General features: G+C 71.5%; 51 protein-coding genes and 3 pseudogenes (1 of these 54 running past the window's edge). 39 read left to right on the top strand and 15 right to left on the bottom strand.

Going from position 1 to position 57,671, the window contains the following annotated elements; genetic code table 11:
• A protein-coding gene (locus ACWPOB_RS19025; RefSeq protein ID WP_455401815.1) for a multidrug effflux MFS transporter crosses the window boundary here: on the bottom strand, positions 1–820 show its 5' portion. The gene continues 341 nt to the left of window position 1, outside the view; 820 of the gene's 1,161 nt are visible here — the first part of the coding sequence; its start codon is at positions 818–820; its stop codon lies off the left edge, out of view.
• 97 nt (positions 821–917) lie between these two features.
• Here ACWPOB_RS19025 and ACWPOB_RS19020 point away from each other — a divergent pair, with 97 nt between their 5' ends.
• Together ACWPOB_RS19020 and ACWPOB_RS19015 are read left to right on the top strand one after the other, a co-directional pair.
• Positions 918–1,844, top strand: coding sequence for a tyrosine recombinase XerC (locus ACWPOB_RS19020; protein WP_455401778.1), 927 nt, complete (start codon positions 918–920; stop codon positions 1,842–1,844).
• A 243-nt stretch (positions 1,845–2,087) separates the two neighbouring features.
• The gene (locus ACWPOB_RS19015; protein WP_455401814.1) at positions 2,088–3,491 is read left to right on the top strand and encodes a nucleotide-binding protein; all 1,404 of its coding nucleotides are present in this window, start codon (positions 2,088–2,090) and stop codon (positions 3,489–3,491) included.
• A 63-nt stretch (positions 3,492–3,554) separates the two neighbouring features.
• On the opposite strand, the pseudogene ACWPOB_RS19010 reads toward ACWPOB_RS19015, so the two are convergent.
• Positions 3,555–4,034, bottom strand: a pseudogene (locus tag ACWPOB_RS19010) (M23 family metallopeptidase); the annotation flags it as partial.
• Positions 4,035–4,355: 321 nt separating this feature from the next.
• Here ACWPOB_RS19010 and rpsB point away from each other — a divergent pair.
• The 6 genes from rpsB (at position 4,356) to ACWPOB_RS18980 (ending at position 9,393) form a co-directional block, all read left to right on the top strand.
• On the top strand, positions 4,356–5,210 hold the full coding sequence (gene rpsB, locus ACWPOB_RS19005) for a 30S ribosomal protein S2 (protein WP_100056792.1): 855 nt from the start codon (positions 4,356–4,358) through the stop codon (positions 5,208–5,210).
• A gap of 159 nt (positions 5,211–5,369) precedes the next feature.
• Positions 5,370–6,194, top strand: coding sequence for a translation elongation factor Ts (tsf, locus tag ACWPOB_RS19000; RefSeq protein ID WP_006937446.1), 825 nt, complete (start codon positions 5,370–5,372; stop codon positions 6,192–6,194).
• Positions 6,195–6,356: 162 nt separating this feature from the next.
• The gene (gene pyrH / locus ACWPOB_RS18995; protein ID WP_006937445.1) at positions 6,357–7,085 is read left to right on the top strand and encodes a UMP kinase; all 729 of its coding nucleotides are present in this window, start codon (positions 6,357–6,359) and stop codon (positions 7,083–7,085) included.
• A 28-nt stretch (positions 7,086–7,113) separates the two neighbouring features.
• Complete coding sequence (frr, locus tag ACWPOB_RS18990; protein ID WP_100056791.1) at positions 7,114–7,671, top strand: ribosome recycling factor; 558 nt, start codon at positions 7,114–7,116, stop codon at positions 7,669–7,671.
• Positions 7,672–7,673: 2 nt separating this feature from the next.
• Positions 7,674–8,657, top strand: coding sequence for a phosphatidate cytidylyltransferase (locus tag ACWPOB_RS18985; RefSeq protein WP_455401777.1), 984 nt, complete (start codon positions 7,674–7,676; stop codon positions 8,655–8,657).
• Between the two features lie 37 nt (positions 8,658–8,694).
• Positions 8,695–9,393 (top strand): class I SAM-dependent methyltransferase, encoded by a 699-nt coding sequence (locus ACWPOB_RS18980; protein WP_100056790.1) that lies wholly within the window; start codon positions 8,695–8,697, stop codon positions 9,391–9,393.
• A 22-nt stretch (positions 9,394–9,415) separates the two neighbouring features.
• Here ACWPOB_RS18980 and ACWPOB_RS18975 read toward each other — a convergent pair whose 3' ends face one another.
• Together ACWPOB_RS18975 and ACWPOB_RS18970 are read right to left on the bottom strand one after the other, a co-directional pair.
• Positions 9,416–10,279 (bottom strand): HpcH/HpaI aldolase/citrate lyase family protein, encoded by an 864-nt coding sequence (locus tag ACWPOB_RS18975; protein ID WP_100056789.1) that lies wholly within the window; start codon positions 10,277–10,279, stop codon positions 9,416–9,418.
• 106 nt (positions 10,280–10,385) lie between these two features.
• On the bottom strand, positions 10,386–10,754 hold the full coding sequence (locus tag ACWPOB_RS18970; RefSeq protein WP_100056788.1) for a LapA family protein: 369 nt from the start codon (positions 10,752–10,754) through the stop codon (positions 10,386–10,388).
• An 87-nt stretch (positions 10,755–10,841) separates the two neighbouring features.
• Between ACWPOB_RS18970 and rlmN the strand changes: the two genes are divergently transcribed.
• Positions 10,842–11,951 carry a 23S rRNA (adenine(2503)-C(2))-methyltransferase RlmN gene (gene rlmN / locus ACWPOB_RS18965; protein WP_065922642.1) on the top strand — a complete coding sequence of 370 codons (1,110 nt, stop codon included), beginning with the start codon at positions 10,842–10,844 and terminating at the stop codon, positions 11,949–11,951.
• Positions 11,952–12,027: 76 nt separating this feature from the next.
• On the opposite strand, the gene ACWPOB_RS18960 is transcribed toward rlmN, so the two are convergent.
• Positions 12,028–12,273: a DUF2631 domain-containing protein gene (locus ACWPOB_RS18960; protein WP_006937434.1), complete on the bottom strand. Its 246-nt coding sequence runs from the start codon at positions 12,271–12,273 to the stop codon at positions 12,028–12,030.
• A 142-nt stretch (positions 12,274–12,415) separates the two neighbouring features.
• Here ACWPOB_RS18960 and dxr point away from each other — a divergent pair, with 142 nt between their 5' ends.
• From dxr to ACWPOB_RS18935, 5 genes are all read left to right on the top strand, one after another.
• Positions 12,416–13,579, top strand: a complete 1,164-nt coding sequence (dxr, locus tag ACWPOB_RS18955; protein ID WP_065923488.1) for a 1-deoxy-D-xylulose-5-phosphate reductoisomerase — start codon at positions 12,416–12,418, stop codon at positions 13,577–13,579.
• Between the two features lie 15 nt (positions 13,580–13,594).
• The gene (locus ACWPOB_RS18950) at positions 13,595–14,812 is read left to right on the top strand and encodes a M50 family metallopeptidase (protein WP_100056786.1); all 1,218 of its coding nucleotides are present in this window, start codon (positions 13,595–13,597) and stop codon (positions 14,810–14,812) included.
• Positions 14,813–14,857: 45 nt separating this feature from the next.
• On the top strand, positions 14,858–16,012 hold the full coding sequence (ispG, locus tag ACWPOB_RS18945; RefSeq protein WP_455401776.1) for a flavodoxin-dependent (E)-4-hydroxy-3-methylbut-2-enyl-diphosphate synthase: 1,155 nt from the start codon (positions 14,858–14,860) through the stop codon (positions 16,010–16,012).
• A gap of 84 nt (positions 16,013–16,096) precedes the next feature.
• The gene (locus ACWPOB_RS18940) at positions 16,097–16,933 is read left to right on the top strand and encodes a GNAT family N-acetyltransferase (protein ID WP_455401775.1); all 837 of its coding nucleotides are present in this window, start codon (positions 16,097–16,099) and stop codon (positions 16,931–16,933) included.
• A gap of 67 nt (positions 16,934–17,000) precedes the next feature.
• The gene (locus ACWPOB_RS18935) at positions 17,001–18,842 is read left to right on the top strand and encodes a penicillin-binding transpeptidase domain-containing protein (RefSeq protein ID WP_100056795.1); all 1,842 of its coding nucleotides are present in this window, start codon (positions 17,001–17,003) and stop codon (positions 18,840–18,842) included.
• Positions 18,843–18,864: 22 nt separating this feature from the next.
• Here the strand turns inward: ACWPOB_RS18935 and ACWPOB_RS18930 are convergent, their stop codons facing one another.
• Positions 18,865–19,725, bottom strand: coding sequence for a LuxR C-terminal-related transcriptional regulator (locus ACWPOB_RS18930; RefSeq protein WP_455401774.1), 861 nt, complete (start codon positions 19,723–19,725; stop codon positions 18,865–18,867).
• A gap of 106 nt (positions 19,726–19,831) precedes the next feature.
• Between ACWPOB_RS18930 and ACWPOB_RS18925 the strand changes: the two genes are divergently transcribed.
• The 3 genes from ACWPOB_RS18925 to ACWPOB_RS18915 all read left to right on the top strand — a co-directional run bounded on the left by ACWPOB_RS18925 (position 19,832) and on the right by ACWPOB_RS18915 (position 23,034).
• Positions 19,832–21,490 (top strand): AMP-binding protein, encoded by a 1,659-nt coding sequence (locus ACWPOB_RS18925; RefSeq protein ID WP_455401773.1) that lies wholly within the window; start codon positions 19,832–19,834, stop codon positions 21,488–21,490.
• A 71-nt stretch (positions 21,491–21,561) separates the two neighbouring features.
• Complete coding sequence (map, locus tag ACWPOB_RS18920; RefSeq protein ID WP_455401772.1) at positions 21,562–22,419, top strand: type I methionyl aminopeptidase; 858 nt, start codon at positions 21,562–21,564, stop codon at positions 22,417–22,419.
• A gap of 48 nt (positions 22,420–22,467) precedes the next feature.
• Positions 22,468–23,034 carry an alpha/beta fold hydrolase gene (locus tag ACWPOB_RS18915; protein WP_455401771.1) on the top strand — a complete coding sequence of 189 codons (567 nt, stop codon included), beginning with the start codon at positions 22,468–22,470 and terminating at the stop codon, positions 23,032–23,034.
• A gap of 67 nt (positions 23,035–23,101) precedes the next feature.
• Here the strand turns inward: ACWPOB_RS18915 and mtr are convergent, their stop codons facing one another.
• Both mtr and ACWPOB_RS18905 read right to left on the bottom strand, forming a co-directional pair.
• Entirely contained in the window at positions 23,102–24,475 is a 1,374-nt protein-coding gene (mtr, locus tag ACWPOB_RS18910; RefSeq protein WP_455401770.1) for a mycothione reductase, read from the bottom strand.
• A 32-nt stretch (positions 24,476–24,507) separates the two neighbouring features.
• On the bottom strand, positions 24,508–25,515 hold the full coding sequence (locus ACWPOB_RS18905; protein ID WP_455401769.1) for an alpha/beta hydrolase: 1,008 nt from the start codon (positions 25,513–25,515) through the stop codon (positions 24,508–24,510).
• 234 nt (positions 25,516–25,749) lie between these two features.
• Between ACWPOB_RS18905 and mqo the strand changes: the two genes are divergently transcribed.
• From mqo to ACWPOB_RS18880, 5 genes and pseudogenes are all read left to right on the top strand, one after another.
• The gene (gene mqo, locus ACWPOB_RS18900; protein ID WP_100056801.1) at positions 25,750–27,279 is read left to right on the top strand and encodes a malate dehydrogenase (quinone); all 1,530 of its coding nucleotides are present in this window, start codon (positions 25,750–25,752) and stop codon (positions 27,277–27,279) included.
• A 135-nt stretch (positions 27,280–27,414) separates the two neighbouring features.
• Positions 27,415–29,097, top strand: a complete 1,683-nt coding sequence (locus ACWPOB_RS18895; protein WP_455401768.1) for a long-chain-fatty-acid--CoA ligase — start codon at positions 27,415–27,417, stop codon at positions 29,095–29,097.
• A gap of 111 nt (positions 29,098–29,208) precedes the next feature.
• Positions 29,209–30,498 (top strand): uroporphyrinogen-III C-methyltransferase, encoded by a 1,290-nt coding sequence (cobA, locus tag ACWPOB_RS18890; protein WP_455401767.1) that lies wholly within the window; start codon positions 29,209–29,211, stop codon positions 30,496–30,498.
• A gap of 11 nt (positions 30,499–30,509) precedes the next feature.
• Positions 30,510–31,991 (top strand): MFS transporter, encoded by a 1,482-nt coding sequence (locus ACWPOB_RS18885; protein WP_100058632.1) that lies wholly within the window; start codon positions 30,510–30,512, stop codon positions 31,989–31,991.
• A 66-nt stretch (positions 31,992–32,057) separates the two neighbouring features.
• A pseudogene (locus ACWPOB_RS18880) lies at positions 32,058–32,495 on the top strand (aromatic acid exporter family protein); the annotation flags it as partial.
• Positions 32,496–33,192: 697 nt separating this feature from the next.
• On the opposite strand, the gene yaaA reads toward ACWPOB_RS18880, so the two are convergent.
• A complete protein-coding gene (gene yaaA, locus ACWPOB_RS18875; protein ID WP_455401766.1) occupies positions 33,193–33,936 on the bottom strand; it encodes a peroxide stress protein YaaA in 744 nt (247 codons plus the stop codon).
• Between the two features lie 53 nt (positions 33,937–33,989).
• Here yaaA and ACWPOB_RS18870 point away from each other — a divergent pair, with 53 nt between their 5' ends.
• Together ACWPOB_RS18870 and ACWPOB_RS18865 are read left to right on the top strand one after the other, a co-directional pair.
• Positions 33,990–35,723: a proline--tRNA ligase gene (locus tag ACWPOB_RS18870; protein WP_455401765.1), complete on the top strand. Its 1,734-nt coding sequence runs from the start codon at positions 33,990–33,992 to the stop codon at positions 35,721–35,723.
• 58 nt (positions 35,724–35,781) lie between these two features.
• Positions 35,782–36,438, top strand: a complete 657-nt coding sequence (locus ACWPOB_RS18865) for an O-methyltransferase (protein ID WP_455401764.1) — start codon at positions 35,782–35,784, stop codon at positions 36,436–36,438.
• A gap of 90 nt (positions 36,439–36,528) precedes the next feature.
• On the opposite strand, the gene ACWPOB_RS18860 is transcribed toward ACWPOB_RS18865, so the two are convergent.
• Together ACWPOB_RS18860 and ACWPOB_RS18855 are read right to left on the bottom strand one after the other, a co-directional pair.
• Positions 36,529–36,975 (bottom strand): ferritin-like domain-containing protein, encoded by a 447-nt coding sequence (locus ACWPOB_RS18860; RefSeq protein WP_455401763.1) that lies wholly within the window; start codon positions 36,973–36,975, stop codon positions 36,529–36,531.
• The gene (locus ACWPOB_RS18855) at positions 36,972–37,484 is read right to left on the bottom strand and encodes a hypothetical protein (RefSeq protein WP_455401762.1); all 513 of its coding nucleotides are present in this window, start codon (positions 37,482–37,484) and stop codon (positions 36,972–36,974) included. Before ACWPOB_RS18855 ends, ACWPOB_RS18860 begins: the two co-directional genes overlap by 4 nt.
• Positions 37,485–37,648: 164 nt before the next feature.
• Here ACWPOB_RS18855 and rimP point away from each other — a divergent pair, with 164 nt between their 5' ends.
• The 11 genes and pseudogenes from rimP to truB all read left to right on the top strand — a co-directional run.
• A complete protein-coding gene (rimP, locus tag ACWPOB_RS18850; RefSeq protein ID WP_100058842.1) occupies positions 37,649–38,257 on the top strand; it encodes a ribosome maturation factor RimP in 609 nt (202 codons plus the stop codon).
• On the top strand, positions 38,254–39,282 hold the full coding sequence (gene nusA / locus ACWPOB_RS18845; protein ID WP_006937408.1) for a transcription termination factor NusA: 1,029 nt from the start codon (positions 38,254–38,256) through the stop codon (positions 39,280–39,282). The genes rimP and nusA overlap by 4 nt, the downstream gene beginning before the upstream one ends.
• A gap of 44 nt (positions 39,283–39,326) precedes the next feature.
• Positions 39,327–39,647 (top strand): YlxR family protein, encoded by a 321-nt coding sequence (locus tag ACWPOB_RS18840; protein WP_165042424.1) that lies wholly within the window; start codon positions 39,327–39,329, stop codon positions 39,645–39,647.
• 150 nt (positions 39,648–39,797) lie between these two features.
• Complete coding sequence (gene infB, locus ACWPOB_RS18835; protein WP_455401761.1) at positions 39,798–42,737, top strand: translation initiation factor IF-2; 2,940 nt, start codon at positions 39,798–39,800, stop codon at positions 42,735–42,737.
• A gap of 105 nt (positions 42,738–42,842) precedes the next feature.
• Positions 42,843–43,133 carry a DUF503 domain-containing protein gene (locus ACWPOB_RS18830; RefSeq protein ID WP_029543284.1) on the top strand — a complete coding sequence of 97 codons (291 nt, stop codon included), beginning with the start codon at positions 42,843–42,845 and terminating at the stop codon, positions 43,131–43,133.
• A gap of 60 nt (positions 43,134–43,193) precedes the next feature.
• Complete coding sequence (rbfA, locus tag ACWPOB_RS18825; protein ID WP_100058511.1) at positions 43,194–43,652, top strand: 30S ribosome-binding factor RbfA; 459 nt, start codon at positions 43,194–43,196, stop codon at positions 43,650–43,652.
• A 7-nt stretch (positions 43,653–43,659) separates the two neighbouring features.
• Positions 43,660–44,643 (top strand): DHH family phosphoesterase, encoded by a 984-nt coding sequence (locus ACWPOB_RS18820; RefSeq protein WP_455401760.1) that lies wholly within the window; start codon positions 43,660–43,662, stop codon positions 44,641–44,643.
• Between the two features lie 86 nt (positions 44,644–44,729).
• Positions 44,730–46,064: an MATE family efflux transporter gene (locus tag ACWPOB_RS18815; protein WP_455401813.1), complete on the top strand. Its 1,335-nt coding sequence runs from the start codon at positions 44,730–44,732 to the stop codon at positions 46,062–46,064.
• Positions 46,061–47,053: a metallophosphoesterase family protein gene (locus ACWPOB_RS18810; RefSeq protein WP_455401759.1), complete on the top strand. Its 993-nt coding sequence runs from the start codon at positions 46,061–46,063 to the stop codon at positions 47,051–47,053. The genes ACWPOB_RS18815 and ACWPOB_RS18810 overlap by 4 nt, the downstream gene beginning before the upstream one ends.
• On the top strand, positions 47,050–47,757 hold the full coding sequence (gene npt / locus ACWPOB_RS18805; protein WP_100057428.1) for a 4'-phosphopantetheinyl transferase Npt: 708 nt from the start codon (positions 47,050–47,052) through the stop codon (positions 47,755–47,757). The genes ACWPOB_RS18810 and npt overlap by 4 nt, the downstream gene beginning before the upstream one ends.
• Before the next feature lie 38 nt (positions 47,758–47,795).
• A pseudogene (gene truB / locus ACWPOB_RS18800) lies at positions 47,796–48,701 on the top strand (tRNA pseudouridine(55) synthase TruB); the annotation flags it as partial.
• Between the two features lie 60 nt (positions 48,702–48,761).
• Here the strand turns inward: truB and ACWPOB_RS18795 are convergent.
• From ACWPOB_RS18795 to ACWPOB_RS18780, 4 genes are read right to left on the bottom strand one after another with little or no spacing between them, the layout of a single operon-like run.
• On the bottom strand, positions 48,762–49,436 hold the full coding sequence (locus ACWPOB_RS18795; protein WP_100057426.1) for a metal-dependent transcriptional regulator: 675 nt from the start codon (positions 49,434–49,436) through the stop codon (positions 48,762–48,764).
• 36 nt (positions 49,437–49,472) lie between these two features.
• Positions 49,473–50,360 carry a metal ABC transporter permease gene (locus ACWPOB_RS18790; RefSeq protein WP_100057425.1) on the bottom strand — a complete coding sequence of 296 codons (888 nt, stop codon included), beginning with the start codon at positions 50,358–50,360 and terminating at the stop codon, positions 49,473–49,475.
• Complete coding sequence (locus ACWPOB_RS18785) at positions 50,357–51,124, bottom strand: metal ABC transporter ATP-binding protein (protein WP_100057424.1); 768 nt, start codon at positions 51,122–51,124, stop codon at positions 50,357–50,359. The genes ACWPOB_RS18790 and ACWPOB_RS18785 overlap by 4 nt, the downstream gene beginning before the upstream one ends.
• Entirely contained in the window at positions 51,121–52,032 is a 912-nt protein-coding gene (locus tag ACWPOB_RS18780) for a metal ABC transporter substrate-binding protein (protein WP_455401758.1), read from the bottom strand. The genes ACWPOB_RS18785 and ACWPOB_RS18780 overlap by 4 nt, the downstream gene beginning before the upstream one ends.
• Before the next feature lie 95 nt (positions 52,033–52,127).
• Here ACWPOB_RS18780 and ACWPOB_RS18775 point away from each other — a divergent pair, with 95 nt between their 5' ends.
• From ACWPOB_RS18775 to ACWPOB_RS18760, 4 genes are all read left to right on the top strand, one after another.
• Positions 52,128–53,099: a bifunctional riboflavin kinase/FAD synthetase gene (locus ACWPOB_RS18775; protein WP_100057422.1), complete on the top strand. Its 972-nt coding sequence runs from the start codon at positions 52,128–52,130 to the stop codon at positions 53,097–53,099.
• Between the two features lie 46 nt (positions 53,100–53,145).
• Positions 53,146–54,552 carry a WS/DGAT domain-containing protein gene (locus ACWPOB_RS18770; RefSeq protein ID WP_455401757.1) on the top strand — a complete coding sequence of 469 codons (1,407 nt, stop codon included), beginning with the start codon at positions 53,146–53,148 and terminating at the stop codon, positions 54,550–54,552.
• A gap of 133 nt (positions 54,553–54,685) precedes the next feature.
• Complete coding sequence (rpsO, locus tag ACWPOB_RS18765) at positions 54,686–54,955, top strand: 30S ribosomal protein S15 (RefSeq protein WP_003935677.1); 270 nt, start codon at positions 54,686–54,688, stop codon at positions 54,953–54,955.
• Positions 54,956–55,324: 369 nt separating this feature from the next.
• Positions 55,325–57,616, top strand: coding sequence for a polyribonucleotide nucleotidyltransferase (locus tag ACWPOB_RS18760; protein ID WP_455401756.1), 2,292 nt, complete (start codon positions 55,325–55,327; stop codon positions 57,614–57,616).
• The last annotated feature ends 55 nt before the right edge of the window (positions 57,617–57,671 follow it).

The following is a 57,671-nucleotide window of genomic DNA, read 5'->3' as shown; positions in this document are numbered from 1 at the left end:
AGCGCAACAGGTTCCGCACCTCGAAGCGGCCGATGAGCCGGGTGTTGACGATGTTGCCTGCGACGAGGCCCACCGAGTTGACGGCGAAGATCAGGGAGAACTGTCCCGGTGTCATGCCCAGGACCTCCTGGACCACGAACGGTGACGCGGAGATGTACGAGAACATGGCGCCGAAGCCGAGCGCGAACGTCGCGGCGTAGCCCACGAACCGCCGGTTTCCGATCACCGTGCCGAAGTTGCGGGCGAGCGTCTCCAGGCCCCCGCTGTGGCGTCGCTCGGGCGGCAGGGTCTCCGGGACGACCGTGAGCACGGCGACGATCATCAGCACGGCCAGGCCCGTCAGGACCCAGAATATGCCACGCCAGCCGATGGGCCCCAAGAGGACGCCGCCCAGCAGGGGCGCGACGATCGGTGCCACACCGCCGATGATCATCATGATGCTGAACAGGCGGGCGGCCTCGTTGCCGCGGGCGCGGTCCGCGATCACCGCGCGCGCCAACACGATTCCCGTGCCGCCGCTGAAGCCCTGGATCAATCGTGCCGCGATGAGCACCTCCACCGTCGGTGCCGTCGCGCACAGGGCGCTGCTCAGGGCCAGGACGACGGTGCCCGCCAGCAGCAGGCGGCGCCGGCCCCACCCGTCGGAGAGCGGGCCCACGATCAGCTGCCCGACACCCAGGCCGGCCATGAACGTGGTGAGAGTGAGCTGGATACCGACCGTGCTGGTGCCGAGGCTCTCCGACATGACCGGCAGTCCGGGCAGATACATGTCGGTGGCCAGAGGCGCGGTGGCGGAGAGCAATGCCAGTCCGAACAGCATCGGCAACGGAATCGTTTTACTCACGAACTAACCTTAGTGTGCCCTCGGTCGGCGTGTTCGGTTGCGTGGGCGGTGCCCACGGCGCACGGTGACGGCCATGGACACCGCGCTGCCGCCGCCCCTCGCCGTGCACCTCGAGGAGTTCGTCGAGCACCTCGACCTGCAGGGCGGCCGGTCGGCCCACACGATCCGCGCATACACCACCGACATCCGCACCCTCCTCGCCCACCTCGAGGCCGGCCACCCGGATGCGCGGATCGCCGACCTCACCCTCGAGGTGCTCCGCTCCTGGCTCGCCGGCCAGGTGGCGAGTGGCGCCGCCCGTACGACCCTGGCGCGGCGCACCTCCTCCGCCCGCACCTTCTGCGCGTGGCTCGCTCGCACGGGCCGGCTCGACCACGATCCCGCGGCGCGGCTGGCATCGGCCCGCACCCATCGCAATCTCCCGCCGGTACTGCGTGCCGACCAGGCATGTGAGGTGATGACCGCCGCGGAAGCCGGTGCGCGCGAGATGGAGCCGGTGGCGCTGCGGGATCGGCTCGTGCTGGAACTGCTGTATGCGACGGGTATCCGGGTCGGTGAGCTGTGCGGGCTCGACGTCGACGACGTCGACACCGAGCGCAGGGCGCTGCGCGTGCTCGGCAAGGGCAACAGGGAACGGACCGCGCCGTACGGGGCGCCCGCGGCCGCCGCGCTCGACGCGTGGCTACGCACCGGGCGGCCCGCCCTCGCGCGCCCGGATGCGGGGCCCGCCCTGCTGCTCGGCAAACGCGGCGGCCGGCTGGGCCCGCGCCAGGTCCGTACCGTGGTCCACGAGACCGTGGCCGCCGTCCCCGGCGCCCCGGATCTTGCGCCGCACGGGCTGCGGCACAGCGCCGCAACACACCTGCTCGAGGGGGGCGCCGACCTGCGGGTGGTGCAGGAGCTGCTGGGGCACTCGAGCCTGGCGACGACCCAGCTCTACACCCATGTCTCGGTAGCACGGCTGCGTGCGGCGCACGAACAGGCGCATCCGCGGGCGTGACCTGCACGCGGCGACGGCCGCGCCGTGACCTGCGCGCGGCGACGGCCGCGACGCGGTTTGGTACGGTCGCCGCCGCATCTGCTGTGCAATCCGGGGGGATCAGTGGCATACGACGAGTCGACGCACGCTCTGCCTGCCTGGCTTCGGGACGAGCCGACGCCCGACCCGGCGCCGACCGGTCGCCGGGGCAGGCGACGGGGGAGCGACCGGACGGTCGGGGCGCCCGTCGAGGCCGAGCCGCCCGTGCAGCCGCCGGCGGCGGCCGAGCCGGTTCGCCTCCCGGCCCCGGTGCCGTCGGTTCCGTTCGGCATGCCACCACGACGCCGTCCCGACTCCGTGCCCGAACCGCCGGTCGCCGAGGCGGCGGTTCCTGAATCGACGGTCGCCGAACCCGCGATCCCCGAACCGGCGGCCACCGAGCCGGCGGCGACCGAGCCGGCGGTCGCCGAATCACCGGTAGCCGAAGCCGCGGCCACCGGGCCGGCAACCGTCGACGGTCCGGAAGAGGCCGTGCCGCCGAGTGATCCGGCGGAGCGTCGCCCCGCCGAGCCCGTGCCGGCTTCGCCGGAGTCCGGCTCGGAACCCGAAGAGGTACCCCCGCAGATGTCGGAAGATAATGCGGCGCAGCCTTGTTCGATCACATCCGCGTCGTCGTCCCGAGAGTTCTCGTCGGAGCCCGACGCGCCGGAGCCTCGGCCGTCGAACCTGGACCTGACCTCCGGTGCGCTCGTCCGGCGGTCCCGTCGCACCCCGGTGACCGGCTGGCGGCGCAGCGTGCACCGGCTCACCGGAGGAATCCTCGCGCCCGGCGAATCGGCCGACGAGGCACACAGGCGTGAGCTCGTCGACCGGGTCCGGCAGCCGATCAGCGGCGACTACCGGATCGCCGTGCTCTCCCTCAAGGGCGGTGTCGGGAAGACGACGACCACCGTCGGGCTCGGCGCCACGTTCGCCTCGTTGCGGGGAGACTGTGTGATCGCGGTCGACGCGAATCCCGACTTCGGCACGCTCGCACAGCGGGTGCCTCAGCAGACCGAGTCCACGGTGCGTGACCTGCTCGCCGCGGCCCCGCGGATCTCCCGCTACTCCGACGTCCGCGCGCACACTTCCCAGGCACCGAGCCGCCTCGAGGTACTTGCGAGTGAACGCGACCCGGCCGTGTCGGAGGCGTTCAGCGAGGACGACTACCGTCGGGTCGTCGAGATCCTGCGGGTGTACTACAACGTCGTCCTCACCGACTGCGGAACGGGCATCATGCATTCGGCCATGCGTGGTGTGCTCGCCCTCGCCCACGCCCTCGTGCTGGTTGCGTCCCCGGCGATCGACGGGGCCCGGAGCGCCGCGGCGACCCTCGACTGGCTGCAGCACCACGGGTTCGGGGCGCTCGTCGAACGCACCGTCGTGGTGATCAGCGCTGCCCGGCCCGGGGCCACCAACATCGACATGGAGGCTGTGACGGGACACTTCCTCGCGCGGTGCCGGGCCGTGCAGGTGGTGCCGTTCGACGAGCACCTCGCCGAGGGGGCCGAGATCGACCTCGGCCTGCTCCGCCCGGCCACCCGCCGGGCCTTCCTCGAGCTCGCCGCCATGGTCGCCGACGACTTCGCGACGGTATCGGGGCGGCACGCCGCCGACCGTCGCGCGTAGCGGTGCGGAGCCGCGACCTGGCCGACCGTCGCGCGTAGCGGTGCGGAGCCGTGGCCTACGGGAAACCGGCTCGAGACGGATCACCGACCGCACGAGCGGCACGGGGTCGAGGTAGTCGTCGCGGTCCCGGCGCAGTCCCCAGTGCAGGCATGCCGCGGCGGCGCAGCCCTCGTGGCCCGGCTCGAGGGTGCCGAGCGGATCACCCCGTTCCACGCGCCGGCCGGCCGTCACCGTCGCGGTCACCGGCTCGTAGGTGGTGCGCAGCCCGCCGGCGTGCTCCACCGAGACGACGGGTTTGCCGGCGACGGTCCCGGCGAACACCACCACCCCGGCGCCGGCGGCGAGCACCGGCTGACCGGGCCGGCCGGTGAGGTCGGCGCCGCGGTGTCCGGGAAGCCAGTCGTGCTCGGGACCGTCGAAGGGGCGGGCCACGGTCGGCCGTGGATGCAGCGGCCAACCGAACTCGCGGGCGGCGGCCGCGGCGGGAACCGAACCCGCGAGCGCGGTGAGCGCGGTCAGGATGGCGATCCCGGCGATCTTCATCCGCCCAGCGTGCCGGGCGGCGCCGGCGTGCGACAGGGCCTCGTCGACATTGTGGACAACCACCCGATCCATCCACAGATCGGCCGAACCGGCCTGCTGATCAGGCAGTTGTGGTTCCCGCGGTGCAAGGCCGTACACTGTTCGAGCGGTCTGTGTTCGCAGATCGACTTCGCGCGTCCGCGCGCTGATCGCCGCCCGGTGTTCCGGGCGCCATCGGAAAATGGCCGTCGGCCGGTCCCGCAAGGGTCCGACGGGCATGCGGACGCCAGGGCGGGGATCACCCGATCTCCCGCGGCAACCGAACCGAAAGAGAGAACAGCCATGGCTGTCGTAACAATGAAGCAGCTGCTCGACAGCGGCGCCCACTTCGGCCACCAGACCCGTCGCTGGAACCCGAAGATGAAGCGGTTCATCTTCACCGACCGCAACGGCATCTACATCATCGACCTGCAGCAGACCCTGACGTACATCGACAAGGCGTACGAGTTCATCAAGGAGACGGTCGCCCACGGTGGCACCGTGCTGTTCGTCGGCACCAAGAAGCAGGCGCAGGAGTCCATCGCGGAAGAGGCCACCCGGGTCGGGATGCCCTACGTGAACCAGCGCTGGCTCGGCGGCATGCTCACCAACTTCTCCACCGTCCACAAGCGCCTGCAGCGCCTGAAGGAGCTGGAGTCGATGGAGCAGACCGGTGGCTTCGAGGGTCGCACCAAGAAGGAAATTCTCATGCTCACGCGTGAGAAGACCAAGCTCGAGCGCACCCTCGGCGGCATCCGCGACATGGCCAAGGTGCCGTCGGCGATCTGGGTCGTCGACACCAACAAGGAGCACATCGCCGTCGGCGAGGCCCGCAAGCTGAACATCCCGGTCGTCGCGATCCTCGACACCAACTGCGATCCCGACGTCGTCGACTACCCGATCCCGGGCAACGACGACGCGATCCGTTCGGCCGCGCTGCTGACCAAGGTCGTCGCCTCCGCCGTCGCCGAGGGCGTGCAGGCCCGCGCCGGCCAGAGCGCCGACAAGGACGCCAAGCCGGAGTCCGGCGCCGGCGAGCCGCTCGCCGAGTGGGAGCAGGAGCTGCTCGCGCAGGCCACCCCCGCCGCCGAGGCCGAGGCTCCGGCCGCCGAGGCCGAGGTTCCCGCCGCCGACGCGGCGCCCTCCGCCGAAGCCTGATCCGATGCGCGGCCCCGACCGGTAGATCCTGAGATCATGGTCGGGGCCGTCGCACGCGACCGCGCCGCATCAGTGCACACGCACGCGACCGAGCCGCATCAGAGGAAACTCCCGCGCGAGCACCCATCGCGCACAACAGACACAGGAGGCTCGCTTCCCATGGCGAACTACACCGCCGCCGACGTCAAGCGTCTGCGTGAGCTCACCGGCTCCGGAATGCTGGCGTGCAAGAACGCGCTCGCCGACAACGACGGCGACTTCGACAAGGCCGTCGAGCAGCTGCGCATCAAGGGCGCCAAGGACGTGGGCAAGCGCGCCGAGCGCTCCACCGCCGAGGGCCTGGTCGCCGCGAAGAACGGCGTGCTCATCGAGCTCAACTCCGAGACCGACTTCGTCGCCAAGAACGACGAGTTCCAGGCTCTCGCCGAGAAGATCGTCACCGCTGCGGCCGAGGCCAAGCCCGCCGACCTCGAGGCCCTCAAGGCCGTCGAGGTGGACGGCAAGACCGTCGACACCCTGGTGCAGGAGCTCTCCGCCAAGATCGGCGAGAAGCTCGAACTGCGCCGCCTCGCCGTCTTCGACGGCCCCGTCGCGGTGTACCTGCACAAGCGGGCGTCCGACCTGCCGCCGGCCGTCGGCGTGCTCGTCGAGTACTCCGGTGAGGGCGACGCCGCCGCCGAGGCCGCCCGCGCCGCCGCGATGCAGGTCGCCGCGCTGAAGGCGAAGTACCTCACCCGCGACGAGGTCCCGGCCGACACGGTCGAGAACGAGCGCCGCATCGCGGAGGAGACCGCCAAGAACGAGGGCAAGCCGGAGGCCGCTCTGCCGAAGATCGTCGAGGGTCGTCTCAACGGCTTCTTCAAGGACGTCGTGCTGCTCGAGCAGGCCTCGGTGACGGACTCGAAGAAGACCGTCAAGGCGCTGCTCGACGAGGCCGGTGCCACCGTCTCGCGCTTCGTGCGTTTCGAGGTCGGCGCCAGCTAGATCTCTCGTTTCCTCGACCCCGTCGGCGCTCGCCGGCGGGGTCGAGGCGCGTCGGCGGCTCGATATCCGGGCCGATCGGACACTCGCGCCCCCGTCTCGGTTCCACGGGGTCGGATGAGGCAGGATGAAAGGGCCGATCCACCGCTCGACCCGAGGAGAACCATGTCCGAACACGCCCAGGAACGTCCCGGTTTCCGTCGGGTGCTGCTCAAGCTCGGTGGGGAGATGTTCGGCGGCGGCAAGGTCGGTCTCGACCCGGACGTGGTGACGACCGTGGCCGAGGAGATCGCCGAGGTCGTCCGCTCCGGGGTGGAGGTGGCGGTGGTCATCGGCGGCGGCAACTTCTTCCGCGGCGCGGAACTGCAGCAGCGCGGCCTCGACCGCGCCCGCTCCGACTACATGGGCATGCTCGGCACGGTGATGAACTCTCTTGCGCTGCAGGACTTCCTGGAGAAGCAGGGCGTGGACACCCGGGTCCAGACCGCCATCACGATGGGGCAGGTCGCCGAGCCGTACCTGCCGCTGCGGGCCCGCCGGCACCTCGAGAAGGGCCGCGTGGTGATCTTCGGCGCCGGCATGGGCATGCCCTACTTCTCCACCGACACCACCGCCGCGCAGCGCGCCCTCGAGATCGGCGCCGAGGTGGTCCTGATGGCCAAGGCCGTCGACGGTGTCTACTCGGCCGATCCGCGGATCGACCCCGACGCGACCCTGTTCACCGAGATCACCCACCGCGAGGTCATCGAGAAGGGGCTCAAGGTGGCGGACGCGACCGCCTTCAGCCTCTGCATGGACAACGACATGCCGATCATGGTCTTCAACCTGCTCACCGAGGGGAATATCGCTCGGGCCGTCGCCGGTGAGAAGATCGGAACACTCGTACGGTCATGAACGGACAACGGAACATGGAGGAACTGCCGTGATCGATGAAGCTCTCTTCGAGGCCGAGGAGAAGATGGAGAAGGCCGTCACGGTGGCCAAGGACGATCTCGGATCCATCCGCACCGGCCGCGCGAACCCCGGCATGTTCTCCAGGATCGTCGTCGACTACTACGGCGCGCCCACCCCGGTCACGCAGATGGCCAGCATCAACGTCGCCGAGGCGCGCATGGTGGTCGTCAAGCCGTACGAGGCATCGCAGCTCGGTCCGATCGAGACGGCGATCCGCAACTCCGACCTGGGCGTCAATCCGACCAACGACGGGTCCCTGATCCGTATCTCCATCCCGCAGCTCACCGAGGAACGCCGCCGCGAGCTGGTCAAGCAGGCCAAGGCCAAGGGCGAGGACGCCAAGGTGTCCGTGCGCAACGTGCGACGCAAGGCGATGGAGGAGCTGCACCGCATCCAGAAGGACGGCGAGGCCGGCGAGGACGACGTCACCCGCGCGGAGAAGGAGCTCGACAAGACCACGGCGAAGTACGTGGCACAGATCGACGAGCTGGTCAAGCACAAGGAAGCCGAGCTGCTGGAGGTTTAACCGTGGGTACAGCCGCCGGGTCGTCCGACCCGCAGCTCCCCTTGGGCGTCACCGACGCCGACTCGGCGGCCGAGGCCGCGAAGGCGGACACCGAGGCCGCGAAAGCGGACACCGAGGTCCCGCCGGTGCGGCCCGATCCCACCCCCACCGGGGAGCCGGCGAAGAAGTCCTCACGGGCGGGCCGGAACCTGCCCGCGGCCGTGGGCGTAGGCGCCGGTCTCGGCGCCCTCGTCATCGTGGTGCTCGCGTTCGCCCCCAAGGCGTGGCTCCTCGTCGTCGCGGTGGCCATCGCGATCGCCACGTGGGAGGTCACCAAGCGCCTGCGTGAAGCGGACGTCCTGGTTCCCCGGATCCCGCTCCTGGTCGGGGGGCAGGCGATGATCTGGCTCGGCTGGCCCTACGGCACCACCGGTGTGCTCGGCGCCTTCGCCGGCACCACGGTCGTGTCGATGCTGTGGCGGTTGTTCGACCGTGGACTGCGCGGCCGGCCCCGCAACTATCTGCGCGACACCGCGGTCACCGTCTTCACCGCGGCGTGGGTGCCGTTCCTCGCGTCGTTCGCGACGCTGATGGTCCTCGACGACAACGGCGCCGCACGCGTGTTCTGCCTGATGATCGTGTGCGTCGCGTCCGACATCGGCGGGTACGCGGCGGGGGTGCTGTTCGGCAAGCACCCGATGGCGCCCGCGATCAGCCCGAAGAAGTCGTGGGAGGGTTTCGGTGGCTCGGTCCTCGCCTGCACCGTCGCCGGAATCCTCACGGTGACCCTGCTGCTCGACGCCGCCTGGTGGATCGGTGCGCTCCTCGGCGTCGTGCTCGCCGCCACGGCCACGGCGAGCGACCTGATCGAGTCGCAGGTCAAGCGGGACCTCGGCATCAAGGACATGGGCACCCTGCTGCCCGGCCACGGCGGCATCATGGACCGGCTGGACTCCATCCTGCCGTCCGCGTTCGTCACCTGGCTCGTCCTCGGCGCCTTCGTCTAGGCCGGTGGCGAGGAGACAGCGGTCCGACGCGCACGGGGTGGTCCCCAGCCCCAACATCTGGCACTGGCCGGAGGTCTACGAGGAAGAGAACCGCGCTCAGGACGTCCACGGCGTCGTGTACGCGGCGCTGCGCGAGGCGTGCGACTGGGCCGGTCGCGACGTCCTCGACGTGGGCTGCGGCACCGGCTTCCACCTGCCGATGTTCGCCGCCACCGCGCGCACCGTGACCGGCATCGAACCGCACCCGCCGCTGGTGGAGCTGGCCCGCCGACGTGTGCGGGACCAGCCGGGCGTCCGGGTGGAGGCCGGTTCGGCCGAGCAGTTGCCGCTTCCGGACGGAACCGTCGACGTCGTGCACGCGCGCACCGCCTACTTCTTCGGGCCCGGGTGCGGGGCGGGCATCGCCGAGGCCATGCGGGTGCTGCGGCCCGGCGGTGCGCTCGCGATCGTCGACCTCGACGCGACCGCCCATCCGTACGGCGAATGGATGCGGGCGGACCTGCCGCACTATGACCCGGCGGCGGTGGAGGCGTTCTTCGCCGCCCAGGGCTTCGACCTGCGCCGGATCGACACCGAATGGCGTTTCCCGGACCGTGTCACCCTCGAGCGCGTACTCGGCATCGAGTTCGGCCCGCGCGTCGCCGAGCGAGCGGTGCTCGGCACACCGGGCACCACCCTCACGGTGCGCTACCGGCTGCACGTGCGCCGCAAGCCCCGGGGCCTGGAGATTCCCTGAGCGTGCGGCGCGTGCCGCGGACCTAGCGGTGGTGGTGGGTGCCGCGGATGCGGAACACCCGCGCAAGTTCGCTGATCCTCTTCGCCTTGGCCAGGCGGGGCAGGTCGCTGCCGTCGCGCACCCCGCGGCCGTCCTCGCCGAGCGTGTCGATCACCTCGCGTGCCCAGCCGACCTCGTCGGAGCTGGGGCTGAGGGCGGCGTTGACGAACGGCGCCCGGCCCGGAGTCATGCACAGCTTCCCGGTCATTCCCATCGAGGCGGTCAGCTTCGCCTCCCGCTCGAGAACCTCGGGGTCGTCGGTCAGCGACGGACCGTCGACGGGACCGGGCAGGCGAGCCGCCCGGCTCGACACCACCAGGCGGGAACGCGGGTAGGCCATGGCGAGGGGGGAGTCGTCCATCCCGGTGTCGCGGCGGAAGTCGCCGCTGCCGAACGCCAGCCGGAACGTACCGTCGGCACGGGCGATCTCGGGTGTGGCCTCGAGGCCCACCGCCGATTCGATGAGCACGAGGATGCGGGTGCCGGCCGGCAGCTGAGCGGCCGTGGCGTCGACCTGCTGGCCGCTCTCGGCCTTGGCGAGCATCACGCCCTGCAGGCCGGGCACCCCGGCGAGCGCGGAGAGATCGTCGGACCAGTGCACAGTGGTGGCGTCGTTGATCCGCACCCAGGCACGGCCACCACCGCGCAGCCACTCGACGACGTCATCGCGTGCGGCGGCCTTCCCGGCCGCCGGTACGGCGTCCTCGAGGTCGAGGATCACGGCGTCGGCCGGGGATGCGGCGGCCGCGGCGAACCGCTCCGGGGCGTTGCCCGGAACGAGCAGCCAGGATCGGGCGAGCTCGGGTGCGACGGTGGCGGAGGCGGGGGCATCCAGGTGGGCGGTCACGTCAGGCTCCTCGGGTAAAGGTCTTGTCTCCAGGGTGCCCTGTTGTTGCCGCCTTGGGGAAATTGGGTGCGTTGTGTTCGTCACCCCGCCGCTGGGCGGGGCGGTGTTACCGCCGCTTCGCCGCGCGTTTGATCTGCAGGATCCGCACGCCGCCCGCCAGTGCCATGACGAGGGCCCCGGCGATGGCCGACAGGAGCAGGCTCACCCCGAGCGGCAGGGTGAACTCCCACGCGAACATTTCCATGGTGACCGGGTCGAGGTTCTGCAGGATGAACACGAGCAACAGGATCAGCACCAGGACACCGATGACCAGGCCGGTCCACGTGGAGGCCGCCCGGCTGCGGTCGAGGGGAATCTCCGGTGCCGGGCGGACGTTGGACTCGGGCGTGGCCTTCGTCGCCCCCTGAGGCTCGAGCTGACCCCGGACTGGAAGGGCCGGTGGCGGTTCGGGGAGATCCGCAGGGCGTTCGGTCATGGCTCGATCATCTCGCTCCGGCCGCCGGTGCACACCGCATTCGGCGAGGAAAACCGGCGTTGCCGCCCTGATGGATAATGGTTCATTATGCCCTCCTCTCTTCCCCTGGTTTTCGACGCGCCCAAACGCGGCATGCCGCCGCGCCACCTCGCCGATCTCGATGCCGAGCAGCGCCGCGAGGCCGTGCGCGAACTCGGCCTGCCGGCCTTCCGCGCCGATCAGTTGGCCCGGCACTACTACGGGCGCCTCGAAGCCGATCCGGAGAAGATGACGGATCTGCCGGCGAAGGTGCGCGAGCAGGTCGGAGCCGCGTTCTTTCCCGCGTTGCTGACCCCGGTCAAGCACGTGGCCTGCGACGGCGGCGAGACCCGCAAGACGCTGTGGCGCGCCGGGGACGGCACCCTCCTCGAGAGCGTGCTCATGCGCTACCCCGACCGTGCCACGCTGTGCATCTCGAGCCAGGCCGGCTGCGGTATGGCCTGCCCGTTCTGCGCGACGGGCCAGGGCGGCCTGAACCGGAACCTGTCGACCGCCGAGATCGTCGATCAGGTGCGCGCCGCGGCCGCGGCCCTGCGCGACGGTGACGTCGCCGGGGGACCGGGCCGGCTGTCCAACGTGGTGTTCATGGGCATGGGGGAGCCGCTGGCGAACTACAAGCGTGTGGTGGCCGCCGTGCGGCGCATCACCGCGCCGCCCCCGGAGGGACTGGGCCTGTCGCAGCGGTCGGTCACCGTCTCCACCGTCGGCCTCGCTCCGGCCATCCGCCGGCTGGCCGACGAGGATCTGAGCGTGACCCTCGCCGTGTCGCTGCACACCCCGGACGACGAACTGCGCGACACGCTGGTGCCGGTCAACAACCGCTGGCCCGTCGCCGAGGTGCTCGACGCCGCGCGCTACTACGCCGACCGGACCGGTCGCCGCGTCTCCGTCGAGTACGCCCTGATCCGCGACGTCAACGACCAGCCGTGGCGGGCGGACATGCTGGGCAAGAAGCTGCACAAGGCGCTCGGCCCGCTGGTGCACGTGAACCTGATCCCGCTCAATCCGACGCCGGGCAGCGAATGGGACGCCAGCCCGAAGCCGGTCGAGCGCGAATTCGTCCGTCGCGTCCAGGCGCAGGGGGTCTCATGCACCGTGCGGGACACCCGGGGGCAGGAGATCGCGGCCGCGTGCGGTCAGCTCGCCGCCGAGAACTGAGCGCCACCCCGCGGGACGCGAAGGGCCCGACCGGTTCGTCCGGACGGGCCCTTCGACGCTGCTGCAGGTGGTGCGGCTACCGCCGGCGCCGGCGCTGGACGATGTCGCGCACCAGGATGGCGACGAGCGCCGCGGCGAAGCCGATCAGGAACCAGTTCTCGACGTTGCCGTTGTGGTTGCCGATGATCATCGCCAGCAGGAACAGTGCGACGAGCCAGCCCATGACGCGGAACAGGCGGGGGGCTTCGCCACTCCAACCCCACTCCGCCGACGGCACCTCGGCCGTGTCGACGCCAGTGGTCTTCAACTCGGTACCGGCCACCGCTTGTCCTCCTGCTCGCAAAGATCTTCGCTGTTGGGCCAATCGTGACATACGACCGTCCGTCGTACGAAGTGGGGGCGCTCTCGCGCGCGCCGGACGGGTGATTCAGCATCCCCTCAGGACGGTCGGGGACAATGTCGGCGTGGTCGACTCGCAACCCAGCTCCCGCACCCGTGTCCTGCTGCTCGGCAGCACCGGCTCCATCGGCACCCAGGCCCTCGAGGTGATCGCCGCCAACCCCGACCGGTTCGAGGTGGTCGGTCTCGCCGCCGGGGGCGGCAACATCGATCTGCTCGCCGAGCAGATCCGCGTCACCGGTGTCGCCGAGGTGGCCGTCGCGAACGCGCAGGCCGCCGCGCGGCTCGACGTCCCGGGTCTGCAGGTGCGCAGCGGGCCCGACGCGGTCACGCGGCTGGTGCGCGACGTCGAGGCCGACGTAGTGCTCAACGCCCTCGTCGGGTCCCTCGGCCTGGAGCCGACGCTGGCCGCACTGGCGACGGGCGCGCGCCTGGCGCTGGCCAACAAGGAGTCGCTCGTCGCCGGCGGCGCGCTGGTCACCGCGGCCGCGGCCCCGGGCCAGATCGTGCCCGTCGACTCGGAGCACTCGGCGCTGGCCCAGTGCCTGCGCGGCGGCAGCCCCGACGAGGTGGCCCGGCTCGTGCTCACCGCCTCGGGTGGTCCGTTCCGCGGTTGGCCGGCCGAGCGGCTCGAGTCGGTCACCCCCGAGCAGGCCGGCGCCCATCCCACCTGGTCGATGGGCCCGATGAACACCCTGAACTCGGCGACGCTGGTGAACAAGGGCCTGGAGCTGATCGAGACGCACCTGCTGTTCGGCATCGGTTACGACCGGATCGACGTCACCGTGCACCCGCAGTCGATCGTGCACTCGATGGTCACCTTCACCGACGGCTCCACCCTGGCCCAGGCGTCGCCGCCGTCGATGAAGCTGCCCATCGCGCTCGCGCTGGGCTGGCCGCACCGGATCGCGGACGCGGCGCCGGCCCTCGACTTCGCGACCGCCTCGACCTGGGAGTTCGAACCGGTGGCGCACGAGGTGTTCCCCGCGATCGAACTGGCGCGGGCCGCCGGGGTGGGCGGCGGATGCCTGACCGCGGTGTACAACGCCGCCAACGAGGTGGCCGCGGAGGCATTCCTCGCCGGCGCCCTGCCGTTCCCGGGGATCGTGCGCACGGTGGCGGCGGTCCTGTCCGACGCCGACGACTGGTCCGCGGCACCCGCTACCGTGGAAGATGTGCTCGCCGCCGACGGCTGGGCTCGGGACCGAGCCCGCGCGCTCGTGAAGTAGGAGGACCGGCCACCGATGATGTTCGTTCTGGGCGTCGTGCTGTTCGCCCTCGGCATCGCCGTATCCATCGCCCTGCACGAGGCCGGGCACATGTGGACCGCGCAGCGCCTCGGGATGAAGGTGCGGCGTTATTACATCGGGTTCGGGCCGCGGCTGTACTCGTTCCGTCGCGGCGAGACCGAGTACGGCCTCAAGGCGATCCCTGCGGGCGGCTTCTGCGACATCGCGGGCATGACGGCGCTCGACGAACTGGCCCCCGACGAGCACGACCGCGCCATGTACAAGCAGAAGGCGTGGAAGCGCGTCGTGGTGATGTCCGGCGGCATCGCGATGAACTTCGTCCTCGGCATGGTGCTGATCTTCGGGCTCGCCGTGGCGTGGGGTCTGCCCCGTCTGGGGGAGACCCCGGCGGAGATCGGGGAGCTCTCGTGCGTCGCACCGACTCAGGCCGGTGAGGCCGGGGGCTACGAGCTGGCGCCGTGCAGCGGGCCGGGTCCCGCCGCGGCCGCGGGCCTCGAGGTCGGGGACGTCGTGGTCTCCGTCGGCGGCACCGAGGTAGCGACGTTCGCGGACCTGGTCGAGGCCACCCGCGCCGCGACCGGGACGGTGGATTTCGTCGTCGAGCGCGACGACCGCACGCTGACGATCCCGGTGCCGGTCGAGTCCGCCCAGCGTTGGGTGCAGGATCCCGAGACGGGCGCGATCACCTCGGAGACCGTCAGCGCAATCGGCGTCGCTGCGCCGCCGTCCGTCACCGAGTACACCGCGTTCACCGCGGTGGGTGGCACGCTGCGGTTCACCGGCGACATGTTCGTCCTCACCGCGCAGGCCCTCGCCGACCTGCCGAGCAAGGTGGGGGCGCTGTGGGAGTCGGTGACGGGCGGCGAACGCGATCCCGACACCCCGATCAGCGTCGTCGGCGCGTCCGTCATCGGTGGGCAGGTCGCCGAGCGGGGCATCTGGCAGATGTTCGTCCTGCTGCTCGCGCAGCTGAACTTCTTCCTGGGCATGTTCAACCTGCTCCCGCTGCTGCCGCTCGACGGTGGCCACATCGCCGTGGTCGCCTACGAGAAGGTCCGCAACTGGATCCGGGGGCTGCGCGGGCTGCCGGTCGGGGGTCCGGTCGACTACACGAAGCTGCTGCCCGTCACCTACGTGTTCGTCCTCATCGGCGGCGCGTTCATGCTGTTGACACTCACCGCGGACATCGTCAACCCCATCCAGCTGTTCTGACTCGCATCGCTAGAATTGCCGCGTAGCTACGAAAGAAGGCGAAACGTGACCAGCCCCGTCGGTTTGGGCATGCCCGAAGTCCCCGCCGTCCTCGCGCCCCGGCGCAAGACCCGTCAGCTGATGGTCGGCGACGTCGGCGTGGGCAGCGACCACCCGGTGTCGGTGCAGTCGATGTGCACCACCAAGACGCACGACATCAACGCGACGTTGCAGCAGATCGCCGAGCTCACCGCGTCCGGTTGCGACATCGTCCGCGTCGCGTGCCCGCGGCAGGAGGACGCCGACGCGCTCGCCGCGATCGCGAAGAAGAGCCAGATCCCGGTCATCGCGGACATCCACTTCCAGCCGCGCTACATCTTCGCCGCCATCGACGCCGGGTGCGCCGCCGTGCGCGTCAACCCCGGCAACATCAAGGAGTTCGACGGCCGTGTCAAGGAGGTCGCCAAGGCGGCCGGCGACGCAGGCATCCCGATCCGTATCGGCGTCAACGCCGGCTCGCTGGATCCGCGCATCCTGAGCAAGTACGGCAAGGCCACGCCCGAGGCGCTCGTCGAGTCCGCGCTGTGGGAGGCGAGCCTGTTCGAGGAGCACGGCTTCGGCGACATCAAGATCTCGGTCAAGCACAACGACCCGGTCGTGATGGTCGAGGCCTACCGCCAGCTCGCCGCGCAGTGCGACTACCCGCTGCACCTGGGCGTGACCGAGGCCGGGCCCGCCTTCCAGGGCACGATCAAGTCGGCCGTCGCGTTCGGTGCGCTGCTGAGCGAGGGCATCGGCGACACCATCCGGGTGTCGCTGTCGGCGCCGCCGGCCGAGGAGATCAAGGTCGGCACCCAGATCCTGCAGTCGCTGAACCTGCGGCCCCGCAAGCTCGAGATCGTCTCGTGCCCGTCGTGCGGCCGGGCGCAGGTCGACGTGTACACCCTCGCCAACGAGGTCACCGCCGGCCTCGAGGGCATGGAGGTGCCCCTGCGGGTCGCGGTCATGGGCTGCGTCGTCAACGGCCCCGGTGAGGCCCGCGAGGCCGACCTCGGTGTCGCCTCCGGCAACGGCAAGGGCCAGATCTTCGTCAAGGGCAAGGTCATCAAGACCGTCCCCGAGGCCCAGATCGTCGAGACTCTGATCGAGGAGGCCATGCGCATCGCCGAGGAGATGGAGGGTGACGCCGGCACCGGAAACCCGGTGGTCTCCGTCGGCTGAACCGGTTCGGCGGGCGCAGGACTCCCGCGCGGCTCCGGCTTCTGGCAGTCTGATTGCGTATCCGCAGTCGACAGGTGGTGGGACGTGCTCAAGCTTCTGGGAGTCCGGTCTCTCGGTGGCCGTGACACCGCACACGTGTTGCGGGTGCTGGCCCGCGATCCGGTGGCGGCGTGCATGGTAGCCGGCCGGGTCGAGGAGTACGGCCTCGATTCCCGCGCCGTCGGCGGCGACATGTGGAGCCGGGGCGGACCCGACGACTCGTTGTGCTTCTCGGGGGCGAACCTCGTTCCGCTGCTCGGCGACCGCGACGATCTGCACGCCTTCGCGGACCGCGCCGCCCGCGGCCCCCGCCTGTGCTCGTCGCTCGTCGGCCGTGCCGAACTCGCGTTGCCGATGTGGGAGGTCCTCCAGCCGGAATGGGGTCCCGCGCGCGAGGTGCGGGCCGAGCAGCCGCTGCTGGTACTCGACCGGGAACCGTGCGTCGTCCCCGACCCGCTGGTGCGCCGCGTGCGGCCGGAGGAGATCGACGCCTACATGCCGGCCGCGATCGCGATGTTCCGTGAGGAGGTCGGCGTCGACCCGTGCGCGGGCGACGGGGGCTCGGGCTACCGCCGCCGGGTGCAGAGCCTGATCGCCACCGGACGGGCGTGGGCCCGCTTCGAGCACGGCCGGGTCGTGTTCAAGGCCGAGATCGGCTCCCAGTCCTCGTCGGTGGGGCAGATCCAGGGCGTGTGGGTGGACCCCGGCAGGCGCGACGCCGGCCTCGGCTCGACCGGCACCGCGGCCGTCGCCGCCGCCGTCACCGCCGGCGGGCGGCTGCCGAGCCTGTACGTCAACAGCTTCAACCACCGGGCCCGCGCGGCCTACGCCCGCATCGGCTTCCGTCAGGTCGCGACGTTCTGCACGGTGCTGCTGGACTGAGGGGCCGCTCCGCCCGGCCCGTGTCGCCTCCCCGATCCGAGCAGCCGCCGGTCCTACGATGACGGCGATGAGAACTCGATCCGCCCGCGTCTCGGCCCCGCTCGTCCCGGCACCGCGTCGACTGCTGCGGCGCGGGGCGGTCCTGGTGGCCGCCGTCGCGCTGGCCGGCGGTGTCGTCGCGTGTACCCCGAAGCCGGCCGGACCCGAGCCCGCCGCACAGGAGTTCCTCACCGACTTCGCCGACCGGGACTTCGCCGCGGCCGCCGCCCTGACCGACCGTCCCGAGCCGGCCGAGGAGGCGCTGGCGGAGACGTGGGCCGGACTGCAGGCGGAGACGCTGGCGGTGGACACCGACGGCGTGCGGATCGACGGGGACACCGCGACGGTCACCTACGTCTACGAGTGGGGTCTGCCCGGTGAGCGCGTGTGGCGGTACTCCGGCGAGATGAACATGGGCCGCAGCGGGAACGACTGGGTGGTTCGCTGGACCCGGTCGAACCTGCATCCCCAGCTCGGCGACCGGCAACGGATGCAGCTGCGGACCAATCCCGCCCCCCGCGCGCGCGTCAACGAGCATTCCGGCTCGGACGTGCTCGTTCCGGGCATCGTCTACGGTGTCGGCTTCGACGCCACGGCGGTCGGCGACGTCCGGGGTGCGGCGCGGGCGTTGTCGGCGGCGCTGACACAGTTCGACCCGTCGCTGACCGCGCAGTCGATCGCCGAGACCGCGACCGCCGCCGACGGCGCCCACTCGGTCGTGCGGCTGCGTGAGGAGGACTACGAACGCGTCGCCGGCACCCTCGCGGCGATTCCCGGCGTCACGATCACCGAGCAGGCCGACCTCGTCTCCACCGACCGCAGCTTCGCCCCCGATCTGGTCGGCCAGATCAAGAAGACCGTGATCGACGAGGTCGACGGCAAGGCCGGGTGGAGCGTGGTCGCCGTCAACCAGAACGGCGTCGACACCGGTGTGCTCACCGAGACCCCGCCCGAGCCGGCGCCGTCGTTCTCCATCAGCCTGGACCGTCCCATCCAGGTGGCGGCGCAGGCCGCCGTCGACGCCCGCGCGGAACAGGCGATGATGGTGGTGATCGAGGCGTCCACCGGCGCGGTCCTCGCCGTCGCGCAGAACAAGGCGGCCGACCGCGACGGACCGGTCGCGCTGGCGGGGCAGTACCCTCCCGGCTCCACCTTCAAGATCATCACCTCGGGCGCCGCCATCTCCAGCGGTCTCGCCACGCCGGGCACCATGGTGGCCTGCCCGGGACGGATCACGATCGGCGAGCGCAGCGTCCCCAACTACAACGAATTCTCGGTCGGCACCGTGCCGATGGCGACGGCGTTCGCGCGCTCGTGCAACACCTCGTTCGCCAAACTCGCCTCCGAGATGGCGCCCGACGCCCTCACCGTCGCGGCCGCGCAGTTCGGCATCGGACCCGAGTACGAGGTGGTGGGCATGCCCACGTTCTCCGGATCGGTGCCGCCGGCCGAGGACCTGGTCCAGCGCGCCGAGGACGGCTTCGGTCAGGGCAAGGTCGTCGTCAGCCCGTTCGGGATGGCCCTGGCCGCCGCGACCGTCGCGCACGGCAGCGCACCCGTGCCGTACCTGTTGCAGGGACGCGAGACCGCCGTCACCGGCGACCGGCCGCCCGTCACCCCGGAGATGATCGACGGCCTGCGCGGCATGATGCGGCTGGTGATCACCAGCGGCACCGCCGACCGCATCCGCGACCAGGGCGAGGTGTACGGCAAGACGGGTGAGGCCGAGGTCGAGGGTGGTTCCCACGCGTGGTTCGTCGGCTACCGCGGCGACCTGGCCTTCGCGACGCTCGTCGTGCGCGGCGGCAGCTCCGACAACGCCGTCGCCGTCACCCGCGACATGTTCGCGGCCCTGCCGGAGGGGTACTGACCGGCCCGGGCGGGGGTAGCGGTCAGGGCAGCAGGCCCAGGCGCCGCGCGGACACCACCGCCTCGTGCCGGGTGTGGGCGTCGAGCTTGCCCATCGCGCTGCGCAGGTAGCTCTTGACCGTCTCCGGGCCGACCGACAGCCGGTCGGCGATCTCGGCGTTGGTGCATCCCAGCGCCACGTGCGCGAGCACGTCGGTCTCGCGCGGAGAGAGCACCACGTCGGTCGGTTGCGGGGCCGGGCTGCCGAGCGCCCCGGCGAGCCGGTCCGACAGCGCCCGCAGCTTGCGCTGCAGGCCGGCGTCCTCCACGGACTGGGCGAGGCCGCGCAGTTCCGCGTGCACGTCCCGGATCTGGGCCGCCGCGACCGGGCTCTCGGACGGCCGATCGAGGGAGCCGAGCAGCGCCAGCCGCCGGTCCACCTCGTCCCGGACGGCGATCTCGCTGCTGAGCCGGCGCGCCGCCTGCACGAACGCCCCCACCGCGCGATCGCCGAGCGGTGAGCACTCACGGATCGCGCCGTAGAGGACGGCGCGGGCCGCCCCTCCCACCATCACCGGCACCGCAAGGATCGACCGCAGCCCCTCGCTGAGCACGGGCCGGTCGAAGTGGTGGGTGATCGACGACGACCGGCCGTAGTCGGGCACCGTCGCCGGCCGGGCCCGGTCCACCACGAGGCCGCCCAGGCCCGCCCGCGGCGGCACCACGACCCCCTCGAGACCGTTCGTGCGGGTGCCGAAGAACTCGGTCAGGTGCAGGTTCCCGTCGCGGACCTCCCCGGCGAACACGACGGGGATCAGTGCCTCCGCCGCGGTGCGGCGGAGCTCGCCGCGCAGTGCGTCGCTGTCACGGGGACGGAGGAGAGGCGAGGTGCCGGCCGGCGCCATCGGTCACCCCTTTCCGGGGGTATCGGGACGTACTTGTGACTTGGATCATAAAGGAATCGATCCTCGGGACGTTCACCCCGGGGCGCTTCACGAGAGGACGGATTCGATGACCACCGAGACCACCGCGCGTGCGCATTCCGAGCAGGAGGCACGAGTGCGGGAACTGCTGGACCGCTACGACACCGCCGACGCGTGTGCCGCACAGCTGCTGTGCGACGGGCATCCCGCGGACGCCGTCGCGTTCACGGTGGTCGAGGCGGACCTGAGCGCGACCGATCTGACCTTCGGTTACCTGCGCGAGCAGTCCTCCCGCTTCGCCGCGGCCCTGGCCGACCTCGGCGTCGAGCCGGGCGACCACGTCGCCACCCTGATGGGCAAGTCCGCGGACCTGGTCGTGGCACTGCTCGGCATCTGGCGCCGCGGTGCCGTGCACGTGCCGCTGTTCACCGCGTTCGCACCCCCGGCGATCGGTTTCCGGCTGCAGGCCAGCGGCGCGAAGGTCGTGGTCTCGGATGCCGACCAGGTCGGCAAGCTCGCGCCCGGCGAGGACATCCCCGCCGACGCGCCCTGGCAGATCGTCGTCGCAGGCCACACCGAGGGCGGTGCCGCCGGCATCGGAGTGAGCTTCGCCGACCTGGTGGCCTCGCACGACGCGGACGATCCGCGCGGCGCGGCGGTCGCCGTCGGCGGGCACGGCGGCCTCGTGCAGCTGTTCACCTCCGGCACCACCGGCACCCCGAAGGGCGTGCCCGTGCCGGTGCGGGCACTCGCGTCGTTCCACGCCTACCTGGACTTCGGCCTCGACGTGCGTGAGGACGACGTGTTCTGGAACGCCGCCGATCCCGGCTGGGCCTACGGGCTCTACTACGCGCTGCTCGCGCCGCTGGCCGCCGGAGTGCGCAGCCTGCTGCTGCATGCCGGGTTCTCCGCCCTCCTCACCTGGCAGGTGATGGAGAAGTTCGGTGTCACCAACTTCGCGGCCGCGCCCACCGTCTACCGCAGCCTGCGGGCGGACTCGGCGCCCGTGCCGGAGTCGGTCTCGCTGCGCCGCGCGTCCTCGGCCGGCGAGCCGCTCACGCCCGACGTCGTGGCGTGGTCGGAGCAGACCCTCGGCGCAGTGGTGCGCGACCATTACGGGCAGACCGAGCACGGCATGTTCGTCGTCAACGCGTGGGCCGACGGGCTGCGCGAGGAGGTGCGGCCCGGGTCGATGGGCAAGCCGCTGCCCGGTTGGTCCTGCGCCGTGCTGTCCGACGACTCCGACGAGATCGCCGCCCCCGGCGTGCCCGGGCGCGTGGCGATCGACACCCACGCCAGCCCCCTGCTGTGGTTCACGGGTTACGTGGACGCCCCGGAGAAGACCGCGCAGCGGTTCACCGAGGACGGCCGCTGGTACCTCACCGGCGACGCCGGGCAGGTCGACGAGGACGGCTTCTTCTATTTCTCGGCCCGCGACGACGACGTGATCATCATGGCGGGCTACCGGATCGGCCCGTTCGACGTCGAGAGCGTGCTGGTGATGCACGAGCACGTCGTCGAGGCCGCCGTCGTCGGCATGCCCGATCAGCTGCGCGGTGAGGTGCTCGAGGCGTTCGTGGTGCTCCGCGACGGTGTCGACGGCACCGACGAGCTCGAGGCGGAGCTGCAGCAGCTGGTCAAGCGCAAGTTCGCGGCGCACGCCTACCCGCGGACCGTGCACTTCGTGCCCCGGCTGCCGAAGACGCCCAGCGGCAAGATCCAGCGCTACATCCTGCGCCAGGGCTGAGCCCCCGGGTGGGGGCGGTGCGGCCGCCGGGCCGCGTCGCCCCCCGCGGCGCGGGGCCTATTCTGGTGGGCATGCCTGTTCGCACCGCACTCGTTCCCGGAACCGTCTCGCCTGTCCGTGCCGTCCCCAACAGGATCGAGCGACCGGAGTACGCGTGGAAGCCCACGGCGAAGGAAGGTCACGAGCCGTGGGTGCAGACCCCGGAGACCATCGAGAAGATGCGGGTCGCCGGCCGCATCGCCGCGCAGGCACTGGCCGAGGCGGGCAAGGCCGTCGCGCCGGGCGTGACCACGGACGAGCTGGACCGCATCGCCCACGAGTACATGTGCGACCACGGCGCGTACCCGTCCACACTGGGCTACAAGGGGTTCGCCAAGTCGTGCTGCACGTCGCTGAACGAGGTGATCTGCCACGGCATTCCGGATTCGACGGTGATCGAGGACGGGGACATCGTCAACATCGACGTCACCGCCTACATCGGGGGAGTGCACGGCGACACCAACGCCACGTTCCTGGCGGGGAACGTCTCCGAGGAGCACCGCCTGCTGGTCGAGCGGACCCGTGAGGCGACGATGCGGGCGATCAAGGCCGTCAAGCCGGGCCGGGCGCTCAACGTCGTCGGCCGGGTCATCGAGGCCTACGCGAACCGGTTCGGGTACGGGGTGGTGCGCGACTTCACCGGTCACGGCATCGGCGAGACGTTCCACAACGGGCTGGTGATCCTGCACTACGACCAGCCGTCCGTCGACACCGTGCTCGAACCGGGAATGGTGTTCACGATCGAGCCGATGATCAACCTCGGCACGGTGGACTACGAGATCTGGGACGACGGCTGGACCGTGGTCACCAAGGACCGCAAGTGGACCGCCCAGTTCGAGCACACCATCGTGGTCACCGACACCGGGGCGGAAATCCTCACGCTGCCGTGACTCGGCCGGGTGCCGGCGACGTCGCCGTGTCGCGTACCGTGCTTCGGCATGGAACCGACTGACGTGGCGATCCCGGCCGGCACCTTCACCGTTCGCATCGACGGCCCCGAGAGCCGGCACGCGGTGCTGTTGCTGCCCGGCGCCGGGGAATCCGCCGACGTCTACGACGCGGTGTGCGAGCGGCTGCACCATTCGGATCTGCGCACGTTCGTGCCCGAGACCATCGACGGCCTCGACGTCGCGGGCGTGCACGCGCTGCTCGACGCCCTGAAGCTGCCGTGGGTGCACCTCGTCGGCAGCGGCGCCGGGGCGGAGCTGGCGTGGGCCGTCGCGTCGGGCCGGTTCGGCCGGTTCGCCAGCCTCGTCGTCGCCGACCGGGGCCATCCGGCGGTGCCGGACGTCGAGGGTGTCGTGCGGGACGCGAACGCCGCCCCCGCCGAGGTGCCCACCACCGTGCTCGTGGGCAGCGCTGCACGGCGCGCGGAGGCCGACGCATCGATGCGGTACGTCCTGTCGGAGTTCCGCGTCGTCGAACTGAGCGGGGTGGGCAACATCCCGGCCGAGGCGCCGGCGGAGCTGGCCAGCGCGATCGCCCTGCGCACCGGCAGCTGGTAGCAGCGGGCGGCTTCGCCGCCGGTGCGTCCTTCGGGAGGCCGGAACCGCCCGAAGGACGCACGCAGTCCTACAGACCCAGCAGTGCGTTCTCGACCAGTTCCGGCAGGGCCGGGTGGATCCAGTACTGGCCGGTGGCCGTCTCCCGTGCGGTGAGACCGAAGCTCATCGCCTGGATCAGCGGCTGGATCACCGACGACGCCTGCGGGCCCAGGAGGTGCGCGCCGAGCAGCTTGCCCGTGGCGCGGTCGGCGATCACCTTGCAGAAGCCCTCGGTGTCCTCCATCGCCCAGCCGTACGCGACGTCGCCGTAGTACTGGATCTTCACCGCGACGTCGTAGCCCTGGGTGCGGGCCTGCTCCTCGGTCAGCCCAACCGTCGCGATCTGCGGGTCGGTGAACACCGCGGACGGCACGAAGCGGTGGTCCGAGCGGCGCAGCGCGGAGGTGTCCTCGCCCCACGCGTCGCGGAGCAGGTTGTGCTGCACGACCCGGGCCTCGTGGTTCGCGACGTGCTTGAGCTGGTGCGACGACGAGACGTCACCGAGCGCGAAGACCCCGCGCGCGGTGGTCCGCTGGAACTCGTCCACGACAATCCGGCCGTCCTCGTGCAGCGCGATGCCGCCGGCGGCGGCGTCCAGTGCGTCCCCGTTGGGCGTGCGTCCCACCGCGACGAGCAACGCGTCGCCGCTGACGGTGGTGCCGTCGGCCAGTTCCACCTCGACGCCGTCGCCGACGGCGCGGAAGGCGACCGCGGGGTTGGACAGGTGCACGTCCCACCGGTCGGTGGCCAGGCCGGTGAAGTGCTCGGCGAGGTCGTGGTCGAGGTGCCGCAGCAGTTGACCGGTGCGGGCCAGCACCGACACCCGGGTGCCGAGGGCGGAGAAGACGTGTGCGAACTCCATCGCGATGAAGCCGGAGCCGAGGATCACGAGCGACTCGGGCAGTTTCGGCAGCCGCATGATGTCGTCGTTGGTGTAGTAACGCACCCCGCCGTCGAGTACCTCCTGTGGGATCACAGGGCGCGCGCCCGCGGCGACGACGACCTGGTCGGCGGTGATGATCTCCCCGGTCCCGGTGTCGAGGGTGCGCTCGCCGACGAACCGGGCGTGCCCGCGGTGGACGGTGACGTTCGCGCAGTCCTCGGTGCGGTAGCGCTCCCCGCCTGCCGCGATCGGGTCGATCCGGCCGAACACGCGGTCGACGATGTCGTTCCACCGGACCCCGTCGACCGTCGCGTCCACCCCGTACTTCGCGGCCTTGCGCACGGTCTGCGCGACCTCCGCCGCGTAGACGTACATCTTGGTGGGGATGCAGCCGACGTTGAGGCAGGTGCCGCCGAAGGTGCCCTGCTCGAGGATGGCCACCTTCTTGCCGTCGTATCGCTCGTCGACGATCGAGTTTCCGGATCCGGTGCCGATGATGGCCAGGTCGTAGTGGCTCACTGTTCTCCCGTAGGTCAGATTCGCGCGGACGGTCACAGGGTTCTGCTGTGACCGTCCAACCAGTCCAGCCACAGATCCAATTCCCGGAATGCCACCTCGAGGACCTCCGGTGTGGAGAGGAACACATCGTGGCGGGCACCGGTGATCGGGACGATCGTCGTGCGGTCGCCCAGGCACCCGGCCCAGCGGGCGATCTGTTTGACGTCGAGGACCGCGTCGGCGGTGTCCACCGTGGGGTCGTACGCCGGTGCCCAGCGCGTGTCCTTCGACCGCAGGATCAGCGACGGGACCCCGACGTCGAGGCCGCGGTGCAGTCGCGCGTGGCCGCGACGGACCGCGCGGAGCCAGCCGAACGTGACGGGGAACCCGGCCAGCGGCTTCCAGTCCAGGTCGTACTCCCACTGGCCGTTGGCGTTCTTGTGCAGGCTCATCCCGTAGGTGTCCAGGCTCTGCCCCGGGATGACGGCTCGGCTGCGGACCCGGCCGACGGTGTCGACCGCGACGGTGCCGAGGCTGCGCAGGATCGAGGGCCCCTGCAGGTCGAACCACGGGCTGTTGAGGATCAGGCCCTGGATCCCGGCGCCGCCCGTGCCGCCGGGCCGGCGGTTCATCCGATCGAGCCACAGCGGTAGGACCAGCCCGCCGGTGGAATGCGCCACGAGGAGGATGCCGCCGCCGATCTCGCTGCGGACGACCCGCAGCGCCTCCTCGAGCTCGGCGTCGTAGTAGGTCAGGTCGGTGACGAAGTGCGGCGTCTGCTCCGGTTGCCGGGAGCGGCCGCACTTGCGCAGGTCCAAGGCGAAGAAGCGGTACCCCTGGGCTGCGAAATGCTCGGCGAGGTGCTGCTGGAAGAAGTAGTCGGTGAATCCGTGCACGTAGATCACGGCACGGTCCGGGGCGGACTCGCCGCCGGGGTAGACGGACGGCTGATAGCGGACGAGGGTGGCGGTGACCTCGCCCTCGCCGTCCGGATCGGGGCCGAGAGGCAGCGTGAGCTGCTCGTATCCGTCGCCGAGGATATCGGGCATCCAAGTAGTCACGATCACACTGTATTGGTCACTACGCGGACCTGTCGTGGGGGCACAATTGGGTGAAGACAAACGCCGGACAACGCGCGGGTAACCTGTTCGTCGCAGTCGGCGCGGCCGCGACGTCGCCGGGATCCGCGAGTGCAGCGAGACCCGGCCGGCGAGCACGGACGTGCACGGGACACTCACGCGGAGCAGTGCGGAACGCAACGGCGCGTGCGAACAGACAAGGAAGTCGATCCTCCAGTGTCAGAGAACGTGGTAGAGGCCAAGACCGATGTAGTGCTCGTGGGCGCGGGCATCATGAGCGCGACGCTCGGCGCAATCCTGCGCCGGCTGCAGCCCGACTGGTCCATCACCGCCTTCGAGCGGCTCGACGCCGCCGCGGCGGAGAGCAGCGATCCCTGGAACAACGCAGGCACCGGTCACTCGGCGCTGTGCGAGCTGAACTACACGCCCGCCAAGCCGGGCGGTGGCGTGGACATCGCCAAGGCGATCAACGTCAACGAGCAGTTCCAGGTCTCGCGCCAGTTCTGGGCGTTCGCGGTGGACAACGGCATCCTCACCGATCCCAAGAACTTCATCAATCCCGTTCCGCACGTCAGCTTCGTCCACGGCGCCGACAACGTGAAGTACCTGCGTGCCCGCTACGACGCGCTGGCCGGGCACCCGCTCTTCGCCGGCATGGAGTACTCGGAGAGCCCCGAGTACTTCTCCGAGCGGTTGCCGCTGATGGCGCAGGGCCGTGACTTCTCCGAGCCCATCGCGCTGAACTGGACCCAGGACGGCACCGACGTCGACTTCGGTGCCCTCACCAAGCAGCTGCTGAACAACGTCGCCGCGTCGGGCGGCACCGTGCACTTCGGCCACGACGTGACCGACCTGGACAAGCAGTCCGACGGCAGCTGGATCGTCAAGGTCCGCAACCGCCGCACCGGCCAGGCCCGCAAGGTGCATGCCCGGTTCGTGTTCGTCGGTGCCGGCGGCGGAGCGCTGCACCTGCTGCAGAAGTCGGGTATCGCGGAGGCCAAGGGCTTCGGCGGCTTCCCCGTCTCCGGCCAGTTCCTGCGCTGCACCAACCCGGAGCTGATCGCCATGCACAGCGCGAAGGTGTACGGGAAGGCGGCCGTGGGCGCGCCGCCGATGTCGGTTCCGCACCTCGACACCCGCGTGATCGGCGGCAAGCAGGGCCTGCTGTTCGGCCCGTACGCCGGCTGGTCCCCGAAGTTCCTCAAGAACGGCAAGCTCACCGACCTGCCCGGCTCGGTCAAGCCCAACAACCTGCTGTCGATGATCGGCGTCGGCCTCACCGAGATGGGTCTGACCAAGTACCTGATCGGTGAGCTGATGCAGTCGCCGCGCGACCGCATCGGCACCCTCGGCGAGTTCGTGCCGCGGGCCCGCATAGCGGACTGGGAGCTCATCACCGCCGGTCAGCGGGTGCAGGTGATCCGCCGCAAGGGTGCGGGTGGAGTGCTCGAGTTCGGCACCGCCGTGGTCAATGCCGGCGACGGCACGATCGCCGGTCTGCTCGGCGCGTCCCCCGGCGCCTCGACCGCCGTTCCGGCGATGCTCGACGTTCTCGAGCGCTGCTTCCCCGACCGGTGGACGGCGTGGCAGGACACCCTCAAGGAGATGGTGCCGTCCCTCGGGGTCAAGCTCTCGGACGACACCGCGCTGTTCGACAAGGTCTGGCGCTGGGGCACCAAGTCCCTGCAGCTCGATGTCGCCTCCGCGGTGGACGCCACCGCCCCGGCGGAGCCGGCGACGGTCTGACCGCCCTTCCTCCGATGCGGCCTGCGAGGGTCTCGGCCGGGTCCGACCCTCGCGGGCCGCGCCGTCCGCCGGAACGTCGTGGCGCCCGCGCCCCAGCGGGATACCCTGATCCCAGTCGCTGAGAGGGGCGGGGCTGTGGGCACCGGTATGGAACGGATCTGGCTCGACAGCTACGCCGAGGGGGTGCCGTCGGACATCGCACCCCCCGAGCACTCGCTGGTCGACATGCTGGAAGCGTCGGTCGCTCGGTTCGGGCCACATCCGGCGCTCGAGTTCTTCGGCGCGGAACTGACCTATTCGCAACTCGGCGACCGGGTGCACCGTGCCGCGGAGGGGCTGCGACGGCTCGGCGTGCGCCCCGGCGACCGGGTGGCGCTCGTCCTGCCGAACTGTCCGGAACACGTGATCGCGTTCTATGCGGTCCTGCGGATCGGCGGCGTGGTGGTCGAGCACAATCCGCTCTACACCGGCGAGGAGATGGCCCACCAGTTCGCGGACCACGGCGCCACGGTGGCGATCGCCTGGGACAAGGTCTGTCCGCTGCTGCAGCGGATCGCCGGGGACACGGCCGTCGAACACATCGTGGCGGTGAACATCACTCGTTCGATGCCGTGGTCCAAGCGGCTCGCGCTCACCCTCCCCGTCCCGAGAGCGCGCACGTTGCGGGACGCGCTGACGGGGCCGGCGCCGGGGACGATTCCGTGGCAGCGGCTGCTGGCCGACGGACCCCTCGACCCGGAGCATCCGCGCCCCTCCGTCGGCGATCTGGCGGTCGTCCAGTACACGAGCGGCACCACCGGCACCCCGAAGGGCGCGATGCTCACGCACTCGAACCTCGGCGCCAACGCCGCGCAGGGCCGCGCCTGGGTGCCGGGGCTGGTCGACGGTGCAGAGGTCGTCTACGCGGTGCTGCCGATGTTCCACGCCTACGGGCTCACCCTGTGTGTGACCTTCGCGATGAGCATCGGCGCCCGTCTGGTGCTGTTCCCCAAGTTCGACGTGGATCTGGTGCTCGCCGCCGCGAAGAAGCACCCACCCACGTTCATGCCCGCGGTGCCGCCGATCTACGAGCGGCTCGCCCGCGCCGCCCGGGAGCGGTCGGTGGATCTGACGTCGGCGCGCTGGTCCATTTCCGGGGCGATGCCCTTGCCGACGGAGACACTGGAACTGTGGGAGGCGGTCACCGGGGGCGTGCTGGTCGAGGGGTACGGGCTCACCGAGACGTCGCCGGTCGCGGTCGGCAATCCCATCGGACTCGCCCGCCGGCCCGGTGCCGTCGGAGTTCCCTTCCCGAGCACCGAGATCCGGGTGGTCGATCCGGCCGACCCTGCGCGCGACGTCGAACCCGGGCAGCGGGGAGAGCTGCTGATCCGCGGACCGCAGGTGTTCTCCGGATACTGGAACAAGCCCGAACAGACGGCTGAGGCGCTGCTCGACGGCGGCTGGTTCCGGACCGGTGACATCGTCCAGGTCGACCGCGACGGATTCGTCACGGTCGTGGACCGGATCAAGGAACTGATCATCACCGGTGGCTTCAACGTCATGCCGTCCGAGGTCGAAGCGGCGCTGCGGCTGTTCCCGGGAGTAGTCGACGCCGCCGTGGTGGGTCTGCCGACTCCTGACGGCAGCGAGGAGGTGGTGGCGGCGGTGCTGGTCTCGGGCGACGACTTCGACCCCGAGGCGGCGCGGGAGCACTGCCGTTCGCGCCTGGCCGCCTACAAGGTCCCGCGGCGTGTGGTGGTGGTGGACGACCTGCCGCGGTCCCTGATCGGGAAGGTACTCCGCCGGCAGGTCCGCGAGTCCCTCCTCGTCGGCTGAGTCCTCCGGACGCCGTGCGTGCCGGGCCTGCGGCGTCCCTCACGAAGTTCGTACGGCGGATGGCGCCGCGATCGGCCCTGCCCGTAGTGTTTGTGCGTTCCACGCAGCGTGATGCGCGTTGCACACAGTGCCGAAAGATGGGAAGTGCCGGTGTCCAGTGCTGCCGATGACGAGACCAACTACCTGGTCGGGCTCAATTTGCGGGGCCGGCGAGTGGTGGTGGTCGGGGGCGGTACCGTCGCACAGCGGCGGCTCGGTCTGCTCGTTGCCGCCGGTGCCCACGTGCACGTGATCACCCGTGCGGCGACGCCCGCCGTCGAGGGCATGGCCACCGCCGGGCAGATCACCCTGGAACTGCGCGACTACCGTGACGGGGATCTCGACGGCGCCTGGTACGCCATCGCCTGCACCGACGAACCGGACACCAACGCCGCGATCGTCGCCGAGGCCGAACGTCACCGCATCTTCTGTGTCCGGGCCGACAACGCCCGCCGCGGCACGGCCGTCACCCCGGCCACCGCCCACTACGACGGGATGACCGTCGGTGTGCTGGCCGGCGGCGACCACCGCCGCTCCGCGGCCGTGCGCACCGCGATCCGCGAGGCCCTGCAGTCCGGTGCCGTCGTCGCCGACGCCGAGCCCGCCCGCCCCGGGGTCGCGCTGGTCGGTGGCGGCCCGGGCGATCCCGACCTGATCACCGTCCGCGGGCGGCGCCTGCTGGCTCGCGCCGACGTCGTCGTCGCCGACCGGCTGGCCCCGCCGGAGCTGCTCGCCGAGCTCGGTCCGCACGTCGAGGTGATCGACGCCGCCAAGATCCCCTACGGCCGGGCGATGGCGCAGGAGGCCATCAACCAGGCGCTGATCGACGGCGCCAAGGCCGGAAAGTTCGTCGTCCGGCTCAAGGGCGGCGACCCGTACGTGTTCGGCCGCGGCTACGAGGAACTCGAGGCGTGCGTCGCCGCCGGAGTGCCCGTGACCGTCGTCCCCGGCATCACCAGCGCCATCTCGGTGCCCTCCGCGGCCGGGATCCCGGTCACCCACCGCGGCGTCACTCACGAGTTCGTCGTGGTCAGCGGCCACGTGGCGCCCGACCACCCGGATTCGCTCACCGACTGGGGTGCGCTGGCGCGCCTGCGCGGCACGCTCGTGCTGCTGATGGCGGTCGAGCGGATCGAGCAGTTCGCCGCCGCCCTGCTCGAGGGCGGCCGGCCCGCGCAGACCCCGGTCACCGTGATCCAGGAGGGCACGCTGCGCACCCAGCGGGTGCTGCGCGCCGACCTGAAGACCGTCGCCGCCCGCGTCCGGGAGGAGCAGATCCGCCCGCCGGCCATCATCGTGATCGGACCGGTGGCCGGGTTCGACATCGGGCCGGTGGCCGGGGTCGCCTCGGGCGCTCGGTAACGTTGATCCACATGGCCGAAACCTCCTCGCCCGTGAGCTACCCCGTCACCACGCGTGCGCTGGGCCTGGCGATCATCGTCCTCAGCGGTCTGCAGTTGATGGTCGTGCTCGACGGCACGGTCGCCAATCTCGCGCTGGCGCCGCTGCAGGAGGACCTCGGTCTGAGTGACGCGGGCCGCAACTGGGTGCTCACGTCGTATGCCCTGAGCTACGGGGGGCTGATGCTGCTCGGCGGACGTCTCGGCGACGCCTTCGGCCGCAAACGCATGTTCATCGCCGGCGTCGGCCTGTTCACCGTCGCGTCGCTGCTGTGCGGCCTCGCCGTCAACGAGGGCACCCTGGTCGCGGCCCGCGCGCTGCAGGGTGTCGGCGCCGCCGTGGCCTCGCCCACGGCCCTGGCGCTGGTCGCCACCACCTTCGCGCCCGGACCGGCCCGCAACCAGGCGATCGCCATCTTCGCGGCCATGACGGGCGTCGGATCGATCGCGGGGCTGATCATCGGCGGCGCCCTCACCGAGGTGTCCTGGCGCTGGATCTTCCTGATCAACGTGCCGATCGGGATGCTGATCGTGAGCCTGGCGGTGGTCGCGCTGCGCGAGACCGCGGCCGAGCGGCTGCCGCTGGACGTGCCGGGCGCGGTGCTCGCCACACTCGGCTGCACCGGTCTCGTCTTCGGGCTCACGGAGGGCCCGGAGATGGGGTGGACCAGTCCCGCGGTGGTCGGCGCGCTGATCACCGGTACCGCGCTGCTCGCGGTGTTCCTCGTCGTCGAGCGCCGCGCCGAGAACCCGCTGCTGCCGTTCGTACTGTTCCGCAATGCGGACCGGGTCGCGACGTTCGTGTCCATCTTCTTCGCCGGTGCCGTCATGTTCAGCCTCGCCGCGTTCGTCGCCCTGTTCGTGCAGGACATCCTCGGCTATTCGCCGCTGCAGGCCGGCCTGGCGTTCGTGCCCTTCGCCTTCGGCCTGGGCGCCGCCGCGGCGGTCGCGTCGAAGCTGGCGGTGCGGGTGCGGCCCCGCTGGCTGGTCGTCACCGGGTCCCTGATCATGGCGGTCAGCCTCCTGTACGGGTCGACGATGTCGCACACCGTCGCCTACCTGCCGACGCTGTTCGTCCTGGTGCTCGTCGTCGGGTTCGGGGTAGGCCTGGCCGTGGTGCCGCTGCCGCTGTGCGCGATCGCCGGCGTCGGCTCGCACGAAATCGGCCCGCTCGCGGCGATCGCTCAGGTGGCGCAGACCCTCGGCGGACCCATCGGCCTGGCCGTGATCGGCGCGATGGCCACGTCGCGGACCCTGTCGCTGGGCGGCACGTCCGGCGCCGTCGCCGACATGGATCCCGGCCAGCTCTACGCGCTGGGGGAGGGCTACCTCTTCGCCCTCGTCGGCTGTGCGGTGTGCGCCGTGATCGCGGGTGCCGCGGCGTTGTTCATCCGCTTCACCCCCGAGCAGGTGGCGCAGGCCCAGGTGGCGGAGAAGGCGGCGCAGGGCGCATAGCCCCCGTACCGTACCGACCCTGCCGCCGAGGTGTGTCCGGCCCCAGCGGCGGGGTAGCCGACGGACATGTTGTCGACCCTCACCGAGTGGGCGCGGTTTCCGGCGACGTGGACCGCACGCGCGGTACGCGTGCGCGGACACGAGCGGTACGTCGCCGCGCAGGCGCTGAAGTCGGCCCTCGCGGCGGTCCTCGCGTGGCTCGTCGCCGCCGAGTGGCTGACGCTGCCGCAGGCCTTCCTCGCCCCCTACGTCGCGGTGTTCCTCGTCGAGACCACGGTGTTCCGGTCCCTCCGGCAGGCGGTGGTGCAGATCGCAACGGTCGTCGCCGGCGTGCTGCTCGCGGCAACGGCGGAATGGCTGCTGCCGGGGCAGACGGCGGCGATCGGCGTCGTGGTGCTCGTCGGCTGGTTCGTCGGCCGCTGGCGGCGGTTCGGTTCGAACGGGATCTGGGTGGCGATCACCGCGTTGCTGGTGATCGCGACGGGCGCCGCCGGCAGCCCGGTGATGCTGGGGGAGCGGCTGATCGAGACGGCGATCGGTGCAGCGTGCGGACTCGTGGTGACCGCGGCGCTGTTCCCGCCCGTCTACCCGGTCGGGGACGAACTCGGGGTACTCGCCCGTGAGGCCCGATCCCTGCTGTGTGACATGGCCGCCGGGTTGGGCGACGAGGCGGGTCCGGGGGCCGGGGGCTGGGTGCGTCGCACGGGGGAGATCGACCGGATGATGGACCGCGCGGCGGAGTCGTCGCAGTGGGCACGAGAGAGTGTGCGGCTCAATCCGCGCCCTATCGCGGCCCGGGTCCGGGATCAGGCCTCGGCCTCCGACGACGTCCTCGACCGGCTGTGGTACGCCGTGCCGGCGCTCCGCGAACTCGCCCGCGTGGCGGAGGCGGCGTCGGACGGCGTTCTCGACGGGGCGGACGACGCGGCGCGCTGCTCTGTGCCTGCTCTCCTGACAGCCCTGGCCGAGCTCGTGGACCGGATCGGGGACGCCGCCGACCCCGTCCGATTCGCCGACCCCGTCCGATTCGCCGACCCCGTCCGATTCGACGAGGCCTGCGGCGAGTGCGCCGACCGGCTGGCCGAGCTGCAGCGATCGGCCGCCGGGTCCGCCGATCCTCGGGTGGCGGCCGTGCTCGGCAGCTTCTGGCACCCGGCGCACCGGTTCCTCACCGCGGTGCAGGACACCGCGCGCGCCGCAGTCAGGTCAGGATCACCAGTTCGGTGGCTGACGCCACCTCGGCCCGCAGGCCCGCCCGGGCCGCGACGCGGGCGGCACCGTCGACGTCGGCCGGCTCCGCGCGGGTCAGTACGAGCGCGCGGGCCAGCAGGCCCTTGTGATGCTTGTTGAAGTGACTGACCACCTTGCGGCCGCCGTCGGGCTGCTCGGTGAGCACGGTCGCGGTGACCGCGCCGGGGACGGGCCCGAGCTGCCGATACACCCCCGACCGCAGGTCCACCACGAGCTCCCCGGCGGCCTCGGCGGCCAGTGCGCCGCTCAGCTCCGGGCGCCACCGCGACGCGAGGGTCCCGACGCCGGGCAGCTTCGATCCGCCCGACAGGCGATAGGCCGGGATGGGATCGCCGGCGCGCACCGCGCCGAACAGGGCCGACCCGATCGCGAGTCGCCGGTAGGCCTTCTCCCGCTGCGCCCGGGTGAACGAGCCGGCGTCGAGGGCGTCGAACAGCACCCCGGTGTAGCGCGCGAGAGCCGGCCGGGTGGGCGAGACCCACAGCTTGGCGTTGCGTTCGATCTCGTCCGCCTGCGTGGGGCCCAGGCCCAGGGCGAGGCTCGACGCCTCCTGATCCGCGGCCAGGTCGACGAGCGCCTGCACCAGCTCCTCGCGGGTCGCGGTCAGTTGCGGCATCGACAGCTCGCCCAGGTCGAGGGGCGCACCGTCGCCGCCGTCGGACTTGGCTTCGGAGGGAGGCAGAAGCACCAGCACAAGCGGTAACCGTACCGAGGTCGGTTCCGGGGCGGCAGGTAGGCTGCTCTCCCGTGATCACCCGCATGTCGCACCTGTTTCTCCGCACCCTCCGCGACGACCCGGCCGACGCCGAGGTCGCCAGCCACAAGCTGCTCGTGCGCGCCGGCTACGTCCGCCGCATCGCCCCGGGGGTGTACTCGTGGCTGCCGCTGGGTCTGCGGGTGCTGCGGCAGGTCGAGCGTGTCGTGCGCGAGGAGATGAACGCGATCGGTGGGCAGGAGATCTCGCTGCCGGCGCTGCTGCCGCGCGACCCCTACGAGACCACGAACCGGTGGACCGAGTACGGCGACGGGTTGTTCCGGCTCCAGGACCGCAAGGGCGCCGACTACCTGCTCGGACCCACCCACGAGGAGATGTTCGCGCTCACCGTCAAGGGTGAATACAACTCGTACAAGGATTTTCCGGTCACCCTGTACCAGATCCAGACGAAGTACCGCGACGAGGAACGTCCCCGTGCCGGCATCCTCCGCGGCCGCGAGTTCGTGATGAAGGACTCCTACAGCTTCGACCTCACCGACGAGGGCCTGGCCGAGTCGTACCGGGCGCATCGTGACGCCTACGAGCGGATCTTCGCCCGACTCGGCGTGAAGTACGTGATCGTCTCCGCGACGTCGGGCGCCATGGGCGGCAGCGCGTCGGAGGAGTTCCTCGCCGAGAGCGACGCCGGCGAGGACACGTACGTGCGCTGCCTCGAGTCGGGCTACGCCGCGAACGTCGAGGCCGTCAAGACCCTGGCCCCCGAGCCGGTTTCGTTCGACGGGCTGCCCGAGGCGGTGGTGCACGACACCCCGGACACCCCGACCATCGACACTCTCGTCGAGTGGGCCGCCGGTGCGCTCGACCGCCCGGTGACCGCCGCCGACACCCTCAAGAACATCCTCGTCAAGACGCGGCGACCCGGCGGGGAGTGGGAACTGCTCGGCATCGGCATCCCCGGCGACCGGGAGGTCGACGACAAGCGGCTCGGCGCGTCGCTCGAGCCGGCCGAGTACGAGCTGCTCACGGACGCCGACTTCGCGGCCAACCCGTTCCTCGTCAAGGGGTACATCGGTCCGAAGGCGTTGCTGGACAACGGAGTTCGTTACCTCGTCGATCCGCGTGTCGGAAACGGCACGTCGTGGATCACCGGTGCCGACGAGCCCGGCAGGCACGTCGTCGGACTCGTCGCCGGGCGCGACTTCACCCCGGACGGCACGATCGAGGCCGCCGAGGTGCGCGACGGTGACCCGTCCCCGGACGGTGCGGGCCCGCTCGTGTCGGCGCGCGGCATCGAGATCGGCCACGTGTTCCAGCTCGGCCGCAAGTACACCGACGCGTTCGCCGTCGACGTGCTCGGTGAGAACGGCAAGCCGGTGCGCCCGACCATGGGTTCCTACGGCGTCGGTGTCTCCCGGCTCGTCGCCGTGATCGCCGAGCAGCAGCACGACGACAAGGGCCTGCGGTGGCCCGCCGAGGTCGCCCCGTTCGGGGTGCACCTGGTGATCGCGAACAAGGACGAGGCGGCCCGGGAGGGCGCCGAGAACCTGGCCGCCGAGCTCGACAAGGCGGGCGTCGAGGTGCTGCTCGACGATCGCAAGGCCTCGCCCGGCGTGAAGTTCAAGGACTCCGAGCTGCTCGGCGTGCCGCTGGTCGTCGTCGTCGGCCGCGGCTGGGCCGACGGCAAGGTCGAGCTGCGCGACCGGTTCAGCGGCGAGTCCCGCGAGGTGCCGGCCGATGCGGCCCTGAAGGAGATCCTCGGCGCGTAGTAGCACCCCGGTGGCCCTCCGGATCGCGTGCGGGCCACCGGGGCACCACACTGATGCCATGGACGACTGGGAGCGCACCGACGCCTACCTGACCGACACCTTGATCGGGGCCGACCCTCAGCTCGAGGACGCGCTCGCGGCGAACACCGCGGCGGGCCTGCCGCCGATCGACGTCGCACCCGTGCAGGGCAAGTTCCTGCATCTGCTGGCGCGGATCCGCGGTGCGCAGCGCATCCTCGAGATCGGCACGCTCGGCGGGTACTCCACCATCTGGCTCGCGCGGGCCGTCGGCGACGACGGGCGCGTGGTCACCCTCGAGTACGAGCCCCGGCACGCCGAGGTCGCCCGCGCCAACCTCGATCGCGCCGGCGTGGGGGCGCGGGTCGACATCCGCGTGGGCGCCGCGCTCGACACCCTGCCGTCCCTCGAGGGCGGGGCCCCGTTCGACCTGGTGTTCGTCGACGCGGACAAGGAGAACAACCCGCACTACGTGCGGTGGGCGCTGCGGCTCGGCCGCCCCGGCACCGTCATCGTCGTCGACAACGTGATCCGCGGCGGTTCGGTCACCAACGCCGATCTCGACGACGAGCGGGTGCGCGGCGCCCGAGAGGTGCTGGAACTCATGGCCACCGATCCCCGGCTCGACGCGACGGCGCTGCAGACCGTCGGCGCGAAGGGCTGGGACGGCTTCGCGATCGCCGTGGTGACCGGATAGCCGCGTCGCGCGGCGCATCCGCCCGCTCCCCGCTCGTGCGCGCACGCAATCGGGCGCGGGTGAGCGGCCGGCGCGCGGACGCCGTGGAGGTCAGGGCTGCCCGGGCAGCGCGACGGACGGCGGGACGACCCCGAGGTTCGCGCGCCACCGGGCCGCCCGCATCGCGGACTCGGTGAGCGCCTCGATCGCCGCCCCGCGGGTGTGCTCGCTGCGTGCCCGCTCGACGACGGAGCGCCACGCCACCGCGACATCGGTCTCGATCTGCACCGCCAACTGTGCGGCGGAAACCGGGTCGGTCACCGGGAAGGGCGTCGTGTACCCGGCGGCCGCGGTGGGCGGGGTGACGGCGGCGGCCCGCAGCGCGTCCGTGGTGGCGTCGCGCCGGGCGCGGTGGGCGGCGGCGTCCGCCGACACCTCGGCCGCGCGGGCGGGGTTGGAGAACGCGGCGACGATGCCGTAGCCGAACACCGCGGCGTACTCGGCGTTCAACGCGTCCACGAGGGCCTGCTGCTCGACGCCGAGCGATTGCGAACTCACGGCAGCAGCACCCCCCTGTGCACGGCGCACGCGGCGCTGATCGAGGCGAGCAGGCCCGCCCGGTAACCCTGCAGGGTGCGGGCCAGGTCCGCGGCGGCGCGCTGGGAGCCGTTCAGCCGCTCGCGCAGCAGGTCGAGGGTCGGTGGATCCGCGGCCGGGGCGGCGGTCGTCGTCGTGGTGGTCGACGCCGTGGTGGTCGACGCCGGGTCGGCCCCGGCGAGACGGGCCACCTCGGCGTCCAGGACCTGGGCGTGGGTCGTGCGTTCGGCGCCGACGGCATTCAGGGCGCCCGCCCGGTCGGGAAGCAGCGCGACGAGCAGAGCGGCGGTCGCGGCGTCGACGCGCGCCCGCTCGGCCTGGGCGATCAGCGGATCGACCTCCCCGGCGCCGTCGTCCTCGCCGGCGCCGCAGCCGGCGACGGCGAGCGCGCCGACGCTGCCGAGCGCGGCGCCGGACCAGCGCAGCACGGTGCGTCGGGACACGGGCGGTGAGGATGCGGGCGTCGGCACCGCACCATCGTGCCAGCCCGGCCCGGGCGGATCCGACGGTGGTCGGGCCGCGGGGGGTTGGTCACGGGAGCGCCGGATGCGCGATACCCTTGAATACCTGCCGGTCCGCTCGTGCGCCGGCATGACGTCCGCTGCGATCACAACTGAACGAGGAGCTTGTCGCGATGCCGGTGCCGCCCCCGGAGAGAATTGCCGAACTCGTCTCCGGCCCGATCGAGCGCGCGGGGTACGACCTCGAGGACGTGGTGATCACGTCTGCAGGCAAGCACAGCACGGTGCGGCTGTTCGTCGACAGCGACGCCGGGTTGAGCCTCGACGAGGCCGCCCGCCTGAGCACCCTGGTCTCCGAGGCGTTCGAAGCCGTCTCCGATTTCGGCGAATCGCCCTACGTGCTCGAGGTGACCAGCCCCGGCATCGGCCGCCCGCTCACCCGCGAGCGGCACTGGCGCCGGTCCCAGGCCCGCAAGGCCCGGATCGAACTGGACGACGAGACGATCGTCGGCCGCATCGGTGAGCTCGTCGGGGACGAGGTCCGGATCGTCGTTCCCGGCCGCAGCGGGCCCTCGGTGCGGGCGATCCCGCTCGCGGAGGTGCGCCGCGCCGTCGTCGAGGTGGAGTTCAACGCGCCGAATCCGCGCGAACTCGAACTCGCGGGCGGCCTGCCGGACGGCCGGGTGCGTGCAGGCGAGATCGCCGAGGGCGCCGGCGACGACCCGGACGACGAGAGCGGCACGGACTACAACGGCACGGACGAAGTGAAGGTGGACAAGTGAATATCGACATCGCAGCCCTGAAGGTCCTCGAGGCCGACAAGAACATCCCGTTCGACGCGCTGATCGAGACGATCCAGACGGCCCTGCTCACGGCCTACCGGCATACCGACGGGCACCAGCCGCACGCGAGCGTCGACGTGGACCGCAGGACCGGTGCCGTGCGGGTGATGGCGCAGGAGTTCGACGCGGACGGCAACCTCGTCTCCGAGTGGGACGACACCCCGGAGGGCTTCGGTCGCATCGCGGCGACCACCGCCCGCCAGGTGATCATGCAGCGCATTCGCGATGCCGAGCACGAGCAGCGGTTCGGGGAGTTCGCGACGCACGAGGGCGAGGTTGTCGCCGGTGTGGTCCAGCGCGACACCCGCGCCAACGCCCGCGGCATGGTCGTGGTGAAGATCGGCGCCGAGACCACCGGCACCGAAGGGCTGATCCCGCCGGCCGAGCAGGTGCCCGGCGAGACGTACGAGCACGGCGACCGGATCCGGTGCTACGTCGTCGGGGTTTCGCGGGGGCAGCGCGGCCCGCAGATCACCCTGTCGCGGACGCACCCCAACCTGGTGCGCAAGCTCTTCGCCCTCGAGGTGCCGGAGATCGCGGACGGGTCGGTGGAGATCGTCGCCGTCGCGCGGGAAGCCGGTCATCGCTCCAAGATCGCCGTCCACTCGCGGGTGCCGGGACTGAACGCCAAGGGCGCGTGCATCGGCCCGATGGGGCAGCGGGTGCGCAACGTCATGCGCGAACTCGGTGACGAGAAGATCGACATCATCGACTTCGACGAGGATCCGGCGAAGTTCGTCGGTAACGCGCTGTCCCCGTCGAAGGTGGTATCCGTCACAGTCGTCGACCCCGACGCGCGCGCCGCGCGGGTCGTCGTTCCCGACTACCAGCTGTCCCTCGCGATCGGCAAGGAAGGGCAGAATGCCCGGCTGGCCGCGCGGCTGACCGGGTGGCGGATCGACATCCGCAGCGATGCCGCGGCCGGGGGTCCGGCGTCGGCGGGATCGCCCGCGACAGGCAGATAGGGGTGGAATGCACGGTTCCGGCCCGATCAGCGGTAGAGTGGTCGATGGCTCAGCATGAGCTGCCCTCGGCCGACCGAGAGCGCACCCGTCCGGTGCGCACCTGTGTCGGGTGTCGGCAGCGGGTGCTGGCTGCCGATCTGCTGAGGGTTGTGGCGCGGGCGACGGAGCCGTCAGGCTTCGTGCTGGTGCCGGACCCGGGGCGGAGGATGCCCGGTCGGGGCGCGTGGGTGCACCCCGATCCGGAATGCCTCGGTCAGGCGGAACGGCGTCGAGCATTCGGCAGAGCGCTGCGGGTGTCGGGAACAATCGACCCGTCTGCGCTTGTTCAGCTGGTCGGGGTCCGGAACGAGGGGAACTCGGCGTAGCGATACGCGCCGGACCGGGCACACCAACTCTGAGAAGAACAGGTACAAGCACTCATGAGCACACCGTGAAGCACCAGCGATGAACGTCCATCGGAGATAACCCGAGGTCGTGCGGGCACCAGCCGCTCGACCTCATCAGTGAGGAGAGCAGTGGCAGGCAAGGCCCGTGTACACGAGTTGGCCAAGGAACTCGGTGTCACCAGTAAGGAACTTCTCGCCCGTTTGAAGGAACAGGGCGAATTCGTGAAGTCGGCGTCCTCGACGGTCGAGCCGCCGGTCGCGCGTCGACTGCGCGAATCTTTCGCGAAGGCGAACGGCGACGGCGCAGCTCCGTCGGCGGCAGCCCCCAAGCCCGGGGCGCCGCGCCCCGGTCCCCGTCCGGCAGCGCCCGCCCAGGCCGCGCCGGCACCCGCCCCGGCCCCGAAGCCCGAGGCCGCAACCCCCGCGCCGAGCCCGGCTCCGGATTCGCGCGCCGCCGCACCCGGCCCCAAGCCCGGCGCTCCGCGCCCGGCTGCCCCGAAGCCGGCCACCCCGCAGGCTCCGGCCGCGCAGGCCGCCCCGCAGGCTCCGGCCCCGCAGGCTCCGGCCCCGCAGGCTCCGGCCCCGCAGGCTCCGGCCCCGCAGGCTCCGGCCGCCGGCCCCAAGCCGGGCGGTCCCCGTCCCGGTCCCAAGCCGCCGCGCGTCGGCAACAATCCGTACTCGTCCGCACCCGCGGAGCGGCCCGCGCCGCGTCCGGGCGCGCCGCGTCCGGTTCCCGGTCAGGGTCGCCCCGCGGCCGGTCCCGGCGGTGCCCGTCCGGCTCCCGGCCAGGGTCGCCCCGCGGCCGGTCCCGGCGGTGCCCGTCCGGCTCCCGGCCAGGGTCGCCCCGCGGCCGGTCCCGGCGGTCCCCGTCCGGCTCCCGGCCAGGGCGGTCCTCGGCCGTCCCCCGGCTCGATGCCCCCGCGTCCGAACCCGGCCGCGATGCCGCAGCGTGCTGCGCGTCCCGGCCCGACCGGCCGTCCCGGCCGTCCCGGCGCGCCCGGCGGACGTCCGGCCGGCGGTGGTGGCGGTGGCGGTTACCGCGGTGGCGGTGGCGGTGCTCCCGGCGCCGGTGCCGGTGCCGGTGCCGCCGGTGGTTTCCGCGGTCGTCCCGGTGGCGGCGGCGGTGGCGCCGGCCGTGGTGGCCGCGGCGGAACCGCGGGTGCCTTCGGTCGTCCCGGTGGCGCTCCGCGCCGTGGTCGCAAGTCGAAGCGGCAGAAGCGGCAGGAATACGATTCGATGCAGGCACCGTCGGTCGGCGGTGTGCGGCTGCCGCGCGGCAACGGCGAGACCATCCGTCTCGCCCGCGGCGCGTCGCTGTCCGACTTCGCGGAGAAGATCGACGCGAACCCGTCGGCCCTGGTCCAGGCGCTGTTCAACCTCGGTGAGATGGTCACGGCCACTCAGTCGGTGAACGACGAGACCCTCGAGCTGCTCGGCTCGGAGATGAACTACAACGTTCAGGTCGTCAGCCCCGAGGACGAGGACCGCGAGCTGCTCGAGTCGTTCGACATCACCTACGGCGAGGACGAGGGCACCGAGGAAGACCTCGTGCAGCGTCCGCCGGTGGTGACCGTCATGGGTCACGTCGACCACGGCAAGACCCGCCTGCTCGACACGATCCGCAAGGCTAACGTCCGCGAGGGCGAGGCCGGTGGCATCACCCAGCACATCGGTGCCTACCAGGTGATGACCCACCTCAACGGCGAAGACCGGCTGATCACCTTCATCGACACCCCGGGTCACGAGGCGTTCACCGCCATGCGTGCCCGCGGCGCGAAGTCGACCGACATCGCGATCCTCGTGGTCGCGGCCGACGACGGCGTCATGCCGCAGACGGTGGAGGCGATCAACCACGCGCAGGCTGCGGACGTGCCGATCGTGGTCGCGGTGAACAAGATCGACAAGGAGGGTGCGAACCCCCAGAAGATCCGCCAGCAGCTCACCGAGTACGGCCTGGTCACCGAGGAGTACGGCGGCGACACGATGTTCGTCGACATCTCGGCGAAGCAGGGCCTGAACATCGACCAGCTGCTCGAGGCCGTGCTGCTCACCGCGGACGCGTCCCTCGACCTGCGGGCCAACCCGGACATGGAGGCGCAGGGCGTCGCGATCGAGGCGCACCTCGACCGCGGCCGCGGCCCCGTGGCCACCGTCCTGGTCCAGCGCGGCACGCTGCGCGTCGGCGACTCGATCGTCGCGGGCGACGCGTACGGCCGTGTCCGCCGAATGGTGGACGAGCACGGCGACGACGTCCTCGAGGCGTTTCCGTCGCGTCCGGTCCAGGTCATCGGCTTCACGTCGGTGCCCGGCGCCGGTGACAACCTCGTCGTCGTCGAGGAGGACCGCATCGCACGGCAGATCGCGGACCGCCGCAATGCGCGCAAGCGCAACGCGCTGGCCGCCAAGAGCCGCAAGCGGATCAGCCTCGAGGACCTCGATGCCGCGCTCAAGGAGCACAACGAGCTCAACCTCATCCTCAAGGGCGACAACGCCGGTACGGTCGAAGCCCTCGAGGAGGCCCTCATGGGCATCGAGGTCGGCGACGAGGTGCGCCTGCGGGTCATCGACCGCGGTGTCGGTGGTGTCACCGAGACCAACGTCAACCTGGCCGCCGCGTCGAACGCTGTGATCATCGGCTTCAACGTCCGCGCTGAGGGCAAGGCCACCGAGCTCGCCAACCGCGAGGGCGTCGACATCCGCTACTACTCGATCATCTACCAGGCGATCGACGAGGTGGAGAAGGCCCTCAAGGGCATGCTCAAGCCGATCTACGAGGAGGTCGAGCTCGGCCGCGCCGAGATCCGGGCGATCTTCAAGTCGTCCAAGGTCGGCAACATCGCGGGCTGCATGGTCCAGTCGGGTGTCGTCAAGCGCAACGCGAAGGCCCGTCTGCTCCGCGACAACAATGTGGTCGCCGAGACGGTCACCATCTCGTCGCTGCGGCGCGAGAAGGACGATGTGACCGAGGTGCGGGAAGGCTTCGAGTGCGGTCTGACGGTCACCTACTCCGACATCAAGATCGGTGACGTGATCGAGGCGTACGAGCTGCGCGAGAAGCCGCGCGACTGACGCAGCCGGACACAACCGACGGCCTCGTCGGCGGCGGTGGGCGAGATGATCGCCCGCCGCCGTCGGCGTGCCGGAGGACCGGCACCGGACGAGACCGGAGGGCGGATGTATCTCGGGGCACTGGAACTGGACGTCCTGCTCGGTGACGTGCGCTCGCTCAAGCAGAAGCGGTCCGTGATCCGGCCCGTGCTCGCCGAGTTGCGGCGGATGGCGGTCAGCGCCGCCGAGACCGGCGACCAGGACCTCTACCGTCGCGCCGAGATCGGCGTGGCGGTGGCCGCGTCGGCGGTGCCCTATCTCAACGAGGTGCTCGACACGTGCGAGCGGCTCGTCGCCGGCCGCCCGGAGTTGCAGCTGCTCTCCGTGCGGCGAAGAATTTTCGGTCCGGAGGACTGACCGGACCGGTGGAACAAACATGTGGTCGCCGCCGGCGGCCGGGGAGAGGAACCGACTGACATGGCCGATCCAGCACGGGCACGTCGACTGGCCAAGCGCATCGCCACGATCGTCGCCACGGCCATCGATCACGAGATCAAGGATCCGCGGCTGGCGTTCGTCACGGTGACCGATGCGAAGGTCACCGCGGATCTGCACGACGCCACCGTCTACTACACGGTCCGCGGCGAGGACCTGGACACCGAACCCGACCTGGCCGCGGCCGCCGCAGGCCTGGAGAAGGCCAAGGGCGTGCTGCGCTCGATGGTCGGGGCGGGCACCGGGGTGCGATTCACCCCCACCCTGACGTTCGTCACCGACACCGTGCCGGACACCGCCCGGCACATGGAGGAACTCCTCGAACGGGCACGGGCCGCCGACGAGGAACTCGCCAAGGCCCGCGAGGGCGCCGCTCCCGCCGGCGAGCCGGATCCCTACAAGGAACCACGGGCGCGTCCCGACGACGGTGACGACCTGTAGCGCACCGATGGCCGAGTCGATGCAGGCCGCCACGACGGTCGATCTGCGCGACGCCGTCGCGCTCCTCGAGGACGCCACCTCGGTGACGATCCTCTGCCACGTCCAACCCGACGCCGACACCTTCGCCAGCGGCCTGGCGCTCGGCACGGTGCTCGAGCGGCGCGGCGTTCCGGTGCAGGTGGCGTTCGCGTCTCCGGCCGCCGTCCCGGCATCGATGCGCGACCTGCCCGGCGGGCACCTGCGGGTGCCCGCCGGGCAGGTGCGCCGCAACGTCGATCTGCTCGTCACCGTGGACTGCGGCACGGCCGGCCGGCTCGGGCATCTCGCGGACCGGCTGGCCGGAGCGAAGCGCAGCCTGGTGATCGACCACCACCGCTCCAACACCCGGTTCGGCACCCACAACCTGATCGACGAGGCCGCCGAATCCACCACCGCCGTGCTCGCCGAGCTGTTCGACGAGTGGGGCGTGGAGATCGACGCGGACCTCGCCCACTGCCTCTACGCGGGGCTGGTCACCGACACCGGCTCGTTCCGGTGGGGACGCGCCGGGGGACACCGTCTGGCCGAGCGCCTGCTGGCCACCGGCATCGACGGGGCCGCCATCACGCGACGGCTCCTCGACACGCACCCCTTCGGGTGGCTGCCGATGCTGTCGCGGGTGCTCGCGTCGGCGACGCTCGTGCCCGACGCCGCCGGCGGACGCGGACTCGTCCACGCGACGGTGCTGCGCGCCGATTCGGCGCACCTCGGCGCCGAGGAGGTCGAAAGCGTCATCGACATCGTCCGGACCACCGCCGAAGCGGAGGTCGCCGCCGTGTTCAAGGAGTGCGGCCCGGACGTGTGGACAGTGTCGCTGCGCTCGAAGAACGCCATCGACGTCTCCGTCGCCGCCACCGCCCTCGGCGGAGGCGGGCATCGGTTCGCATCCGGATACACCGCGTACGGCGACCGCGACCGGGTGGTCACGGCGTTGCGCGCGGTCCTGGACTGACGGTGCCGGCGCCGCAGCCGCGGGACACCACCGGCCCGGAACCGGACGCGCCGGCGCACGTCGTTCCCGAGGCCACTGCCCGGCGCATCCTCGGGCTCGCGGTGCCGGCCCTCGGGGTGCTCGCCGCCGAGCCGCTGTACCTCCTGTTCGACATCGCCGTCGTCGGCCGGCTCGGCGCGCTCGCGCTCGCGGGCCTCGCCATCGGCGGCCTCGTCCTCGCCCAGGTCAGCACCCAGCTGACCTTTCTGTCCTACGGGACCACGGCCCGCGCCGCCCGCCTCCACGGCGCCGGCCGGCGCGGCGCGGCCGTCGCCGAGGGCGTGCAGGCCACCTGGCTCGCGCTCGGTGTCGGCACCGCGATCCTGCTCGTCGGGCAGGTACTGGCGGAACCGGTGGCCGCGCTGATCGCCGGGGACCCGGATATCGCCGACGCCGCGGTGTCGTGGCTGCGGGTCGCCCTGTTCGGCGCACCGTTGATCCTCGTCGGGCTCGCCGGCAACGGCTGGATGCGCGGCGTGCAGGACACCGCCCGTCCGCTGCGGTACGTGCTCGCCGGGCTCGCGCTCTCGGCCGTGCTGTGCCCGCTGCTCGTGCACGGCCTGCTCGGCGCCCCACGCTGGGAACTCGCCGGTTCCGCCGTCGCCAACGTCGCCGGACAGGGTGTCTCCGCGGCCCTGTTCGTCGGGGCACTGCTCCGGGCCGGTGTGCCGCTGCGGCCCCGTCGCGCGGTGATCGTGGCGCAGTTGCGCCTCGGCCGCGATCTGATCGCCCGCAGCCTCGCCTTCCAGGCGTGCTTCCTGTCCGCGGCCGCGGTGGCCGCCCGCTTCGGTGCCGCGGCCGTCGCGGCGCACCAGGTGGTGCTGCAGCTGTGGAACTTCGTCGCGCTCACCCTCGACTCGCTCGCCGTCGCCGCGCAGGCCCTGGTGGGTGCGGCGCTCGGGGCGGGGGCCCGGTCCGGCGCGAAGCGCCTGGCGTGGCGGATCACCGCCTGGTCCACGGTGTTCGCCACCGGCCTGGCCCTGGCGTTCCTGCTCGGTGGCGACGTGATCCCAGCGTTGTTCACCGGCGATCCGGCGGTCCTCGAGCAGATCGACGTCGCCTGGTGGTTCTTCGTCGCGCTCATGCCCGCCGCCGGAGTCGTGTTCGCGCTCGACGGGGTGCTGCTCGGCGCCGGCGACGCCGCCTTCCTGCGCACCGCCACGCTCGCGTCCGCGCTGTTCGGCTTCCTGCCCGTCGTCTGGTGCTCGCTGGTGTGGGGCTGGGGGCTCGCGGGTATCTGGACGGGGCTTACGGTGTTCATCGTGTTCCGCATGGCGGCCGTCGTCTGGCGGACCCGGTCGGGGCGGTGGGCCGTGACCGGTGCGGACCGGCAGATCCGGCGCGAGACGGTACGGGACAAGACAGAAGGGGAGGACCGGTGACGGGGAAACTCTGGGCGGTCAGCGACATCCACGTCGGGCATCGAGGCAATCGCCCCGTCACCGAGGATCTGCACCCCGAATCCCCGGACGACTGGTTGATCGTCGCCGGCGACGTCGCCGAGAAGTCCGACGACATCCGGTGGGCGCTGTCGCTGCTGCGCAGCCGTTTCGCGAAGGTGATCTGGGTTCCCGGCAACCACGAGCTGTGGACCACCGCCAAGGATCCGGTGCAGATGCACGGCGCCGCCCGGTACGACTACCTCGTGACGATGTGCCGCGAACTCGACGTGCTCACCCCGGAGGACCCGTATCCCGTGTGGCACGGCGAGGGCGGGCCGGTGACACTCGTGCCGATGTTCCTGCTCTACGACTACTCGTTCCTGCCCGAGGGCACCACGACGAAGGCCGAGGGCCTGGCGCTCGCCCGCGAACGCAACGTCGTCGCCACCGACGAGTTCCTCCTCTCGCCCGACCCGTACGTCACCCGCGACGTGTGGTGCCGCGTGCGGCTCGACGACACCCGCAAGCGCCTCGACGCCCTCGACCCGGCGCTGCCGACGGTGCTGATCAACCACTTCCCACTGGTCCGCGAACCCACGCGGATGCTGTTCTACCCGGAGTTCTCCCTCTGGTGTGGCACCACCGAGACCGCCGATTGGCACCTGCGCTACCGCGCGTTGTGCGCCGTGTACGGGCACCTGCACATTCCGCGTACCACGTACTACGACGGCGTCCGCTTCGAGGAGGTCTCCCTCGGCTACCCACGGGAATGGCAGCGCCGGGGTCTGCCCGAGCCGCTGCTGCGCCAGATCCTGCCGGTGCCGGAGTATCCGCCGGGATCGCTGAACAAGTGGGGCGGGCACTTCCGGGTGACCCCCGAGATGGAAGCCGAAGTCGAAAAGATGCGCGCTGCGCGCGCTGCACAGAACACGCGCGCTGAGCGCTCTGCACAGAACACGCGCGCCGGGCGCGCTGGGGAGCTGCGATGACCGACCCGACGACCTCGACCCGCACCGGGCTGATCACCCGGATCCTGCCCGACGGCATCGCCGCCGCGGAGTTGTTCGAGGACCCGCCCGGCCTGCGGCCGCACCCGCAGGAGGAGGCGCTCGTCGCCCGTGCGGTGGACAAGCGGCGACGGGAGTTCGCCGGGGCGCGGCACTGCGCGCGGCTCGCCATGCGGCAGCTCGGAATGGAGCCCGGGCCGGTGCTCAAGGGCGACAAGGGGGCGCCCGTATGGCCGCGGGGAGTTGTCGGCAGCCTCACCCACTGCGACGGCTACCGCGGCGCCGTGCTGGCCTACGCGCTGCAGGTGCGGTCGCTGGGGATCGACGCCGAGCCGCACGGTCCCCTGCCCGACGGGGTGCTCGAGGCGGTGTCCCTGCCGCAGGAGCGCACCTGGCTCGCCGGCACCGAGCCGAGCCTGCACTGGGACCGCCTGCTCTTCTGCGCCAAGGAGGCCACCTACAAGGCGTGGTTCCCGCTCACCGGGCGCTGGCTGGGCTTCGAGGACGCCCACATCACGTTCGAGCGCGACGGCGCGGCCGCCGTACCGGGCGCGGCCGCGTCGGGCACGTTCCGTTCCGACCTGCTCGTACCCGGCGACACACGCGAGGGTGCGCCGCTGTCGGCCTTCGACGGGCGGTGGTTGATCGCCGACGGGCTGGTGCTCACCGCGATCGTCGTGCGCTGACGGAGGGGCCGCCGCGGCAGGTGGCAGAATCGGGCCCCGTGTCTGCCTCCGAGAACCCCGCCCTCGCCCGTGCCGGCCTGCTCGTCGTCGACAAGGACCCGGGCATGACCAGCCACGACGTGGTGGCCCGCTGCCGGCGGCTGCTCGGCACCCGCAAGGTCGGTCATGCCGGCACCCTCGACCCGATGGCCACGGGCGTGCTCGTGCTCGGGGTGGAGCGCGCGACGAAGATGCTGGGCCTGCTCGCCCTTACCACCAAGGCGTATTCGGCGACGATCCGGCTCGGGCAGAACACGGTCACCGACGACGCCGAGGGCGAGGTGCTCGCGACCACCGATGCCTCCGCCGTCGCGGACGAGGCGATCGCGGCGGCCGTCGCCGCGCTCACGGGGGAGATCTCCCAGGTGCCCGCCAGCGTCAGCGCGATCAAGATCGACGGCAAGCGCGCCTACGCCCGGATGCGCGAGGGTGAGACGGTCGAGCTCGCGGCCCGGCCGGTCACGGTCTCGCGGTTCGAGGTGCTGTCCCGGCGGACCACCTCGGACGGGTTCGTCGATCTCGACGTCGAGGTGGAGTGCTCGTCCGGCACCTACATCCGGGCGCTGGCCCGGGATCTGGGGGCCGCCCTGGGGGTCGGCGCGCACCTGACGGCGCTGCGGCGCACCCGGGTCGGCCCGTTCGGGCTCGAGCACGCCCGCACCCTTGCCCAGCTCGAGGAGAGCCCGACCGTGAGCCTGGACATCGACGCAGCCGTCCGCACCGCGTTCCCGTGCCGCGACGTCACCGAGGCGGAGGCGGGACTGCTGGCGAACGGCCGGTGGCTGGATCCGGTGGGGATTCCCGGCGTGTACGCGGCGATCGACCCGTCCGGCCGGGCCGCGGCGCTGCGGCAGGAGAAGGGCAATCGGGCCTCTGCGGTTTTCGTCGTGCGCCCGGCCACAATGTATCGTTGTGTCCTTCGGGCTGTTCCAGCAGCCCGAAGGACACACCGGCGGCGCAGCCGCCTACACCAGCCAGATCGCGTCGGCCGCGGGATGCCCGAGGTCGACCGTGGTGCCGCCGTCGCCGCCGATGCGGACCGAGACGGTGCCCGCGAAGTCGCGGCGTTCGACGACCCGGATGTCGGTGTCGAGGGCTATGCCCACGTCGTCGAAGTAGCGCAGCATCGCCGGGTCCGCGTCCGAGATGCGGGCGACGCGGCCGTGCTCGCCGTCGACGAACGCGCTGAGCTGCCGGGCCGGGGGAGTGGGGATCGTGCCGTCGTCCGCCGGGATCGGGTCGCCGTGCGGGTCGCGCTCGGGATGGCCGAGCTTGGCGTCGATGGCGGCGACGAGGCGGTCGGAGACGGCGTGCTCGAGGACCTCGGCCTCGTCGTGCACCTCGTCCCAGCCGTAGCCGAGTTCCTGGACCAGGTACGTCTCGAGCAGGCGGTGCTTGCGGACCATGGCCACGGCGGCCGCGCGTCCGGACTCCGTGAGGGAAATCGCGCCGTAGCGGGCGTGGTCGACGAGGCCCTGATCGGCGAGCTTGCGGACGGCCTCGGAGACGGTCGACGCCGACACCCCGAGCTTCTCCGCGAGCAGCTTCGTCGAGACCTTCTCCCCCGACCATTCCCGCACGGTCCAGATGATCTTGAGGTAGTCCTGCGCGACCGGCGTCAGCGTGTCCGCCGTCGCCACCTCGGTCGTCCCGCTTCTCTCGCCCACGGGGACAGCTTAGGCAAGTCTCACCGCGGATTCATCCGCGTCGCGCAGCCGCGCCCGCCGTCGCAGCGCCCCGGTGATCAGTCCCTGGTGCGGCGAGAAGAGGTAGGCCACCGTGAACACGACGGCCTGCGCCAGGACGACGACACCGCCGGTGGAGGCGTCGGTGTAGTAGCTGACGTACACCCCGGCCGCCGATGTCAGCGCGGCCAGGGTGGGGGCGAGCACCAGCATCCGCGACAGTCGTTCGGTGAGCAGGTACGCCGTCGCACCGGGGATGATCAGCATCGCCACGACGAGGATCACCCCGACGGCCTGGATGGCGGCGACGATGGTGACCGCGAGGAGAGCGAGCAACAGGGCGGACAGCCGGGCCGGGGAGATCCCGAGGGCGTGGGCCTGCCCCCGGTCGAACGCGAACAGGGTCAGGTCGCGGCGCTTGGCGATCAGCACGACGAGCACCATTACCGCGAGGGCGGTGACCTGCCACATGTCCTCGGTGGCCAGGCCCAGCAGGTTGCCGAAGAGCACGTGGTGCAGGTCCACCTGGCTCGGGTTCTTGGAGATCAGGACGACGCCGAGGGCGAACAGCGTCGTGAACACCACGCCGATCGCGGCGTCCTCCTTGACCTTGGTGGTGCTGCGCACGAGCCCGATCAGGGCGACGGCGGCCCCGGCGAACAGCAACGCGCCCAGGGCGAACGGTGCCCCCACCAGGTAGGCCAGCACCACCCCCGGCAGCACGGCGTGGGAGACGGCGTCGCCCATCAGCGACCAGCCGATGAGTACGAGCCAGCAGCTGAGCAGGGCACACACGACCGTGGCGGCCACCGCGACGACGAGCGCACGCTGCATGAAGCCGTACTGCAGCGGTTCGACGATCAGTTCGACGAGGTTCACCGCGCCTCCTGGGGAACGTGGGGGGACGGCACCAGCGGGTCGACGCCGAAGGCGCGGGCGAGGTTCTCCGGCCGGAGCACCTCCTCCGGGGCGCCGTGGACGAGGATGCGACGCTGCAGCAGCGCGGCCTCGTCGCACAGCGTCGACAGCCCGGCGAGGTCGTGGGTGGCGACGAGGATCGTGTGCCCGGAGCCGGCGAGCTCCCGGATCACGCCGGTCAGCGCCGCCTCGGTGCGCTTGTCCACCCCGGCGAACGGCTCGTCGAGCAGCAGCAGGGGAGCACCCTGGGCGATGGCACGGGCGACGAAGACCCGCTTGCGCTGACCGCCCGAGAGCTGCCCGATCTGCCGCTGCTCGTAGCCGGCCATGTCGACGCGTTCGAGCGCGGCCCGGACCGCGGCGTGATCGGCAGGCCGCGGCCGGCGCAGCCAGTTCTGGTGGCCGTAGCGGCCCGTCATCACGACTTCGCCCACGCTGATGGGGAAGTCCCAGTCGACGGCCTCGCTCTGCGGCACGTACGCGACAGCTCCGGCCTTCCGGGCGGTGACGGTGTCGGCGCCGCCGATGGACACGGTGCCGGCGCTCGGCCGCACGATGCCCATGATCGCCTTGAAGAGGGTCGACTTGCCCGAGCCGTTGGTGCCGACGAGCCCGCACACCCGGCCGGTGGCGAGGGTCAGGTCGACGCCGTCGAGCGCGGTGACGGTGCGGTAGTGCACGCTCAGGCGGGAGACGGCCAGTGCGGGGGCGGGTGTCGCGGTCATGGGCGCAGCCCTTCGGTGATGGTGTGGACGTCGTGCCGGAGCAGCTCGAGGTAGGTCGGCACGGGGCCGTCCGGCTCGGACAGCGAGTCGACGTACAGGGTTCCGCCGAACCGGGCACCGGTGTCCTCGGCGACCTGCCGCTGGGCCTTGTCCGAGACGGTGGACTCGCAGAACACGGCGGGCACGGCGTTGGTCCGGACGAAGTCGACCGTGCGGGCGATCTGCTGCGGGGTGCCCTGCTGGTCGGCGTTGACCGCCCACAGGTACGCCTCGCTCAGGCCGGCGTCGCGGGCCAGGTAGCTGAAGGCGCCCTCGCAGGTGACCAGCGCTCGGTGATTCGGCGGCAGCACGGCCAGGTCGGCGACGAGCTGTTCGTGCACCGCCTGCAGTTCGGCGCGGTACGCCGCGGCGTTGGCGGCGTAGTCGGTGGCGTGCTCGGGGTCGAGCTCGGCGAACGCGGCGGCGATGTTGTCGACGTACGTCTGGGCCGCCAACGGGGACATCCACGCGTGCGGGTTGTGCCGCCCCGCGTAGGCGTCCTCGCCGATCGGCAGCGGCGGGACGCCCTCGCTGAGGACGGCGTGGGCGGCGTCGGTGTCGGCGAGGAACTGTTCGAACCAGCGCTCGAGGCCCAGGCCGTTGTCGAGGACGAGGTCGGCCCGGGTGGCGTAGCGCAGGTCGCCCGGAGTGGGTTCGTAGCCGTGGACCTCGGCGCCGACCTTGGTGATCGACTCGACCCGCAGGTGGTCCCCGGCGACGTTGCGGGCGATGTCCGCGAGCACCGTGAAGGTGGTCAGCACCAGGGGGCGGTCGTCGTCGGACCTCTGCGCCGAGGCGCAGCCCGCCAGGACCGTCGTGGCCGCGAACGCCACGGCGATTTTGCGGAGTCCAACGAAAATGTTCGGCATACCGAAATTATGGCGGTGCGCTGTCGGCGTTGTCCATGCGACGTCCCGGGCGAGCCGGAGATGACCGTCCGGCCGCCGGGTCGTAGGCTGCGCTTGTGCAGAGATGGCGAGGTCTCGACGAAATTCCTGCGGATTGGGGTCGTTGTGTCCTGACGATCGGGGTGTTCGACGGTGTGCACCGCGGGCACCAGCAGCTGATCGCGCGGGCGGTGAAGTCGGCGAAGGAACGCGGCACAGCCAGCGCCCTGATGACGTTCGACCCGCACCCGATGGAGGTCGTGCGGCCGGGCAGTCACCCGGCGCAGCTCACGACCCTCGCGCGGCGGGCCGAACTGGCCGAGGAACTCGGCATCGACGTCTTCTGCGTCATGCCGTTCACCCCCGAGTTCATGAAGCTGTCCCCGGAGCGGTACGCCCACGAGATCCTCGTCGAGCGGCTCCACGTCGCCGAGGTCGTCGTGGGCGAGAACTTCACCTTCGGCAAGAAGGCCGCCGGCAACGTGGACCTGCTGCGCACCATCGGCGAGCGCTTCGGCTTCGCCGTTCAGGGCCTGACCTTGCTCAGCGAGCATGCGGTGACGTTCTCGTCCACCTACATCCGCTCGTGCGTCGACGCCGGCGACGTCGCCGCCGCGGCCGACGCGCTGGGCCGCCCGCACCGCGTCGAGGGTGTCGTGGTGCACGGGGACGGCCGCGGCCGCGATCTCGGCTTCCCCACCGCGAACGTCGCGCCGCCCATGTACTCGGCCATTCCCGCGGACGGCGTCTACGCCTGCTGGTTCACCGTCCTCAGCCCGGGTACCGGGGGGCTCGGCACCGTCACGCCGGGGGAGCGGTACCTCGCGGCGGTGTCGGTGGGCACCAATCCGACCTTCTCCGGGCGCACCCGCACCGTGGAGGCGTTCGTTCTCGACGAGGAGGCCGACCTGTACGGCCAGCACGTCGCGGTCGACTTCGTCGAGCGGCTGCGCGGCATGGAGCGGTTCGAATCGGTGGAGGCCCTCATCTCGGCGATGCACCGCGACGCCGAGCGGGCCCGCGAGGTGCTCGAGCGCGCTCGCGGCTAGGGCCGTTCCGGCCCGGGCCCCGGCCCGATCGGGGACAATTCTCGGTGTGTCGATACGTCAGTGGCGACACGCGCGCCTGACCTGGGCGGACGCCGCGAACTATTACGAGTCGAAATCGGGCCGGCCGACCGACTGGTCCGCATTCGTCGTGTTCGACGAGCGGGACGGTGCGATCCGCGGCCCCGAGGACGCGTCCGCTCACCTGCGCTCCCGGGCGCATCTGCTGACCGTGCTGGACCGGCGGATCGTCGAGGCGCCCGGCCGGCTGGACTACCCGTACTGGGTGCGGGCGCAGCTGCCGCCCGAGCAGCGCATCGAGTACCACGAGTGGGCCGGCGGCTCGTTCACCGCGTGCATCGACGCCATCGCCGACCTCTGCGCGGACCCGCTGGACGTCCGGCGGCGCGCGTGGCGCCTGCACGTCTTCGTCGCGGTGTCCGACCCGGACGATCCGGCGGCGACCGTGACGGTCGTCGTGCTGCAGGTCAGTCACGCCGTGATGGCAGGCTCGGCGCTGCCCGCCTTCCTCGGCGCGCTGTTCGGCGCGGACGGGCACCCGCTGCGCGTTCCCGGCCTGGCGCCGGCCGCGGCGCGACCGCACCACGTCGCCGCAGCGGTCTCGGGTGTCGCGCGCTTCGCCCGCTGGTACCTGCAGTTCGGCGCGGTCCTGGTGCGGCGCGCGGCGTCGGCGCGGTCCGCGGACACCCCGGCGGCTCCGGCGGCGCGGTCCGCAGCGGTGCTCGCCCGGGCTCCCGGGCCCGACCGGGTGATCCGGATCGTGCGGCCCGACCTCGGCAGTCTCGTCGGCCGGACCTACACCGTGACGGCCATGGGAGTGGCGGCGGTGTCCCTCGCGATGCAGCGCTACTTCGGCGAGCGCGGCCGGCCCGTCGTCGATGCACATGTCGCGGTTCCGGTCGCGGTCGGCGCGGCCGGTGCCGCGCTGGGCGTCAATCGGCTGACTGCCGCGATCGTTCCGTTGTGTACCGAGGTCGCCGATCCCCGCGACCGGGTGGCGGCCGTGGCCGACGCGCTCGCCGGCGAACGGCGGGTCGCGACGTCCCCCGAGGTGCTGCGCCGCCTTGCGGGTGCGGGTACGGTGCCGTATCCGCTGTATCGCCGGGTGGCGGACCGGCGCGACCGTGCGGCGTCGGCGGGCGTGTTCGCGGCACCCGCCGAGACCGCGGTCACCAGTGTCGACTGTGGCGCCGACACCGGCTGGACCTACGGCGGCGGAACGTTCCGTTTCGTCGCAGGCATCCAGTCCCTCCGGCCGGGGATGGGCCTGGTGCACTCCTTCAGCCGGGCCGGCGAATCGTTCGCCGTCACGGTCATGAGCTCGCCGCTGCTGATGCCGGACCCCGATCGGTACGCGACCCTCCTCGAGGAGGGGTTCGCCGAGGTGATCGAGGCCACCGGAGGCCGCCGATCCGGCACCGGATCCCGCGGCTGAGGGCGGTCGGGGCCGGCGCTCGCACCTCTGGTACGCTCATCCGCTGGTGTGTGCTGCGGTTCGCGGCGGCCGCACCGACGGGCACCGGCCCGTTCCACGAAGCGCGCGGACGTCATCGATCAGGAGTATCCCAGTGGCATTGACCACCGAGCAGAAGAAGCAGATCCTCGGCGAGTACGGCCTCCACGAGACCGACACCGGATCGCCCGAGGCGCAGGTCGCGATGCTCACCAAGCGCATCCAGGATCTGACCGAGCACCTGAAGCAGCACAAGCACGACCACCACTCCCGCCGCGGCCTGCTGCTGCTGGTCGGTCGTCGTCGCCGGCTGCTCAAGTACGTCGAGAAGGTTGACGTCAACCGCTACCGTTCGCTGATCCAGCGTCTGGGTCTGCGCCGATAGGAGCGCGGCGAAGCGACGACGCGATCTGCGTTCGCTGATCTTTCCGATAGCCAACGAGGCAATGCTTAGACTGAGCCTCGTTGGCTATCGGTGTTTGGCCGCTGCGCGGCCGGAGGTGGGTGACGTGCCCACCGGACACCGGCAGCGGCACCCGCGGACGGCGACACCGCCCGCGGAACCGTATGCACCGACGGTGTCGGTCTTCGGTAGTGACCTTCCGGACCAGGTCCGGACGGTTTCGATCGACGACCGCCTCCGCACGCTCGGCCCGTGAGACGCGGGCACGGGCGATCGGTGCGCAGCCGCAGCCACGAGGGTTGTGGCGCCCGCGCGGGTACGGCGAAGACGAGAGGGAAGAGAAGAGTAGAGATGACCAGCAATTCAGCAGTCGAGGTCGACGAGGGCGTGTTCGAGTCCGTCGCAGTCCTCGACAACGGGTCCTTCGGCACCCGCCAGATTCGTTTCGAGACCGGCCGCCTCGCCCAGCAGGCCGCCGGCTCCGTCGTCGCGTACCTCGACGACGAGACCATGCTGCTGTCGGCGACGAGCGCCAGCAAGCAGCCCAAGGAGCACTTCGACTTCTTCCCGCTGACGGTGGACGTCGAGGAGCGCATGTACGCCGCGGGCCGCATCCCCGGCTCGTTCTTCCGTCGCGAGGGCCGGCCCTCCACCGACGCGATCCTGACCTGTCGCCTCATCGACCGGCCGCTGCGCCCGTCGTTCGTCGACGGCCTGCGCAACGAGATCCAGGTCGTGGTGACGGTGCTCAGCCTGAACCCGAACGACCTGTACGACGTCGTCGCGATCAACGCCGCGTCGGCGTCCACCCAGATCGCCGGCCTGCCGTTCTCCGGCCCGGTCGGCGGCGTGCGGGTCGCGCTGATCACCTCCGAGGAGAACAAGACCGGCCAGTGGGTCGCGTTCCCGACGGTCGAGCAGCTCGAGAACGCCGTGTTCGACATGGTGGTCGCGGGCCGCATCGTGGGTGGCGGCGACAACCCCGACACCGCCGACGTCGCGATCATGATGGTCGAGGCCGAGGCCACCGAGAACGTCGTCGAGCTGGTCGCCGGCGGTGCGCAGGCACCGACCGAGACCGTCGTCGCCGAGGGCCTCGAGGCCGCCAAGCCGTTCATCGCGCGGCTGTGCGTCGCCCAGCAGCAGCTCGCCGCCGCGGCCGCGAAGCCCACCGGTGACTTCCCGGTGTTCCCGGCCTACGAGACCGACGTGTACGAGGCCGTCGAGGCCGCAGCGTCGACCAAGCTGGCCGAGGCGCTGACCATCGCCGGCAAGCAGGAGCGCGACGAGCGGACCGACGAGGTCAAGGTGGAGGTCCTCGAGCAGGTGGCCCCGAATTTCGAGGGCCGCGAGAAGGAGATCGGCGCGGCGTTCCGCTCGCTCACCAAGAAGCTGGTCCGGCAGCGGATCCTGCGGGACAAGTTCCGCATCGACGGCCGCGGCATCACGGACATCCGCGCCCTGTCCGCCGAGGTCGCGATCGTCCCCCGGGCCCACGGCTCGGCGCTGTTCGAGCGTGGCGAGACCCAGATCATGGGTGTCACCACGCTGGACATGGTGAAGATGGCGCAGCAGATCGATTCGCTCGGTCCCGAGACCAGCAAGCGGTACATGCACCACTACAACTTCCCGCCGTACTCCACCGGTGAGACCGGCCGCGTCGGCTCCCCGAAGCGCCGCGAGATCGGCCACGGCGCCCTCGCCGAGCGGGCCCTGATCCCGGTCCTGCCCAGCCAGGAGGAGTTCCCCTACGCGATCCGTCAGGTCTCCGAGGCGCTCAGCTCGAACGGCTCCACCTCGATGGGCTCGGTGTGTGCCTCGACGCTGTCGCTGCTCAACGCCGGTGTGCCGCTCAAGGCCCCGGTCGCGGGCATCGCGATGGGCCTGGTCTCCGACGAGGTCGACGGTGAGACCCGCTACGTCGCGCTGACCGACATCCTCGGCGCCGAGGACGCGTTCGGTGACATGGACTTCAAGGTGGCCGGCACGAAGGATTTCGTCACCGCGCTGCAGCTCGACACCAAGCTCGACGGGATCCCGTCGCAGGTGCTCGCCGGGGCGCTGTCGCAGGCGCACGACGCCCGCGCCACCATCCTCGAGGTGATGGCCGAGGCCATCGAGACCCCGGACGAGATGAGCCCGTTCGCTCCCCGGATCACCACCATCAAGGTGCCGGTGGACAAGATCGGCGAGGTCATCGGCCCCAAGGGCAAGATGATCAACTCGATCACCGAGGAGACCGGCGCGAACATCTCCATCGAGGACGACGGCACGGTGTACGTCGGTGCCGCCGACGGCCCGTCCGCGCAGGCCGCGATCGACAAGATCAACGCCATCGCGAACCCGCAGCTGCCGAAGGTGGGCGAGCGCTTCCTGGGCACCGTGGTCAAGACCACGGCGTTCGGCGCGTTCGTCTCGCTGCTGCCGGGCCGCGACGGCCTGGTGCACATCAGCAAGCTCGGCAACGGCAAGCGCATCGCCAAGGTCGAGGACGTCGTCAACGTGGGCTCGAAGATCCGCGTGGAGATCGCCGACATCGACAACCGCGGCAAGATCAGCCTGGTGCCGGTGCCCGACGAGGACACCGCCGACGCTTCGGGCGAGACACCCGAGGCTCCCGCGGCCGAGGACACGCAGCAGTAGTCCGGCCTCCGAGTCGCACCGCGGCCCCGCACCTTCCGAAGGTGCAGGGACGAGG

The organism is Rhodococcus sp. 2H158, assembly GCF_053764755.1.
Note: the sequence above shows the minus strand (reverse complement) of the source record. Positions and strands in the feature narration are given on the sequence as shown.

Excerpts from the sequence above, each read along its gene's own strand:
- ACWPOB_RS19020 (WP_455401778.1), top strand. The coding sequence starts at position 918 with ATGGACACCGCGCTGCCGCCGCCCCTCGCCGTGCACCTCGAGGAGTTC.
- rpsB (WP_100056792.1), top strand. The coding sequence starts at position 4,356 with ATGGCTGTCGTAACAATGAAGCAGCTGCTCGACAGCGGCGCCCACTTC.
- tsf (WP_006937446.1), top strand. The coding sequence starts at position 5,370 with ATGGCGAACTACACCGCCGCCGACGTCAAGCGTCTGCGTGAGCTCACC.
- pyrH (WP_006937445.1), top strand. The coding sequence starts at position 6,357 with ATGTCCGAACACGCCCAGGAACGTCCCGGTTTCCGTCGGGTGCTGCTC.
- ACWPOB_RS18970 (WP_100056788.1), bottom strand. The coding sequence starts at position 10,754 with ATGACCGAACGCCCTGCGGATCTCCCCGAACCGCCACCGGCCCTTCCA.
- rlmN (WP_065922642.1), top strand. The coding sequence starts at position 10,842 with ATGCCCTCCTCTCTTCCCCTGGTTTTCGACGCGCCCAAACGCGGCATG.
- ACWPOB_RS18950 (WP_100056786.1), top strand. The coding sequence starts at position 13,595 with ATGATGTTCGTTCTGGGCGTCGTGCTGTTCGCCCTCGGCATCGCCGTA.
- ACWPOB_RS18935 (WP_100056795.1), top strand. The coding sequence starts at position 17,001 with ATGAGAACTCGATCCGCCCGCGTCTCGGCCCCGCTCGTCCCGGCACCG.
- ACWPOB_RS18930 (WP_455401774.1), bottom strand. The coding sequence starts at position 19,725 with ATGGCGCCGGCCGGCACCTCGCCTCTCCTCCGTCCCCGTGACAGCGAC.
- ACWPOB_RS18925 (WP_455401773.1), top strand. The coding sequence starts at position 19,832 with ATGACCACCGAGACCACCGCGCGTGCGCATTCCGAGCAGGAGGCACGA.
- map (WP_455401772.1), top strand. The coding sequence starts at position 21,562 with ATGCCTGTTCGCACCGCACTCGTTCCCGGAACCGTCTCGCCTGTCCGT.
- ACWPOB_RS18915 (WP_455401771.1), top strand. The coding sequence starts at position 22,468 with ATGGAACCGACTGACGTGGCGATCCCGGCCGGCACCTTCACCGTTCGC.
- cobA (WP_455401767.1), top strand. The coding sequence starts at position 29,209 with ATGCGCGTTGCACACAGTGCCGAAAGATGGGAAGTGCCGGTGTCCAGT.
- ACWPOB_RS18885 (WP_100058632.1), top strand. The coding sequence starts at position 30,510 with ATGGCCGAAACCTCCTCGCCCGTGAGCTACCCCGTCACCACGCGTGCG.
- ACWPOB_RS18865 (WP_455401764.1), top strand. The coding sequence starts at position 35,782 with ATGGACGACTGGGAGCGCACCGACGCCTACCTGACCGACACCTTGATC.
- rimP (WP_100058842.1), top strand. The coding sequence starts at position 37,649 with ATGCCGGTGCCGCCCCCGGAGAGAATTGCCGAACTCGTCTCCGGCCCG.
- ACWPOB_RS18840 (WP_165042424.1), top strand. The coding sequence starts at position 39,327 with ATGGCTCAGCATGAGCTGCCCTCGGCCGACCGAGAGCGCACCCGTCCG.
- ACWPOB_RS18830 (WP_029543284.1), top strand. The coding sequence starts at position 42,843 with ATGTATCTCGGGGCACTGGAACTGGACGTCCTGCTCGGTGACGTGCGC.
- rbfA (WP_100058511.1), top strand. The coding sequence starts at position 43,194 with ATGGCCGATCCAGCACGGGCACGTCGACTGGCCAAGCGCATCGCCACG.
- ACWPOB_RS18820 (WP_455401760.1), top strand. The coding sequence starts at position 43,660 with ATGGCCGAGTCGATGCAGGCCGCCACGACGGTCGATCTGCGCGACGCC.
- npt (WP_100057428.1), top strand. The coding sequence starts at position 47,050 with ATGACCGACCCGACGACCTCGACCCGCACCGGGCTGATCACCCGGATC.
- ACWPOB_RS18785 (WP_100057424.1), bottom strand. The coding sequence starts at position 51,124 with ATGACCGCGACACCCGCCCCCGCACTGGCCGTCTCCCGCCTGAGCGTG.
- ACWPOB_RS18780 (WP_455401758.1), bottom strand. The coding sequence starts at position 52,032 with ATGCCGAACATTTTCGTTGGACTCCGCAAAATCGCCGTGGCGTTCGCG.
- ACWPOB_RS18760 (WP_455401756.1), top strand. The coding sequence starts at position 55,325 with ATGACCAGCAATTCAGCAGTCGAGGTCGACGAGGGCGTGTTCGAGTCC.